The following is a 57,671-nucleotide window of genomic DNA, read 5'->3' as shown; positions in this document are numbered from 1 at the left end:
TTCCGTGCGCAGGCTTTAAGCTGCGGACAATTCGATAAAAAGGCATCCTCAGGATGCGGGACAGGAAGGGACCGGAACAATGACTGTGAAAGAGATGACCGGCGTATCGCGCCGTGGTTTTATCGCCTCATCACTTGCGCTCGGGGCGGCGGGGCTTGCCCTGCGCGGCCATCCGGCTTTGGCCCAGGTCAGCACGGAAGGCGGTCGTCTTCGCGCAAGGCTTTATGCCGATATCTCGAATCTCGATCCGGCCTTCTGGACTTCGGGCTCGGATGCGCTGGTGATGGAATGCATCTTCGCCTTCGCGATGCAGTTCGAGACCGGCACAAGTGAGTTCAACGCTCTGCCACTGGCGCTGAAAGCGTTGAATGTGATCGATGACACCCATATCGGCTTTGAGCTGAATGAGGGCATCCTCTATTCCGGCGAATATGGCGAAATGACCGCCGAGGATGCCAAATTCTCCTGGGAACGTATCGCGGATCCGGCAGTGCAATCGCCCTATGCGGCGGATTGGGCGCAGCTGGATCATGTCGAAGTGACCGGTCGCTATAGCGGCACCATCGTGCTGAAATCGCCCTTCGCCCCCTTGTTCACCACCACCCTGCCCGCAACCAGCGGCATCATCCTGCCCAAAGCTGCGATTGAGGCGGCGGGTGGTCAGTTCTCGACCGAGCCGCCGGTGACCTCTGGCCCCTACCGCATCCGCGAATGGCAGCCGCGCACCCGGCTGGTTCTGGAAAAGAACCCCGATTTCACGCTGTTCGATGTCGTATTCGATGAGCTGGTCCTGATCCCGATCGAAGACCCCAAGACCGCCGAGCTGGGCTTTGAAGCAGGCGATCTGGATCATGCGCAGACCTCGATCTCGTCGATCCCGCGCTTTGCCGCTGCCGCACCGAATGGCGGGCGCTTTGATGAGTTTACGGCACTGAATTATTACTGGCTTGGCATGAACGAGGCCAATGCCGATCTGACAGATCAGAAAGTGCGCCGCGCCATCCAGCACGGGATCGCCCGCGATGCGGTGGTCGAGGCCGCCTATCTGGGGGCCGCCTCGCCCGCCGCCGGGATCATCGCGCCGGGCCTTGCGGGGCACCGCGCGGAAAACACCTATAATTACGACCCAGATCTTGCCCGCAGCCTGCTGGCCGAGGCCGGTGTACCGAACCTCAATGTCACGCTTTCAATCCAGCAAACCGCCGAAGATCTGGCCGCCGCCCAGATTATCCAGGCACTGCTCGCCGATATCGGCGTCACCGTGCAGATTGACCAATATGAAAGCGGCAGCTTCTGGAGCCTCGGTATCGAGGCCGATGGCGATCAGTGGAAGAGCCTGCAGCTCTTCCTCTTCAGCTTCACCATGCAGCCCGATCCCAGCTGGGCCACCGCCTGGTTCACCTCGGAGCAGGTGGGCGTCTGGAACTGGCAGCGGTTCAGCAATGAGGAATTCGACCGGCTGAACCAGGAGGCCTCGACCGAGCTGGACACGGAAAAGCGGGGCGCGATGTATATCCGCATGCAGGAGCTGATGGAGGAATCGGGCGATTTCGTCTTCCTGACCTTCGAGCCGATCGGCACCCTGACCGCCGCAGGCGTCATGCCCGCGATGCGGCCCGATGGCTGGCCGATCCTGTCGCGTTTCACAAAGGCCTGATTTCCCGCGATGCTCAGCTATCTTGCCAGGCGCATCCTTCTGTCGGTCGCGGTGGTCCTCACCGTGATCGCAGCCCTGTTTGCGATGATGCATGCCATTCCCGGTGACGCGGTCAGAACCGCGCTTGGCCCGCGCGCAAGCGAGGCCATGGTCGAGGCTTATCGCGTGAAAATGGGGCTGGATCAGCCGGTTCTGGTGCAGATCTGGCGGTTTTTCAGCACCATTTTGCAGGGGGATCTGGGCAGTGACGCCATATCGGGTGTACCGGTTGCGCGGATCATCCTCGCGCAGCTTCCCGATACGCTTTACCTCGTCGCCGGTGCGATGGTGGTCGCAGTGGTGCCCGGCATCTGGCTGGGCGTGATGTCCGCCACGCATCGCGGCAGCCTTTTTGACCGGGTGACCTCGGTCCTGTCGGTCTCGGTCATGGCGGTGCCGTCTTTCGTGATCGCGATCTATCTCCTGCTGATCTTTGCCATCCACCTGTCCTGGTTCCCCGCCATCGGCGCGGGCGAGGGCTTTGCCGACCGGCTGCACCGGCTGGTCCTGCCCTCGGTCGCGCTCGGGCTGGCCTGGATCGGCTATATCGCACGGATCCTGCGCGCCTCGATGCTGGAGGTGATGGGCGAAAACCATATCCGCACCGCCCGCGCCTTTGGTCTGTCGGAGCGGCGGATCATGTTTGACTACGTGCTGCGCATCGCGCTTTTGCCGACGATCACCGTCCTTGGCATGGGGATCGGCCAGATGCTGTCCGGCGCGGTCTTTGCCGAAATCGTCTTTGGCCGCCCCGGCATCGGCAAGCTGGTCTACGATTCCATCGCAGCGCGGAATTATCCCATCGTGGTCGGCACTCTCTTGGTGACCACCGGCTTCTTCGTCCTTGTTAACCTGATTGCCGATCTGCTGATCGCCTTCCTTGACCCGAGGGTGCGCAATGTCGTCAGCCGTTGATCCCGCCGCCGCAGCTGTGGTGAAAAAGCCGCGCAAAGCCAGAGGCGCCATGCGTCGCCTTGTCAGTGACCCTCTGGGGGCGCTTGGGCTCGGGCTGATCGTGGTGACAGTGCTCGCCGCCCTTGCGGCGGGGCTTTTGCCGCATGACCCGGTCAAGCTGAACCCGATGGTACGTTTCGCCGCGCCCGGGGCCGAACACTGGCTGGGCACTGACAATCTGGGCCGCGATCTCTTTACCCGCATGCTGTATGGTGCGCGGATTGCGCTGGTAATTTCCATCGGGGCGACGGCGGCGTCACTGCTGGTCGGGCTGCTCTTCGGCGTATTGGCGGGGTTCGGGCCGCGCTGGCTGGACAGTATCCTGCTTTTGCTGATGGATGCGATGAAAAGCGTGCCCACCGTCATGCTGGCACTTGTCCTGATCACATGGACCGGGCCAAGCCTCTGGGCGGTTGTGCTGGTCGTGGTGCTGGTCAATGGTCCCACCTATGCGCGGATCGTGCGCACCCAGGTCCTCGCGCTGAGGAATGCCGAATTTATCGAGGCAGAGCGCGCCCTTGGTGCCGGTTTCCTGCGCGTCGCAAGCCTGCATGTTGTCCCGAATATCATCGGCCCGCTGCTGATCCTTGCGGCGATGGATATCCCGATCGTGGTCGGGATCGAGGCCGGGCTCAGCTTCCTGGGCCTTGGGGTCCGCCCGCCGACGCCGTCCTGGGGCACCATCCTGTTCGACGGGTTCTCCTATATCCGCGACAGCATCTGGATGGTTGTGGCCGGTGGTCTGCCCATCGTCATCACCGCGCTTGGCTTCACCTTCCTTGGCGAGGCGCTGCGCGACACGTTTGATCCGAAACTGGCAAAGAGGTGATCATGTCCCAAGATGCCAGCGATCCGGTTCTGACGGTCAGCGGTCTGACCCTTTCTTACGACATCCCCGCAGGCGAGCTGAAGGCGCTGCGCGATGTGAACCTGTCCATCGGCAAAGGCGAGATCGTCGGGCTGGTGGGCGAAAGCGGTTCAGGAAAATCGACACTGATGCAGGCCATTCTGGGCCTCTTGCCGGGGGCTGCGCAGATCAGGTCAGGTTCAATCCGGTTCGAGGGACAGGATCTGACCGGCCTTTCCGCCAGACAGATGCGGGGACTTTTGGGCGACCGGATTTCCGTCGTCTTCCAGGACCCGATGACCGCACTGAACCCGGTTCTGACCATCGGGCGGCAGATGATCGACATCCAGCACCGCAGCAAACTCAGCCGCCGTGAAAAACGCGCCCGCGCCATCGAGATGCTGGCCCGCGTGCGTATCCCGGACCCCGAAAGCCGGATTGACCGCTATCCGCATGAGTTTTCGGGCGGAATGCGTCAGCGTGTGGCGATTGCCATGGCGCTGATGGCAAAGCCTGCGCTTCTGGTCGCGGATGAGCCGACCACGGCATTGGACGCCACGCTGGAAATCGCCACGATTGACCTCTTGCGCGAGCTGCAGTCCGAAATCGGCTGCGCGGTGCTTTTCATTACCCACCATCTGGGGGTGGTGGCCGAACTCTGTGATCGTATCGACATCATGTATGCGGGCGAGATTGTCGAAAGCGGCGCGACCGGGGCCGTCTTCCAGGACCCGCGCCATCCCTATACGCAGCTGCTCTTTGCCTGCGACCCGGCGCAGATCGCCAAGCCGATGCGGCATCTGCCCTCTATCGGCGGCAATCTGCCGGATCTGACCGCGCCGCTGCCGGGCTGCATCTTTGCTTCGCGCTGCCCGCGCGCGGATGAGACCTGCACGACCGGCCATCCCGCCGATCATAAGGCCGGCCAGTCCGATCTGGTGCGCTGCCATTACCCGCTGGCCCCAAGGCTGGAGATTTCCGCATGACCCCGCTTCTTTCCGTGCGCAATCTCGATGTTTCTTACCCGGTCGGCGGGCTGATGACCAAATTGCGCGGCGCAGGCCAGTTGCAGATCGTCGCCGGGGTCAGCTTTGACCTCGCCCGGGGCGAAACCATGGCGCTTGTCGGCGAAAGCGGTTCTGGCAAGACCACACTGGCCCGCGCGATTGCCGGGCTGGGCGGCCTCGTCTCGGGCGAAATCCGTTTTGACGGCGCCCCCCTCAACACCTCCGGGCGGCAGATCCGCCGCGAGATCGCTTTCATCTTTCAGGACGCGGTCAGCTCGCTCAGCCCGCGCCTGACGGTGCGGGCGCTGTTGCGCGAACCCTTTGCCATCCATGGAATCCAATACCCCGAAGGCGAGGTGGAGCGGCTTTTGCGTCTTGTCGGCCTGCCCGCCACCATCGCCGAACGCCGCCCGCATGAGCTTTCCGGCGGCCAGGCGCGGCGCGTTGGCGTGGCACGTGCCCTGGCCCTGAAACCGCGCCTTGTGATCGCGGATGAGCCCACCGCAGGCCTTGACGTCTCGGTGCAAAGCGAAGTGCTGAATCTGCTCAATGATCTGCGCACAAGGCTGGGGCTCTCTTTGCTGATCATCACCCATAACCTCAACATCGTTCGCCATATCGCCGACCGGATGGCGATCATGTATCTCGGCCGCTTTGTCGAAACCGGGGACACCGCGCCGGTTTTCGCGCATCCGCACCACCCCTATACGGCGGCGCTGCTTTCGGCCAATCCGATCATCGACCCCGAGGCCCGCAAGACGCGGCTTTACCTGAAGGGCGAGGTGCCCGGCCTTGTACGGCGCCCGAAGGGTTGCGAATTCCACAGCCGTTGCCCCTTTGTGCAGGACCTGTGCCGCAGCACACCGCCGTCGCTGCAAGAGGATGGTCCTGTCAGCTATACCTGTCATTTCCCGATGGAAGCCTCCGTAAATGCCTGAATCTGCTGATCTGCGTCTGCCCCCCGAGGCCGAATCCCGCCTGCCCGCCGCCTTTCGCGCCGCCTGCCGCAACCTGACAGTGGCACCTTACTGGCTGGACGCGGATCGCTTCTGGTATCGGCGTGAGACGACGGGGCTGCCGGAATATGTGCTGGTGACAGTTACCGGCGCGCGCAGGCCCGCTTTCGACCATGCAGCTTTGCGCGATGCATTGCAGGACGACGCCGCTTTCGCGGCGCTGATGATCCTTGAGATCGCGGATGGTGCGGTCACCCTCGCCTCGGGACGGGATCGCTGGCGTTTCGCACAAGGTCAGCTGACCCCGCTCGCGCCCCGCCCCAATGCCGATGACGAAAGCCTGTCCCCGGATGGCCAATGGGTGCTTTACCGCGAGGCGGGCGATCTCTGGCTGCGCCCGGCAGCGGGTGGCAAGGCACGGCGGCTGACCGATACCGCAGCGCCGCATTTCGAATGGGCAAAATCGCCGGATCAGAGCCTTGAGACGGTACATCTGCAGCGCAGGGGGATCCGACTGCCGCCCGTCGCGCTCTGGTCACCGGATTCGCGCAGGATTTTCACCTATCAGCTGGATGAGCGTGCCGTGCGCCGGATCGCTCTGGTGCAGAACGTCACCGAAGATGGTGGCCCGGGCCCGATCCTGCATGAATTGCGCAATGCTTTTGCAGGTGATGAAGCCCTGCCCATCGCGCATCAGGCGGTGATTGAGGTCGACAGCGGGCGCATTGTCCCATGCGGCCCGGCAGATGTGACCGAGACCTCCGGCCTTGAGAAACGCGAAGCCTGGTGGAGCCGCGACTGCACCCGCATCTTCTGGCTGGAGCATGACCGCCATGAGCGCGAGATCACCCTGATCGAAACCGACGCAGAAACCGGTGCGGCCCGCCGGGTGATCTCGGAAACATCCGCGCGGTTTGCCGACATCCATATGGCCTATGGCGGCATGCCGAATATCTGCCTGTTGGACGCCACGGATGAACTGATCTGGTTTTCGCAACGCGACGGATATGCGCATCTCTACCTCTGCCGCCTCAGCACCGGGGCGGTGATCCGGCAGATCACGGCAGGTGACTGGCCGGTGGTCGAGGTCCTCGCGGTGAACCCGAACAGCCGCGAGGTGATTTTCCTCGCCGGCAGCGGTGAGAACAGCCCCGATCCCTATGCGCGGCGTATCTGTATCTCAGGCCTCGATCATGACACGATACGGGTGCTGTCGCCGGAAGCGGCAGACCATGCGCCCTTCCTGCGCGAACTGGGCTGGGCCGAGCTGATCGAGGCAGGTGCGGGTCCTGTTCCCCGCCCCCTCTCACCCGATCTGGCGCATATCGTCGTGACCAGCGCGACCGCCGGCGATCTGGGCGAGACCCGGCTTTTGCGCATCGCGGACCACACGGTTGTGACGGTCCTGGAAAGCGGCAGTTCCGATCTTGATCTGGTCACACCGGAACGGGTCGAATTGCTGGCCGCCGATGGCGAGACGCGGCTGTTCGGGATGCTCTGGCGCCCGGTGAACATGGCAGCGGATCAACGCTATCCGCTGCTCGACATCGTCTATCCCGGCCCGCAATGCATTCAGACCCCGCGCTCGGCACTGCCGCATGACGAGGTCGCAAAGCTCGCGATGGTTCATGCCGCTACTGCGCTCGGTATCGCGGTTCTGATGATGGACGGGCGCGGCACGCCGTGGCGATCAAAGGCGTTTCACGATCTCTGCCATGGCAATCTGAGTGATCCGGGGTTCCTCTCGGACCACGTCGCCGCCTATCCGCAGCTGGCCGGAAACCGCCCCTGGCTGGACCTGTCCCGCATCGGGATCATGGGTCATTCCGCCGGTGGCCATGCTGCAGCGCGTGCCATCCTCGCCCATCCCGGCACCTACCGCGCGGCCGTTTCCACCGCAGGCAGCCATGATCTGACCGGCTATAACCGCTGCTGGCCGGAAAAATGGCAGGGCCCGCTGATCCGCAACCCCGATGGCAGCACAAGCTATGACAGCGCCTGCAATGCCCGTCTGGCCCATGCGTTAGAGGGAAAGTTGCTGATCGGACTTGGCGATATGGATGAAAACGTGCTGCCCGCGCTCAGCCTGCAACTTGCAGCAGCACTGACCAAAGCGGGTAAGTGCTATGACATGCTGATTGCGCCAAACGACGATCACGCCACGTTCAAAAGCAACCCCTGGGTCCAGCGCCGCCTGTTGGACTGGATCGGGCGCGCGCTGACAGACCCTTCGGTAGACCGCAACTGACCTGATTGCCGGGCCCCCGGGGTGTCTGATCCCTGATCTCCTCGTCGTTGGAGACCAGCAAACCTCAGATCGCAGCTCTCGTCACTGTCCGCTATCCGCGGAAGAGCGCATATCCTCTCCCGCTTTGGTCAGGTGATCCACGAGTTTCCACAAGCCGACACCGTTTGATGCCTTGATCAGAAGTGCGCCCTGATGGGAGATGTACCCTGGCAAACGATCAAAGACGGCACTGACATCTGCGGCGGTTTCGGCTGCTATCCTGGCATTGTGCAGAGCCGGGCCGAGGGCGGTCATATATGCGCCGACCAGCATGACCCGGCGCGGTTTCAGCGACAGGATATCCGGCAGAAGTTCTGCGTGAAGCCGGGGGCTTTGTTCGCCGAGTTCAAGCATGTCGCCGAGAATAAGCGTTTTTTCAGCGGATGCATGAGCGGCGGCAAAGCTTTGGAGGGCTGCGCGCATGGACAGGGGATTGGCATTATAGGCCTCATCCTGCAGCTGGAATCTGATCGCACCGATCGACAGGCTGTGAGTCTCACCACGCCCCGCGAGCGGGCGGAATGTTTCAAACCCTTCGGCCACTTTCACGAGATCAAGCGACATCTCTGCCGCCACTGCCAGGGAGGCAAGGCTGTTGAGCGCCATATGAACGCCGCTGGCGCCGATCCGGTAAGTCAGTTGGCCATGCGGGGTCTGCGCCTCGACCAGCCGCCGTGCAGGATCGTAAGACAGGAGCCGGAAATCCGAGCCATCCGCTGCACCAAAAGTGACCAGTTTCAGCGCGGCCTCTCTGGCGCGTTCGGCCATCTCATCGAAATGGTCGCTGCCGCTCCAGATCACTGCACTCTTTCCAGGCTGCATCCCCAGAAAAATATTCGATTTCTTGCGAGCGATATCGCCGGTGGTCTCTCCCTCGCGCAGATGGGCGGTGGTGATGTTGGTAATCACGGCAATATCGGGCGCAACCCGGCGGATATGGGCCTGACCCGTGGAATTGATCGCGCTGAGCGCCGTTTCCAGGATCACCGCATCCGTTTCCGGCTGGACCGAGGCTAGATTGACCAGAATGCCGACCCTGGTGTTGTAATTATCATATGTTGCGCGGCAGTTGATCAGAGGAGAGAGCGCGGCCTGCAGCATCGAAACCGTGGTGGTTTTGCCAGAACTGCCGGTCACGCAAACGACCTTGCCGCGCATCCGGTCACGGGCTGCGCCACCGATCTGCATCAGCGCCGCCAGTGGATCCTCCACCTGCAAAAGCGGAAACTCCGGCCGCAGCCCCGGCGGCCGTTCCCGTACCAGCGCGCCGGCCAGGCGATCCTGCAATCTGTGCAAAGAGGCGTGGCTGTCCCAGCTGTCTTTCGACACTGCGGTCATGCTTTCATGACGGTTGCGGTCCTGACGGCTGTGGGCGGCAAAAAGCACAGGTTCGGGCACATGCGCCAGATGGGTCCGGCCTGCGACGGCCGAACGGCAGAACCAGCCCGGCGGCGGCGGGGTGATCCAGGTGCCACCGGTCAGCCCGGCGAGTTCTTCGGCACTCCATCCGGGCAGGTCTGCGGGCCTGGCGCTGCCCGGGTTCCTGGCCGCCTTGCCCGAGAAGGAGAGTGTGGTCGTAAGACCGGTGCGCAGCCGCCCCAGCCTTTTGAGACGGTCGAACACCGATATTTCCAGGTCGAGGACATTGTCTTCCAGCCGGGATCCCGGCGGCGGGCGCAGGCCGAAGCGTTCGTGATAGATTTCTCCCGGCTGCCAATGCGGCGTCGGCAATCGCCAGTCGCCCGGCTCATGCGCCATTCCGCGCCCCCATACCGGCATATTGCCGTTTTTGCGGGGAACAGCATGCAAAGCGATGGTCAGACGGCGGCTGACCGGTTCTTCGGCACTCCACCAGGTTTCGACCCAGAGCATGTTGCGACTTGTAAGCCTTTCAGGACCGAAGCTGACGCCGTGAAGGGTCAAAGGTCCGATGGCGACCGGCGCGATCCTTGCGCTTTCCGGCACGGGCGGCGCAGCCAGGCGGGACCGCAGCGCAGTCAGGCGGTAATCCTGTGGCATGCGCCCGGGCGGAGAAAGCGGGATCTGAAGCCGTCCGTCCGAACCCGGAATGGTGACGGTCCCAAAGGCCGCGCATTTTTCGGCGAAATCTGCGGCGATCGAGATGGCCGCATCTCCCTCGGCCTCTGAGGCCCGCCCCGGGGCGACGGTGACCGGTATCACTTCGATGCCGGTCACGCCTGACGGTCCAAGCTCCAGCCGGAAGACCGCGCTGTCACCTTTCCCTTCGGAAAAATCACACAGGAGATTGCCGGCATCATGCAAAATCGGCCGGCCTTCAAAAATCTCGATACCCTGCAACATATGCGCCGAGGCACCAAGAACGGCGTCGGCTCCGGCGCGGATCAGCGCATGGCCGGCGGCTATCTCGCCAGGGCCGGGAACCGGTTTCAGGTTCAGCCCCCAATGCACCGCAACAATCACCACATCCGCCTGGCGCCGCGCGGCCTGAATGCGTGGCTGCATTTCCCTTTGCCAGAGCGCAGGGTCCGAGAGCGGCAGAAACGCGTGCCCGGGCCGGTTACCGGTCGCGGCGAATTCCGCCTGGGTGGCATCAAGTGAGAACACCGCGACCGCAAGGCCATTGCGGCGGAAAAAGCGCGGCGCAAACGCGGCCTCGCGATCCCGTCCCGAACCTGCATGGGCTATATTTGCCAGTTCAAGCCAACAGGCCTGATCAAGCAACGCCTCGGGTCCGTAGTCGCCGGAATGATTATTCGCAGTGGCAACGAGATCGACCCCTAACCTTTGAAGGACGCGGGTCATCTCAGGACGCGCGCGGAAGTAATAGGGTCCGGATTCGCCCTTATCTGTGCCCTGTTCTCCAAGATCGGAGACCACGCATTCGAGATTGACCATCCTGAGATCTGCACCGCTGAATGACGGCAGATGGACAGCCGTTTCCCCCTCTTCCGTGCCACTCGCGAATGCGGACAGCAACAGATGTTGCCTGCGGGCGAGGCTGACATCACCACCCCAGGCAACAGTCATCCTCAGCTGATCCGGCATGGCCTGCTCCTGTGTTCTGTCTGCGCGTGCGGGTGTAATACCTGTATTGAGGTTATACCTCTTCACGCCTGGTTTGAAAGTAAGCGCAGGGATCACCCGCGCGCCTGCAACCCGAGATCGCCTCAGGCCGGCCAACGGCAAGTGAAATCTGTCGCACATCAGATCTTGCCATGTGACCCGCTGGCTGGGGAATGCAAAGATCCGGCATTCAGAAACGACGTTAATTTATAGAAATTTACTGATTAACCGCTGCACCTGTCATTTTCATATAATATCCAATAATTACCGCTACCTGACGGAGATCATCTGGACCCCGTTGCGCAATACGCCGTGGTTTACGACGGTGGCCACGCTGGCCTGAGCGCTGCTGGGCACGGTTGCGGCCTGTGTCATCCTCCGGGGGGCGCGGCGGCTGCGGAATGCGGTCGATATCCTCGTGATGTTTTCCTATGGCGTGCCGGGGATCGTGCTCGGGATCGGCCTTATCGCGACCTATCACCAGGGGCCGCTGGTGCTGACCGGCACCGCCTCTATCCTGATCCTCGCCTATATTATCCGTCGCCTGCCTTTCTCGGTGCGCTCGGGCGTCAGCACCTTGCAACAGCTTTCGCCCGAGACCGAAGAGGCCTCGTTTAATCTCGGCGCCGGGCCGCTTCGGACCTTCGCAATGATAACGGTTCCGCTTTTGCCAGGCGCGATCCTGTCGGGCGCATTCCTGACCTGGTCGAATACGGTACGCAAACCGGGCGCGAGCCTGATCCTGCAATCGGGGGGTAATATCACCATAGCGGTGGAGATTTTCAGCCAGATCATGAACGGGAATTTCGGAATCGCCTCGGCGCCTGGTGCGGTTCTGATCGGACTGACCTTCATCCCGCTGCTGATCTTCAAAGCCCTTTCCGGGCGGCGCGAGGCCCTGCAAGCCTGATGCCATCCTGACATGACCGGGCGCAGTCAGATCCCGCATTGCGGGACCTTTATGGGAAGCCGCTTACAGCAGGAAGCGATCCACAATGCGGCGCTACATAAAGCAGATGCAGGAAATCGCGCGCGCTTTCTTTCCTCGGCTCTTTGTCCCAGCCGATGGACTGAAGGCAGAGAGCTCGCCAGGCGCGCGCTGATCGAGAGAGCGTAGCGCTACAGGATGAAGCCTGCGCGACGAATGCCGGAACGAGGAGATCTTCGACATCGTGGCCGGTGCCCGTCATGCTGCAGGTTGCAGCACGCAAGAAGCAAAGTATCCTCAGGCCGTATGTAATCGCATCAGAACAAGTTGGCGATGCCTATCAGAGTCATAGCCTCTGTCGGCAACCAGAACAGCGGGCTGCGGCAGGCTCTCGGCCATCGCCAGATCATAGCTTGTATAGTCGGCATCCTGCCCCGGCGTGAGCTTGGTTCTCACAGGGCCTCGAGCTGTACGATCACAGCGCCCTTGTTCGAAAGATCAACAGTCATCAGGGGATCCGTCAGGGAGCAGGTCATGGGGCTGGGAAGGGCTGCAAGGGAAAGGCGGCGGGAGAGCCTCCCGCCGCCTTTCCGGATCTGATCGCTCCCTCAGTTGGCCGCGGCCTTTGCGTCTGCAATCCAGGTGTCAAAGGTTGCCTGATTGGCCGCGATCCAGTCCTCAGCGACCTTCTTCAACGCCCGATCCGAGCTGTCCGCCTTGACGGCGACTTCCCAGTCAGACCAGGTGGTTATCGGCCATTCAATCTCTTCGGAAAGCTTCGCAATGGCCGGATTGGTGGCAACGAAATCCTTATTGGCGGTGATGCGCCAGTTCCAGGCACCGGTTGCCATCTTGCAAGGATCCTGATCTGCCGCGCAGCCCAGAACGCCGGCCACGTCATGGCCGTCATTGCTGGCAACGCTCTCCGGGAGCGCATCGAAGGGAATCGGCACCCAGACAACATCGGTGCCCGGCACCAGGGTCTGGGTCACGAAAGAAGGGCTCCAGGTGTAATAAAGCACTGGCTCGCCCGAGCGGAAGCGGGTGAAGGTCTCAGCCAGCAGCGGCTCATATTTGGCGCGCACCGATTTCACGGTGTCCGACAATCCGAAGGCTTCGAGCTGAAAATCGACCACGTCGCCGCAGCTCCAACCCGGATCGCAATTCATCAGATTGGCAATGCCGTCGCCATCGGTGTCGAAAAGCTTTGCCAGATCCGGGTCTTTCAGCGCCGAGATATCCCGGACGCCATGGGCATCGGCGGTGGCCTTGTCCATGACATAGCCGTTATAGCCGCCGCCGATGATGGTGCCTTCTCCCAAGAGATCCAGCTTGTCCTCGACCTTCTCGAAGGCCGAAAGGCGCTGCGGCATGTTCACATCGGCCGCAATATCCATATCGCCCTGAGCGGCCGCCTGGAAGAAGGCCGAGATACCGACATTCACGACCTGGACGTCATAGCCCAGCTCTTTCATCGCTGCGATCAGGATCTGGTTCTGCACATAATTCGCGCCAAGGCTGTCCCCCTGGGCAAAACGTATCGTCCTGCCCGCGCCTGGCAGGTCTTCAGCCATAACGGGCGCGGCCAGAAGCATGCCAGTGCCCAGAAGCGCTGCACGGAGCGCATGAGCGGGCTTCAGTCTGCGGAGGGTGGTCATTCTGTCAGTCTCCCTGAAATGACTGTTGGATCTTGTCCTGGTATTTTTTTTCTGGCCGGCCCGGCATCACCCGGGGGCGGCCAGGACCTCAGTTCTCTGACGAGGCCGGTTTTTCTTTCGCGTCCGAGGTGAAGACGCGTCGCCACCAGGTGCCGAAGCCGGAACGGTAATTCTGCCCGGATTTGCGGTTGGCGAGTGCCTGGGTCAGGCGGTCCAGCATGATTGCCATCAGCACGATTCCGATGCCGCCCACCGCCGCGCGCCCGATATCCAGCCGCCCAAGGCCCTGCAGCACCACAAGCCCCAGCCCCTCGGCGCCGATCATCGCCACGATCACCGACATGACCATGGCCATCAGCACGGTCTGGTTCAGCCCGCCCAGGATCGTCGGCATCGCCTGGGGCAGTTGTACTTCCCACAGGATCTGTCGGTCGGTCGCGCCAAAGGCGACACCTGCCTCGATCAGCTCGCGGTCTACCATGCGGATGCCGAGATTGGTGAAGCGGATCAGCGGCGGCACCGCGACCACGATCACCGCAACTGCGCCTGGCACGGTGCCGACACCGAACAGCATCACGACCGGGATCAGATAGACGAAAGATGGCGTGGTCTGCATGATGTCGAGCAGCGCGCGCACCACATTCCAGACCCGGTCATTGCGCGCACACCAGATGCCGATCGGAATGCCGATCACCACACAGATCACGATCGCAGTGGCAATCAGCGCGAGCGTGGTCATCGTCTCGGGCCAAATTCCGATGAATAGAATCGCCAGCATCGAGACAAAGCAGAAGCTCCCCACGCCGCGCCCTGCCAGCCGCCAGGCGAAAGCCGTGACAAGCGCCACGAAGACCACCGGAGGAGTAGCCTGCAACCCGCGCTCGATCCAGAAGAGCAGTGTCTCGACCGGCCATTTGATCGTCAGGAACAGTGGACGCAGATTATAGGCGATCCATTCGATGGCCGCCTGTATCCATTTGTCGAGCGGGATGAAGCCCTGCGGGATCAGATCATACATGGCGGTCTTCCTTCCCGTCCTGGCCAATGGTCGTCACTTGCCCGGGCATCCGTGTTCCCGAAAGCCCGCCCAAAAGTGCATCGGTGGTCAGTTGCCCGAGGAAACGCCCATCAGCATCCGTCACTGCGACCGGGCGACCGGCGGTCACGCTGGCGGCAATGTCGATCAGTTTCATATCGGCGGGAACACTGTCCCACTCCGCCCCGCCCGAAGTGAGACCCAGGATCCGGCCGGAATCGTCCAGCCGGAAGGGGCCCGGGCTGCGCATCTCATCCGTCAGCAGCGCGGCTGCATCGAACAGCCGCGCGCGGTCGACATGGCGGGTAAAGGCCGCGACATATTCATGTCCCGGATCAAGCACGACCTCTTGCGGCGTGCCTTCCCGGATCACGCGGCCATCTGCCATGATCGCGATCCGGGTACCGATCCGCAGCGCCTCCTGGAAGTCATGGGTGATGAAGATGATCGTTTTGTGCAGCGTCTCCTGCAGCCGCAGCAATTCATCCTGCATATCGCCCCGGATCAGCGGGTCGAGCGCGCTGAAGGCCTCATCCATGATCAGCACATCGGCATCGGTCGCCAGTGCCCGCGCCAGACCGACGCGCTGCCGCATGCCGCCCGACAGGGCCGAGGGCAGATGGTTCGCCCAGGACGAAAGCCCGACCACCTCCAGCACCTCGCCCGCCTTTTTCAGACGCGCCGCCTCGGCCATGCCACGCAGCTTCAGCCCGAAGGCGACATTGCTGATCACGCTTTGCTTGGGCAGAAGGCCGAAATTCTGGAACACCATCGAGATGCGGGTACGGCGGATCTCGCGCAGCCGTTCCTGTCCGGCCTTCACGATATCCTCACCATCCAGCCAGATCTCACCGGCATCGGGGTCATGGATCCGGTTGATGCAACGGGCCAGCGTCGATTTTCCGGAACCTGACAGGCCCATGATCACCGAGACAGACCCGGCTGCGACCTTCAGCGAAACCCTGTCAACGCCGACGACATGATCGGTTTCCCTCAGGATCTGGTCCTTGCCCTTGCCCTCGCGGATCATCGCCAGCGCCTTCGGGACATCCGGGCCGAAGATCTTGTACAGATCCCAGATCTCTATTCTGCTATCCACGTTACCTTCCTTACCCGGACCCGCCCGGTCACCCAACCGGCTGGCCATCCCCGTTCTGGGTTCGTTGCGCGGGTTCGTTGCCCGCCCGCTGTTTCAAACATGAAAGCCCACCATAACATTTCGCGTCTTCCTAGATTTCGCAGGAGGCGGGGGTCAAATTTCCCACTCATCCCTAGAAGGATTGCCACTGTTTTGGTTGCTATTCCCGAAGTTGAACAAAAGAACCGGTTACATGGGCCCCACCAGCATGACCCCTATCTTCATGTCTCCTGCATTCGCGACCCCGGCACTTCTGGTCATCGACATGCAGAACGACTTTGTTTTGGACGGTGCACCGATGAAGGTGAAGACCGCAGCTGCAACCGTTCCTGTCCTTTCGCAGCTGCTGGCCGGGTTTCGGGCCGCGAAACACCCGGTCGCCTTTACCCGCTATATCGCTTCGCCCCGCTACCGGCACCTCGCCGCACAACGGCCCTGGCTGAACCTGCTGGAGCCACCGCTCAACGCCTGCCGCCCCGGGTTTCTGCGGCATTATCCGGGTCTGCCTGAGGCGATAGACTGCGCCGACATGATAGACGCGCTGAAGCCTCTGCCGGGCGAGATCGTCGTCGACAAAGCCTGGTTCAGCGGGTTTCACGAAACCGATCTGGAGGCGCAGCTGCGGGCCAGCGGGGCCGACAGCCTGGTCGTGGCCGGCACTATCACCGAGATGTGTGTCGAAGACACCGCCCGCCATGCCGTCCATTTTGGCTGGCCGGTGACGATCCTTTCTGACGCCGTCTCTTCCGATGATCGCCAGGGCGCGGCAGCCGCATTGAAGGCCTTTGCCCGCAACCATGGCGAGGTGATGACTAGCCAGGAGTATCTTTCCCGGCTTGCCATATCAGAATGATCGGGGCGGGCAGATCAGGCCGTCACTTTACCTCGGTCTCGCAGGCCAGTTCTTCCATATCGCTGAACCGGTCGCCGATTCGCGCATGGGGTCGCCCGCCATCCGCGACACCGATGGCGATTACAATCTCATCGGGGCCGGGCGCATCCAAGATCGAGAATTCCGCCGTCAGGAAATGCGAGCGCGCGCCGCCTTTGGTGATGTGTTTCAGCGGAAAAGTCACCGGATTGCCCGGCCCGCCGCGCTTATTGGTGAAAGAGATAAATTCGGTCGAATTCACCGCATCGCGCAGGAAGTTGCCAAAGCGCAGCGTGTGGATCAGCGCCGAGCCATGCTCGATCTCGCCATTGGTGCCGACAATCGCGCATTTGCCGAAAGCCTCGACATTCCCGCCACCGCCGACCAGCGGCATCAGGCGCCCGACCATCTCGCGGCCCAGAAGTGGCGCGAAGGCAAGGATTTCCGGGCGCAGATCCTCGACGAAACCACGGCCCGCCCAGGGATTTTTCAGAACCGCCGCCACTGCGGCGATGCGCAGGGGCTTCCCCGCCTCTTTGCCGCCCTCGATCAGCGTATCCTCGACATAAGCGACATATTTGCGAATTTCCGGTTTCATTTCCATCCCTCTGCGGTCTTCTCTATAGTCTTCGTCAACAAGGCGCCCAGATGGCGCGCAACAAGCCCAGGGGCCTCAAGCAGGATCGAATGCTTCAGCCCCGGCAGGATCGCCAGGTCAGATCCGCGGATCTGATCGTGCATCAGCCGCGACATGCGCGGAGTCGATCCGATATCGGCCTCGCCGGTCATCACCAGCGTTGGTGTGGTGATACGGTGCAGATCCCCGGCCAGATCCGAGTGCGCCAGCACTCGGTAGGCAGCCATATAACAGGCCGGATCATTCTCCAGCGCCTTGGCCCGCCGCGCGGAAATCGCATCGGGGTTCTTCGCCAGAAACTCCGGCGTGAACCAGCGCTCCACCGCATTGGTAAGATGGGTCAGCGGCCCGTCCCTCTCCAGCGTCGCAAGACGCTCTTCAACCCGTGCCCGCTCGCCTTCGTCACGGCCCGCGACAGTCGAGATCAGCGCCAGGGCGGAAAGCCGCTCCGGCTGGTGGATCGCGAGCTGCTGCGCGAGAAGCCCGCCCAGCGAGAAGCCGAACAGCGCCACCTGATCAAGCCCGAGATGGTTGATCAGCGCCAGCACGTCGCCCGCCATCAGCTCAAGGCTGTAAGGCCCCGGCGCCCGGCCCGATGCGCCATGCCCCCGCAGGTCGAGGCGGATGTGACGGCCCGGCGGCATATGCGGCAGAACCGGATCCCAGGCCTCAAGCGTTGACCCGACGCCATGCACGAAAACCATCGCGCGGCCCTCGCCCGTCTCCTCATAGCGCAGGCGACAGCCCTTGTGTTCGAAGTCGGGCATCAGACCGCCTCAGGCGCTGCGGTTTTCGCGCGAAAATGCGGGATCACGCGGTCGCAGAACAGCTCGACCGAGCGGCGGGCGACATTATGGGGCAGGCCAAAGCTGGTGCCGAACATGAAATGCCGGATGCCCGCCGCCTGGTAGCGTTCCAGTTTCGCAATCACCTCGTCAACCGTGCCGAACATCATGTTTTCACACAGGTTTTCTGGCTGAAATTCATCGCGGTTGGCGACGGTGTCGAAATCGACCAGGTCGGGGAAGCCGTTCCTCACCGTGGCGATGTTTTTGAACAGGTTCTCGAACCCGCGCCCGTAATTGATCATCGAATGCACCGCGATGTCACGGGTGGCCTTATCCTCCCAGACACAGCCTAGTCGCATATTGGCATGGTTCAGCCCGGTCGCCTTATGGGCCTGCATCGCGGCCTGGAAACGGGCTTCCAGCACCTCGACCTCGGCAAAAGACCGGCGCAGCGCGGTGGACATAACCGAACATCCATTCGCCACGGCGAAATCATGCGAGGCCGGATCGCGCGCGGCGATCCACATCGGGATTTCCTTTTGCAAAGGCTTGGGCGCCGCGGTCGTGGCGGGGAAATTCCAGATCTCGCCCTGATGTTCGTAATCGCCCTGCCACAGCGCTTTCACCGCCGGGATCAGCTCGCGCATATAGCGCCCGCCTTCTTCTTGCGGCATTCCGCCTGCCATACGGTCGAATTCATACTGATAAGAGCCGCGCCCGAAGCCGAGCTCCAGCCGCCCGCCGGTGATCACATCGCAAAGCCCGGCCTCACCCGCCAGCCGGATCGGATTCCAATAGGGCGCAGAGATCACGCCGGTCCCGAGCCGGATCCGCCGGGTATGTGCCCCCCAATGGGTCAGGATCTGGAACGGATTGGGCGAGGCGGTCACCTCAATCGTGTGATGCTCGGCGGTCCAGACCGTGTCGAAACCGCCCTGATCGGCGATCTTCACCAGATCCAGCGCGTCTTTCGCCACCACATCCATCGCCATGGACTCATCGAAACGCCCATAATTCAGCGCGAGAGAAAATCTCATCTTTTCCGCTCCTTATTTCGCGACGCGCATGACAAAGGCATCCTGAGTCTGGCCCGAATAGTCGATGACAACTGTCTTGATCCGGCTGAATTCCTCGATGGCGGCAAAACCGTTATGCTTGCCATAGCCCGAGTCCCGGAACCCGCCCGAAGGCGACATGATCGAAGGGCTGCGATAGGTGTTGATCCAGACCATACCCGCCTCGATCCGGCGCATGAATTTCAGCGCGCGATTCATGTCGTTGGTCCAGATCCCCGAGGCGAGGCCATAGGCGGTGTCGTTCGCCAGTTCGATCATTTCGGCATCATCGCGGAATTTCAGCACCCCCAGTACCGGGCCGAAGATCTCTTCGCGTGCAAGCTTCATGTCATTGGTGACATTGGCGAAAACGGTGGGCTCGACATACCAGCCGTTCCCGAGCCCCTCGGGCCGGCCGCCGCCCGCAACCAGCGAGGCGCCCTCGGCCTTGCCGCTTTCGATAAAGCTGCCGACCTTGCCGACCTGCGCCCAGAGCGCCAGCGGGCCAAGCTGGGTGGCCTCATCCGTAGGCGCGCCGACGCGGATTTCTTTGGTGCGCTGGACAAGGCGGTCGATCACCTCGTCATAGATGCTTTCATGGACAAACGCCCGCGATCCGGCGACGCAAGTCTGGCCACCAGCCGCGAAAATGCCCGAGATCACCCCGTTCACCGCGCGATCCAGATCTGCATCCTCGCAGACGATATGCGGGGATTTGCCGCCCAGTTCCAGCATCGCGGGTTTCAGGTTCTGCCCCGCCGCTCCCGCGATCAGACGCCCGGTCGCGGTGCCGCCGGTAAAGTCGATCTTATTGACGCCGGGATGGCGCACGATGGCGTCGCCTACGGTCGCGCCGTAGCCGGTCACCACGTTGAACACACCAGGCGGAAACCCCGCCTCGGCCACGAGTTCGGCCAGCGCCAGTACCGCGGCCGAGGCATGTTCCGAGGGCTTCACCACCAGCGCATTGCCCATTGCCAGCGCCGGCGCCATGCAGCGGTTGAGCAGCAACAAAGGCGAGTTCCACGGCACAATGGCCCCGATCACCCCCACCGGCTCGCGCAGCGTAAAGTTCAGCATATCAGGCTTGTTGACCGGGATCGTGGTGCCCTGAACCTTGTCCGCCATCCCTGCGAAATAGCGCAGCCCAACCGAGACGGCCTGGGTCAGCGCCCGCATCTCACGCAGGATCTTGCCATTGTCCTTTGTCTCAAGCTGCGAGAGCCGCTCGACATCGCGGGCCACCAGATCGGCCAGCCGCCCGATCATAATTCCCCGATCAGATTGCGAAATGTCGCGCCAGGCGGGATCGCGCATCGCAGTGCGGGCGGCCTCGACTGCGGCATCCACCTCGGTCTCAGTCGCATCGGAAATCGAACACCATTCCTCACCGGTCGCGGGGTCGAAGCAGGCAATCGGCTGCCCCTGCGAAGCCCGGAATTCTCCGGCCACGAAGATCGGCAGGCGGCTCCCCTCCAGCGCCTCTGGCGTGAATATGGTCATTTCGGCATCCCCTCTCTCAGATAGCTGTCGGGCTGGAAAATATCGGGCCAGCGCTCCGAGCCGCCGGTCATATGCGAGACACTGCCCGGGGCCTGACCCCGGGCGACATAGACACCGTAGCGGCCCTTCCGGTGCTCGCGCCCATGGCGCAGCAGCACATCTCGCATTCCAGGATCGCGGGTCAGGTCAGGCGGCAGATCATCCGGCGCGAAAAGGGCCATATCGGCGGGCAGAGCCGCGAAAGGCTCCAGTTCGGCCATAAAAAAGAAACGGCTCTCGCCCTTTTCACCATCGTCATAGATCGAATAGGGATGGGTTATCGTGACCGCAGCACCGGCTTTTGCCAGCTCGGTTTCGCAGCCATTGCGGGCATGACCGAACAGCGGCTGCACTGGACCGAGTGGGAGTTCCCAGGTGCCCTCGGCCGTGCGCCGCAGCAGCACCCGCCCCTCATGCAGCGCCACGACGCCGACGCGGATACCGCCTTCGGGCATCGTTGACGCCAGTTCGCGGTAACGCCCCCGCGAGAAGACCAGCGGCTCGGCGCCGGTCGTCATGCTGTCCAGCACCTCACCGATCAGGATCACATGATCCCCGGCATCGACCAGCTGGTGACGCACGCAGGCGAAGGTCGCCGCCGCGCCGTCGATCAGCGGCAGGCCTTCCGGACCCGCATGCCAGGCCAACCCTGCGAAACGGTTGGTGACGGGGGTTGCGAAACGGTGCGACACCTCTTGCTGCCCGGCGCTCAGGATATTGACCGCGAAATGGTCTGCCATGCTGAAGGTCGCGAAATTCGATGAGGTCTTGCCCGGACAGACCAGCAAAAGTGGTGGGTCGAGCGAGACCGAGGTGAAGGAATTGGCGGTGAACCCGACCGGTCGGCCCCCGGCATCGCGCGCGGTGACGACGGTTACACCGGTCGCAAAAGCGCTGAACGCCTGGCGCAGCGCCTTTTTTCGGGCGAGCGCCGCCTCATCCACCCCCCCCTGAGGAGTCTGTGGCGTGGCATGCGTTGAGAGAGCTGAAGACACCGCTGCATCCGAATATCATTTATCCCGGATGAAGCTTAGCAATCCCCCTTCCGCCCCAGCTTCCAATGAGACGGTTAAAGGCGGCAGAAAAAATTACTGCTTTTGATAGGAATGGCGCAGATGATAGAGGCGGATCGCGATTTCCAGATCGAAACAGGTCTCGCTGTCTTCAAAATCAATGCCATAGCGTTCGGTGAACCGCTCCAGCCGGTAGCGCAGGGTCGAGACATGGATGCCCAGCTGATCCGCCGTTTCCTGCAAGCGCCGCCCCGTCGAAAGCCAGGTGCCCAGCGTCAGAAGAGCGGTGCGGCCTTTCTCGGAGCCGCCATCCAGCAGCGGCTCGATGGTGCGGGCAAGGAAGGCCTCGGCGACGGTTTCGGGCAGGCTGGCCATCAGGCGGGGAAAGTAACCGATCTTGCCGCCGCTGATCCAGCCTTCGGCCTTCATCGCAAGGCCCACATCCAGCACGCGGCGGCAGCCGGCCCAGGCATCGGCATAATCGCCCAGCCGCGTCATCGGTTCTGACAGGGTCAGCGAAAGCGGCCGGTGCCAGGCGGGTTGTAACTGGCGGAGCAGTGCGGCCCGCGCCTTTTCATCGCTCAGCCCAGGATGTTCCGGCACCAGCAGGCCGAGACGGTTGCCCTCCATCAGCGAAAGCGAGGCGCCGCACATCGCTTCGACCTTACGCAGGATGAAGCTGTGCATATCACCGGGCAACCCGCCTTCCGAGGCCTGCATCATGAGCACCCGGCGCGGATCCTCCGGGGTAATGCCCAAAAGTCGGAACTCGGCCAACAATTCGGTCATATCGCCCGAGCCGGAGACAAGCTGCTGCAAGGCCCGCCGCTCGACCAGGCTGCGGCTGCGAAAGGCCATATGATTGCGCAGGATCAGCGTAGACAGGGCCAGATGCGCAGCCTCGACCGAAACCCATTCCTGCGCTCCCACCTGCTCAGGCGCAATAAGGAACAGGGCGCCGACATTCTCGCCATCAATGGCAAGCCCCTGAACCCGCAGCCGAACCTCATCGGACCCCAGCCGGAAGGACACATCCGCGCTGTCCTTACGGGACGTGGATTGCCGCGCCAGCCGCATCAGCGCCGGCAGATCCTGGCGCAACGCCTCGGACGGTTCTGCTCCAAGCGTCGTCTCATCGCAAAGCAGGCTGCCGGTGGTCAGGTCAATCGCGAACCAGCGTGTCGGGATCAGCTTGCCAAGAAGCGGGAAAATCCCCGAGGACATGCCGATATTCAGCGACCCGGCCAGCGCTGTCGTGAGATTGCGCAGGATCTGGCGCGATTTGCCGGTGGCCTCTTTTTCTTCGGCAAGCCGGAGCATCTGGCGCACGGCGATATCAGCCAGATCGGCAAGGCATTGCAGATAGGCCAGCTCTTCGTCATCGACATCAATGATCTGATGCGAGATCACCGTGAAGGCCAGTGCCCGGCCCTGGCGGTCGGGAAATTTCAGCGGGAAGAAGGCAACTGTGTGATAGCCCCGCTGCCTCGCATCATCACGAAACCCGCAATAGCGATCCTGCTCTGCCGCATCGCGGATGACGACAGGGCGGCCTGTCTCGACAACCGAGAGGATCGGGCTGTCGGCGGCGTCCCATGAATCGGGTGGGGCCCGCGTATCGGTCTTGAACGGATTATAGCGGATGATCGGGATGGTCTTACCGCTGTCCTGATCAAGCACCTGGATGCTGCTGAAATTCCAGATCGAGTTAAGGCAGACCCCTTCAACCAGCCGGACCAGCAGTTCATCGGGATCGTGACTGTCCTGGATCAGCCGCGCAATCCGCGAGAGGTTGCGGAACTTTGCGGCGCTGTTGGTCTCAACGGGCATGACCTCTCCTTACCTGCATCAGACCTGCTGCCCCCGGTGACGGGAGGCGAGGGCTTCGTGATTACCCCTCTGCCGCCGTCTGTGCCAGTTCCCTTCCGCAACCATCAGGCAAAGCGGACATCAATCAGGTACGGCCCCCTGCGCCCAAGCGCGCCCTGCATCGCAGCACGCAAGTCGCCCAGCGTCGTCACCGCCTCGCCCGCAACGCCAAGCGAAGCGGCAAGCCCGACCCAGTCAATCGCGGGCCGATCAAGCGAAAGCATATCCATCGCCGTCGGTCCGGGATCCGCGCCGACTTTGGCATATTCGCCGACAAGGATCGCATAGCTGCGGTTGTTGAGGATCAGCGTCAGGCAATCCAGCCCCTCGCGCGCCTGAGTCCAGAGCGCCTGCATCGTATAGGCTGCAGAGCCATCGGCCTGCAAAGTGATCACCCGGCGCCCTGGGGCGGCCACTGCCGCGCCGGTGGCAACCGGAAGGCCGCCACCGATGGCGCCACCGGTGATATGAAGCCAGTCACAGGGCTCGGTGCGCCCTGCCCGTGCCGGAAAACCGGTGCCAAGCGTCAGTGCCTCGTTCACCACAATCGCATTGGCGGGGATCAGCCCGCAAACCGTCTCGGCAAAGCCTTCGGCGGTGATCTCGCCCTCGGGTTCTGTGAACGCGCTGACAGGTCGGACAGGCAGCGGCAGAACCGGCACACCGAGTTCCGCCGCCAGCGCCTCCAGCGCTGCCTGGGCATCATCATCGCGCCCCGATAGCGCGATATGCTGCGCGCCGTCCCGTGTCACGAGGCTGGGCCTGCCGGGATAAAGAAAGAAGGCGGTTGGCAATGGGCATCCGACCGTGATGACCCGGGTGAAGGGCGCAAGTGCGGCCAGCGCGAGATCGACCGGATAGGGCACCGGCTGGATATCCAGCGCATCGCGCCCGCGCGGCTGCACCGCAACCATGCCGCTGGATTTGATTTCGGCCCCGGTTGCGGCTGCAATCGCCGCGATCAGCGGGTGGGCAGCACGGGTCAGGCCCGCAGTCCCAAGGACAATCACCGTCTTTTCCTGCCCGCGCAGCGCGGCGGCGGCCTCGCGGATCACCGCGGGCTCCGGTGCAACGAGAGGCGACCGTTCCGGCGCTGCCGCAGCTTCGCCGCCCTCGCTCCAGGAGACATCAGCGGGCAGAACCAGGGTCGCCACACGGCCATGACCGGCCCCGGTGCCTGCGGCGGCGATGGAATGGGCAGCGTCGGTTCCGATCGCCTCCGGCGCTGTGCCGATATGGAACCAGTCCGAGCTGGCCCCGGCCAGCGCCGCGATATCGGTGGTCAGCGGGCTGTCATAGGCCACATGCGCCAGGGCATGATCACCGGTAATATTGACGATGCCGCTTTCGGCGCGGCGGGCATTGTGGAGATTTGCGATCCCGTTGGCCAGGCCCGGCCCGCAATGCAAAAGCGTTGCCGCCGGGCGACCCAGAACCCGGTAATAGCCGTCGGCCATGCCGGTCACGGTATTTTCCTGCAAACCCAGCACGCAACGGATACCTGGTATCCGGTCCAGTGCCGCGACGAAATGCATCTCGCTGGTGCCCGGATTGGCGAAACAGGTGGTGATCCCGCCGGAAATCAGCGAGCGGACCAATGCTTCAGCCCCGGTTTGCGCTTTCGTCATGCCGGCGTCCTCTGTTCTTCCGATCTCCATACAAAACCATAACACAGCTGGACAGTATTCCTATGAAATCTAGGAAAGGGGCATGTGATCCTCGTTGTCTTCTGGCGGCGGGCGTCACCAACTTATGACGGCGACAAAACCGCAGACAGTTTCCTCGGCTTTGTCTACGTTACCTGCCTCAGGCAATGGCTCCGCAATTTGTCAAAATGACCTATGCGGTTGCTTCGGATGACATGCCCTTCTGAACCAAATTTCCTGCACAGTGGTGTGTCATCAGAAAATCAAATTGCCTGCCTCGATCAGCCCGCGCGTATAGGCTTGGCGCGGTGCATTCAGCACCTGGTTTTGCTGACCCTTTTCAACGATCTTGCGCTCTTTGAGAACGACCAGGTCATCGGCCATGCCGGGCAGGATGCTCAGATCATGGGTGATCAGCAGGAAGGCCACCTGTTCACGGTGCTGCAACTCTTGCAACAGGGAGAGCACTTCTTTTGGCACCGTCGCATCCAGCGCCGAGGTCGGCTCGTCCAATACGACAAGCTTTGGCGAGGAGGCGAAGGCGCGGGCAATTGCCACCCGCTGCTTTTGCCCGCCCGAAAGCCCCGCCGGATAGCGCGATGCCAGCTCAGGCGGCAGCCGGACCAGATCGAACAGCGCCCGCATCCGCGCCCCGGGGTCAGGTGCTCCGGCAAGGTACGACGCCCTTTTCAGGATGTCGCCGACCCGATGCGCGGGGTTCAGCGTCGCATCAGGGGACTGGAAGACCATGCGCACAAGGTTCCGCTGTTCGAGGCTGCGGGCTGCCCCCGCGGCGGGAAGACCGCTGCCCGCCATTTCGATCTGGCCGTCTTGCAGATCATGGATGCCGCAGATCAGCTTGCCGATCGTCGACTTCCCCGAGCCGGATTCGCCGATCAGCCCCAGACAGCGCCCTGGCGCGATGTCAAAGCTGATCTCTTGCAATACGGAATTGCTGGCGTTGCGGAAACGGTGCCCAAGGCCGCTCACGCGCAAAAGGGCGGGGGAGGAAACCGCAGCCGTCTCCCTGACTGAAACCGGAGCCAGCGCGCTGGCCAGAAGATGGCGGGTATAGTCATGCGCGGGGGTTTCGGTCAGGTGCCGGACGCTGCCGGTTTCAAGGATCTCGCCGCCGCGCATCACCGCGATCCGGTCAGCAAAGCCGCTGACGAGGTGAATATCGTGGCTGATCAGCAGATAGGCGGTACCGCGCCGCTGTTGCAGATCGGCCAGGAGCTCAAGGATCTGGTGCTGCACCGTGACATCCAGAGCGGTGGTCGGCTCGTCGAGCACGATCAGGTCAGGCTCTGGCGCCAGCGCGATGGCGATGGCCACCCGCTGTTGCATGCCCCCTGAAAGCTGATGCGGATAGAGCCCTGCCACCTGGCCGGGGTTCTGGATCTGCACCTCTCCCAGCAGTGCCAGAGTGCGTGCAGTCTGTCGACTGTCTCCGCGCTTTCGGGCTGGGTGCCGGAGAGCCAGATCCTTGATCTGCCCTTCCTGTTTCGCGACGCCGCACATCTTGAGCGCACCACATCCGGCGTGCCCGGGCAGCGGCTGCAGGATCTCTTCCGCGCGCAATCCTTTGAGGTGCCAGCTTTCATCAATTACGGTGCGCGCCATCTCCTTACGAAAACCCCTGTCACCACCCCCGATCAGCTGCAGGGCGTGAAGATCCGGGTCATCCAGAGCCCGCTGCACACGCAGCTCTGGTCAGCCTATGACGCTGTTCCGACCGGCATCCCGATCCCGGAAACCTATAACGCGCTGTCCACCGGCGTGGTCGATGCTATGGATCTGACGAAATCTGCCTATGCCGGTTTCAAGCTCTATGAGGTCGTGCCGCATCTTACCGAGACTGCCCATATCTGGGCGGCGGGGGTGATCTATTTCTCTGCCGCATTCTGGGGGGGGGCTGAGCGATGACCAGAAAACCGTCTTCACCGCCGCAGCCGTCGAGTCCGCGCGCTATTTCAACGAGCTGATCGTGGCAGATGAGGCAGCATCGGTGGAGGCAGCCCGTGCGGCCCGGGGCGAAGTTCACCAGCCCGAGGACCGTGCCGCCTGGGAGGCGGGGGCAAAAGGTGTCTGGGAAAGCCTTGCTCCCGTCGTCGGTGGCCTCGACGCCATCGAGGCCATCCGCGCCCTCTGAGCTCCGACCCACGCGTGGCTTTCCTTCTCGGCTGCTTGGGAAAGTCACATGTCAGGACCGGATCTGTGGCAGGCGGAAGCTTATCGTCGTGCCGGTTCCCACCTTACTCTCTGCCGTGACCGTGCCGGAGTGGGATGCAATGATCCGGTCGACCAGGAACAGTCCAAGGCCGGAGCCGTCGATATTTATCGCGCTGCGGCCACGATAGCCGTTTCCAAATATTCTGGAAATCTCGTCTTCGGGTATTCCGACGCCGTTGTCTTTGATACTGATGACGATTTCATCGCCCTCCAGTCCGGCCGTCAGCGCTATTTCAGAGCTGCGTTCATCAGAGGCGTATTTGGTGGAATTTTCAATCACGCTGACCAGGGCGATTTCAAACATTTCCAGATCGGCCATAATAAGGGCATCTTCTGCATCTGGCTCTATAATCAGTTCCAACTGCGCATTTGGCATCAGTTCCATTGCGCGACCAGTGCCTGCGGCGATCAGATTTCTGACGGTATGCGCTTCAAGATCTGCCCGGAAAGATGCGCCCTGGACGCGGCTTCGGACAAGGTTCACCTCAAGAATATCGACAAGCCGGGATATGGCGCGGCGCACGCGGGTTATACGTCCTTCGTTGACCTCATCCTCCGTGGGAAGCGACATACCGATTGCGTCCACCGTTGCACGGATGATTGCCAGAGGGGTGCGATACTGATGCGATACCGCCTCAAAAAAATTGATCTTCTGGCGCTGGCTTTCCAGTTCCGCCTGCAGGGCCTCCTCCGCCACCTGCTTTGCGGAGGCAAGCTCTTCTGTCCGTTCCTCAACCAGATCTGCCGCCTTCTTTTCAGCCGTTTTGGCGGTTTCCAGCTCGCGCTGTCGGATCATGCGGTTGCGGGATTCCATATCGCGCATCCGCACCGCCATTGCGCCGGTCAACAGCAGCATCTGGCCGAGAACTGCAATTCCATAGGCATGCATAACGAAATTCGGCAGCAAAGGCGCGCCTAATCTTTGCATCAGCGCCATTGAAACGCCTATCCCGGTCAGAGAATAGGCGGTGGCCCGCATCTTTCCGGCAAATCCATCTTCGTTACGATAGTAGATTGCCACGCACATATTCAGGATTGCGATTGCCAAGGCAGCGAGCGATCCGATCGGACCAAAGACGAGGTTCATACCGAGCGCAGAGAATAAACCTCCGACCAGACCAAGCATCGCCGGTATGATGTAGGAGATCCGCAGAAAGATATTCTTCCGCATAATCTCCATAATACTTATGCAGGACACCACGCTGATCGTCATCCCGATCCAGGCATTGAATCCGATGAAGAAATCATTGGCACGGCCGTTCCCCGGGAAGAGATAGACCCGGCTGATCCCGAGATTACCAAAATAGATCATCGAGACGCCGAATGTCGCCATCGCCAGCCAGAAATATTGCGGCTTGCGGTCATAATACAGGAACACGAACTGGATCATTACCATGATCGCCATGCCGCCAAACCACAGCCCGTAGATCAGGGCAGATGTGGTGACGAAAATGATATGGTTCTGCTCGGGGTAAAGTCGCAGATCGACCTGGGTCGAGGAATTGCGGTTTTCAATGCGGATCAGCACCACCGTCGCGCGATCCGGCTTCAGATCAAGGCGGACCGCATCCATCAGGCCGGAAATTCCGTCCTCCTGAAACGGCCGGTGATCGCCGCCTTTCCACAGCGCAAAATCGGTGGCGCGCAGGCCGCCGCGCTCTTCGGCAATGTAGAAATCCACCAGGTCGAGATAGTTCGGCTGCAGGCTCAGCACCGCGCGTTTGCGCTCTTTCGCAGTGATCTCCAGCCTGAGCCAGATCGCGTCGCTGGTATAGCCGAAGCTTGCGGTGGGCTTTGTCGGGACGAAGCTGTCCTGGCGCTCCAGCACGTCGGTCAGGCTCAGCTGACCGGTGCTGTCGCGCAGCATGGCGACGCGCCCCTCCAGCGAGAGCGGCGCGCCCGGAACCATGTCGGCACCGGCGGTGCCTGCAGATACAAAGATTAAAAAGATCACCAGAACGGCGCCTAACCACCTACCGGCACAGGCCCGGAATGTGTTAATAGTTCCAGACCATTCCATGTGCTTCAGTGCGGCTGCCATTCTGCGGCCAGGTGCTTTCCTTTTCCCCACGCCCCGAACCGCACGTTTCCCGCCCCGTCCCGCAGACGGGTCTGAGACATATGAATGAGGCCTGCTCCTGATGCCAAGAAACCCCGACTCTCCGCGGCAGAGGGTAGTTCTCGTAGAGGACAATGAGGATCTCCGGCGTGGCCTGGCAGAGTATCTGAGCCTCTGCAATTTCGTGGTGGATGAGGCGGCAACGGGGGCGGCCTTCTTCGCGGCCCTGCAGCAAAATCGTTATGACGTGGTCATTCTGGACGTCAACCTGCCTGATGTCAGCGGCTTTGATCTGGCGCGGTTCATGGCCGCAAAAGGTGATGCCGGCATTATCGTGCTGACTGCGCGGGGCAGCCGGCAGGACCGCGTCAGGGGCTATGAGACCGGGGCCGATCTTTATCTGACGAAGCCGGTCGACAGTGAGGAACTGGCGCTGGCGGCGTGGAATCTGGGGCTGCGGGTGCGCCGGATGCGCGGGGTGGCGAGCCAGACACAGGACAAGGCTGAGACGGTTCCCCCGCTGCCCTATACCGCCCCGGAGCCCGCCTTGCCTGCGGCGAAGACGGGCGGCTGGGTACTGGACCGGGCGCGTCAGGCGCTGCATTGCCCAAATGGCGCGACGCTGGCGGTCTCCGGCAAGGAGTCGCTCCTGCTGGAGCAGATGGCGGGCCAGGTCGGCAAGATTATCAGCCGCAACAGCCTGCAAAGCATCTATGAGGAAGATTTTGTGCCGGTCGAAAGCCGCAAACTTGATGTGGCGATCAGCCGGCTGCGGATCAAAATCAGATCGGCGGGCACGGAACTGCCGGTCCAGATCATTCGCGGCGGGGGTATTCGTCTGCTTGAACCTATCATCATCACCTGAGCCGGATTTCCGGTGTCATGCCCTCGCTTCTGGAAGGGCCTGACACCGGGATGCCTCAGACCACCAGAGACATCAGTAACCCCAGCAGGGCGGCCGTCACCAGAAGCCCGGTGCCGATCCAGACCCAGCCTCTGTTGCGCAACGGCGTCGGGGCCCAACAGAGGCCGCAATGCACGGACAAAAAGCGGACTTTATGCCCGCAATGACATGTGAAAAATCGCCTGGTCATTCTTGTATCCATGATAAGGCCGCCGCCTGAAGCGCTTCCCCTGCTTCAGGCGAGGCCCGATTTCGTCAGCGTGATACAGCCAAAGGCGAAAGGCCCGGTCGCCGACGCGAGGGCGGCGGCGGCTTTGCCATGTTGCTTACATATTGCAGATCGCTTTTCAGCGTCGCCAAAAGCAAAAACAAAGCGTCATCGCCGGGACCAGAAGCCGGGCCCGGAGTGCTGGCGTAATGCTCCAGCCAGTCCAGGATCCGCTCTGCCAACTCTGTCGATGATTCAGTTTTCATGATGGCTCTCCGCGTGCTCGGATCAGACCGTGCAGGCAGTGGCTGCATCTGTTCCTGTTTTCTGTCGGAACCCGACACCACTCACAAAAGCTGCAATGATTTATTTTATAGAGTTTCAGGGAAAACCGGGCAATTGTCATAAAGTAACGTAATGAAACACCGGGCAACAGCGCGTGTTTGAAAGTGATGCGGGCGGGTAACAGTCGGGCCGCCTCGGCGGTGCCGCCCGGAACCGGTGGCTCCGGGTGGCCGGATGCGCCGGTCAAAAGCTGGAGATCAGGTTCAGTGAGACCCGGTTCAGGCTGTCATGTTGCCGGTGCGACAGCGGTGCGGCGAAGCTGACATTCACGATGCCAAGCCCCGTCTTCCAGTAAAGCGACAGGCCGGCGGCGCTGCGCAGGTCATAGCTGTCATCCACCGGGCCACCGGCACCGACCGGCGCACCGTCAAGCTTCCAGACGCTGCCGGCATCGACAAAGGCGCCCATCATGAAGCGCTCGGAAATATCGCGGCGCAGCTCGACACTGGCGAGGACATAGCGGCTGCCGCCAAGTGCGGTGTCGGTCACATCCGCAAGGTAATCGCGCGGGCCGACGCCGCCGATACCAAAGCCGCGTGGTGCCTTGCCGCCGAGGAAGGCGCGGTCATAGATCGAGAGGCTCTGCCCGTCCCGCGCCTCGATGGCGCCCCCGCCCAGACGCAGACTCAGCGCCCAGTCGGGTGCCAGTCTGCGGGCGATCACCGCATTCATCTCCAACGAGTCAAAATGACGGTCGCCCGCGAAAGCATTGGTCCAGGTCAGGTCGAGCATCTGGCCATGACCGGGCAACTGGCGGTGGTCGATCTCACCGAAGCTCAGCGTCAGCTCGATCCCGGCAGTGTCGGAATGGCCCTGTTCGGAGAGGATCAGCGGCGAGGTGTCAATCTCGATATCGTCGATGGCATCTTCCTGCCAGAACACGCCGCCATGCACCCGGACCCGAGGCGCAACCCGCGCCGAAACCGCCAGCCCAAGGCGTGAGCGCGCGGTGGCATAGCCATCATCATCCCAGTTGCTGCGGCTGTGCAGCCCCGACAGGATCAGCCGCGTGTCAGTGCCCAGCCTTGTGTCGCCCATCTCATGCACATAGCGCAGCCGCAGCCGGCCATCCTGCCCCTTTTCGCCCTCGCGATATTCGAGGCCCAGATCGATGCCGCTCTGAAGGATATTCTCCCCCTCCAGCCCGATGCCGACAATCGCGCCCCTGGTCGAGGACCAGGCCGCACCGGCGGACACTTCTGCCCCGCCGCCGGTCTGTTGCGCCGCAACCGGCACGGCCAGCGCAAGAAGGGCCGCGAGAGATGAAAGGATGTGGCGGCTCATAGCTTCGCTCCTTCACCGCCGGGCGGCGGAGTGATGATCTGACAGTCCAGCCCCGGCAGCAGATCCGGGGCCGTCAGCGTGAAAAAGACCGAGATGGTGCCCGAGGAAATATCGGCCATCGGCGCGGCATAATCGAAATCGAGCGGGCGTTCGGTGCCGCCGATTCTGGCGCGGAAGCTGGTCATGGCAAGAAAAGCCGGCACCTCGGACGATGGCACCCAGGCTTCGACCCGGAGCGGATCGGTGACTGTGATCACCGCAATCGGCTGCTGGCTGTCGGGCGCCTCCCCGGCATCGATCAGCATCTCGCCCACAGTGCCGGCAACCGGGCTGCGGATCACGGCTTTCTCGACGCCAACCCGCACCCGCGCGGCCTCCAGCCCGGCAAAGCGCAGCTCCGCCTCGGCGCGCAGCAACTCGCCTTTCGCCAGATCGAGATCGAGGCGTGCGGTTTCCACTTCCGCCTCCGAGACCGCCCGGCTGCGCAGCGCCTTTTCCAGCCGCGCAAGGCGTGAGGTCAGCGCCGCGATCCGCGCCGTTGCACTGTCGCGCGCCGCAGTATCGCTGGCCCGCGCCTCGGCCAGTGCAAGTTCCGCCTCGGCCAGCTGGGAGTCGAAGCGCGCAAGCACCTCGCCCTCGGCCACTTTCTGGCCGGGCCGCACCGTCACGCTGGCGATCACGCCCGAGACCGGCGCTGCCACTCTGACCTCGCGCAAGGCGCGCACCGCACAGGAGACCGGCATCGGCGCAAAGCCGGGTGCCATGTCCTGCGCGGAACTCTGCGCCGGGGCCTGACCCGGCAGCAGCGCGCAGATGAGGGTGAGGGGCAGCAGAGGTTTAGCGCAGAACATTCTTATTCATCGCTCCGGTCAGGTGCTGCAGCTTGACCCAGGCGCGCAGATATTCGATGCGCTGCACTTCCAGCTCCATCTTCATCTCGCTGGACTGCCGTTCGCGCGCGGCGAGGATCAGCTCATTCGACTCGCCGGTCGCCACGCGGTCACGCTCGGTCTTCGCATTGGCATTGGCGTTGGAGGCCGCCTGCGACAGCCGCCCGATGGAGGCCGACAGCTGTTTCATCCGCTCCAGCACCATAACCGTCTCGGTATCGACCTGGCGGCGCGAGGCGTGGAAATCGACGATTGCGGCGCGCAGATCGACATTGGCATCCAGGGTGCGCAGCCCATCCCCGCGCGCGTTGAAGATCGGCAGCGTGACGCGGACGCCGGTGGTGGTTTCCTCGGTTTCCGAACCACCGCCAAAGCGGCTGCCCTCACGCGTCTCGGTCTCCATCGTCATGAACAGATCGACCACCGGGCCGAAATCGGCGGCAATCGCCTGTTTGCGCGCCAGATCCGCCTGGACCACGCCAATCGCGATGCTCAGAAGCTCCGGGTTGTTCTTGCGCGCAGCTTCTTTTGCGGCCTCGGCAGTGACATTGCGCTCGCTGCCCATGATCGAGCCGGGCACATCGACTTTCTGCACATCCGAAATCGCAGTGCCGGTCAGCCAGGACAGGCGGCTCAGCGCCTCGGCATAGCGGGTGGTCTCGATGGCGAGATCGCTTTCGGCGCGGGCCTGTTCGGTCAGGATCGCCCGGCGTGAGGTGTCATTCGCCAGACCCGCATCGGTCAGCACGCTTTCGGCGCTGGACTGCCGCCGCAGGCTTTCGGCGCGCGCCTTCAGCTCGGTGATCTTGGCCTTGCTCTGGCTCGCGACCAGATAGGCGTCGAAGGTCTCGAACAGCACCTTTTGCGCGGTGGCGATATAGCGGACCTCGGCGGCGGTGCGGGCGGTGGAGCCCAGTTTGATGCCATAGATCCGGCTCATATCGATCAGCGGCTGGCGCATTTCGACATACATCGTGGTCACCGGGTAATTCGCGGTGCCAAGCTCAAACACCTGGTTATCCGAAGACACCACCGTCGTATCGACGGTCGAGGAAGTGTAGTTCAGGCTCAGCTGCGGCAGATAGCCGAAGATCGCCCGCATCCGCTGCGCATCGGCACGGTTGATGTCCTGGGCGGCACGACCAAGGTCAGAGTTATGCTCCAGCGCCGCCTCAAGCAGCGTGTTCAGCGGCACGGCGCCCGCGTTCATGGTGGCATCGCCGCCAAGCGCCTCATTCAGCCCGGCGATGGAATTGGCGCGGGCCATAGCCTTGTCAAAGGCGCCCTCGGCCTTTTCGCGCTTTTTGCCATCGACGCCATTGGTGACCAACCCGTCCAGCCGCTCCGGCGTGGCCTTGTTCGACATGCCATCGCAGGCCGCAAGCCCGAAGCCTGCCAACAGTGCCAGCAGCGAAATCGCTCCCTTGTTCATGATCTTACCCTCTGATCCTTTCGGGGGTTTACGGCCCGCCATTGTTCTCAAGCCGTTGTTGCCGCTCGGCAATTTCGGCATTCCTGAATTGTGTGATCTTGTCCGCGACCCAAAGCGCGCCGTGGCGCCAGACCGGGATCGGCTCAAACGAGAGCCGCAGCTGCGCCGCACCCGCCTGAAGGCCAGACGCCATGAACGGCGCGGTCAGGCGAAGGGTGAAGCTGCGGCCATCCTGCTGGCCGGGCTGCCCCTCCTGGCGCGGTTCCTCGGCCAGATGCAGCATGGCGGGGTCCAGCGGCAGATAGCGGCCATCCAGCCGCAGCGTCGCGCGGCTCAGGCCCCGCTCAAAATGCTGGACCAGCCGCTCCGGCACCGCGCCGACCATCACGACCTCCGCCGTATCGGGCAAAAGCCGCCCGATCACGGTGCCTGCGGGCAGGAACTCCCCCGGACGCAAGCGGCGGGTCAGGGTGAAGCGACCGGCCTCGGTCGCGGTGAGGGTCAGCGCTGCGCGGTCGGCCTCAACCAGGCGATATTGCGCCTCGGCGGCAATCACCTGATCCTCGCCCCGCCGCAATCCCGCAGCTCCGCTGGCAGTGCCGATCTGGCGGGCAAGCCCGGCCTCAGCCACCCCAAGTGCGGCGAGCGAAACCCGCGCCTCACTCGCCGGGTTTGAAAGCGTCAGCAGCACAGCGCCTGCCGCGACATGGCCATCCTCGGCCACGGTTTCACTGACGAATCCGGGCTGTTTCACGGTGACCGCATAGCGGCCAAGCGCATCCGGCGCGACCTCGATCACCGCCACCGGGGCCACCGGGATGAACAGCGCGCCGGTCAGCAAAAGCCCCGCACCTGCCGCCAGCATCCGGCGCCTCCGCCCGCCCGCCTGCGGCGCGACATTGGCGGGCGGCGGCGTGTTCAGCCGGTTCAGCGTCGGCGCCGCCAGCATCAGCCAGCCGCCCCAGGCGCCGACCAGCAGGCCAAGCCCCAGATAACGCGGCAGCAAATTCCAGACGAGTGTCAGCAGGATCACCCAGCGATAGATCATCGAGGCAAGGCCATACCCCGCCAGCGCCAGCTCATGGCGCATGGGAAAGCGTTGCGGCGTCGCTGCCAGCCCCAGACCCGACCGCCAGAGTCGCCGCAGCGCCGTGGTGGCATCGGTGCCAAGGTTCCGGTGGTTCAGGAGGTCCGCCAGAATGAAATAACCATCCATCCGCATCAGCGGATTGGCGTTGAACAGAAGCGAGCTGAACACCGAGAAGACGAAGGCACGGCCCAGCACCTGGCGCAGCTCATCGCTCCAGACCAGGTGCCAGGCGATGAACAGCAAGAGGCCCACGCAAAGATCCGTGAGGATCCCCGCGCCCGAGATCAGGATGCGCTGGCGGCGGCTGGCGGTCAGGTCGGCTTCAGAGCAGTCGACATAGGGGATCGGGTAAAGCCCGATCACATTCACCCCGGCCTTGCGCAGCCGCACGCCGCAGGCAGTAGCGGCAAGGATATGGCCGAATTCATGGATCAGCTTCAGGAAGGGCGCGATAAGGCCGAAGGTCAGCAGCGCCTCGATCGAAAACACCTCGCGGAACTCGACCATGATCTTCCAGTCGTTCCGGCTGCCCAGCATCAGAACGATCAGCGCCAGCACCGCCAGCATCACGATGCCCGGCAGGCCAAAGGCCAGCCGCGACAGGCGGGCAAGGCGTGGTTGCAGCGGTGCGGCCTCGAATAAAGGCAGCTGCATCTGCATCGGGTTGAACGGCTTGCGCTGGAACCGCGCGCCCTCGCGCATCTGGCGCAGCCAGGACAAGGCGGTGAAGCCGTGCTTCGCCTCCTCCTGCCCCAGCCCTTCGCGCGCGGCGCTGTCGCCAAGTGCTGCGGTGGCAAAACGGCGATAGCCTGCGGCTGCCGCCCGGCTCAGGCGCAGGATCTGACCGCTGACACGGTCCACCAACAGATAGCTGAACCCCCGCCCCTCGGCCGAGAGATGCAGCTCCACCTGCTTCACAAGCGCAGGCCGAGGTAGGTCCATAGCGTGGTCCTTGCATATTCGGTCAGGTAATGGGTCAGGCCCAGGATGCGGGGGGTGGTCTCTCCTTCAAGGCGGGCATAGCCGGTCAGCCCGGCAAGCAGGCGGTCATCACCCGGGTCGATGCGGGCGATCAGTTCCAGATGATCGGTGCCGGTCTGGCTGTTCCTGACCAGCGCGGGGGGCGAGATCAACGTCACGCGGTATTCCGCATCGCTGAGGCCGCGGAACATGGCGCTGCCCTGCATGCCGGTTGTCAGTCGGCGCGCATCGCCGGTTGAGGGCGTCAGCACCATCACGAAATCGGACCCTGTCTGGATCTGCGCCACCTCACGCCCGGTGGTGAAACTGCCGCCGGTCGCATGGGGCGGCAAAGCCGAGATCACCCGCCCCGCCGCCGGCGCCAGGATCACCAGCTGATCAATCCGCCGCTGCACCTCGGCCAGCCGCGCCTCGGCGATCTGGCGGCGGCTTTCATGCAGCCGCACCGCGCCGTAATCATTCTTCGCCATCGCGGCCTGGGCGTTCAGCTCCTCGACCGAGATGTTCAGCCGCTCCTGCGCCGCCTGTTCCGAGAGGGTGGTGGAGCGGAAGCGGGCCATCGGCTGGCCTTCGCCCACCTGATCGCCGACGCGGACCAGCATCTCCTCCAGCACGGCATCACTCGACAGCGCGGCGATCACCGAATGCTCGGGCGTCGCGACCCCGGTCAGGGTGATCCTCTCCGGCACTGGCCAGGCAAGGAACAGCGCCAGCATCGCCGCCGCCGCCCAGCCGAGCGGCTTCATCCAGCGCCAGCGCGCGGATTTTGCCTGCAGCCGCAGCGGGTGGATCAGCTGCATCAGCGCCGGGATCGCGGGCGCCATGCCCTGATCGGCGCTTTCCGTATCAAACAGCACCGCGCCAAAGCCGCCCGGCTGCGTGGGCGGCAACAGGGTGAGGCTTTTGCGGCCCAGCCGTTCCAGGATCAGCCCGGCCTCAAGCGCCCCCTGCGCATCCGTCCCCAGATCGAAGCGCAGGGGGCTGTTGCCCGCGACGCCGATGGCGCGGGGCAAAAGGTTTCGGATCAGATCCGAGGCCGCCGCAATACCGCTGTCCGAGGCCCAGAGCTTCGCGACCCGCTCGCCTTTCAGGGTAAAGATCGCAAGACCAGAGCCTTCGCCCGCCTCGACCAGCCGCTCGCCAAGGAACTGCACCACACTCTCGGCGCGCCGCACCGGGGCCTTCAGCGCCAGCGCGAGCGCCGTCAGTTCCGGCCCCTTTTGCGCGACGGGGCGCGCCTGGCTGGCGCCATACCCCGCCAGCCCGCCCGAAATCGCCTGGGCGCGCGCCAGCATCGGCCCGATCCCAGCCAGCGCCGGCACGCTGTCCAGCACCCAAACGCACCAATGCGCCCCCGGCAGCGGCACCGAGATCACCATGCCGCGCCCGTGTTTGCGCGCCGCAGGGCGCTCCTGAAGCAGATCATCCATAAGCGCGCGCTCCTCCGGCGAGGGGGGCTCGCCGAAGATGCGCAGGACATGGCGTCCCGCACCGGTCACAAAGACTGATGTGGCCTGATCAAGCAAAACTGCGGTCTTTCAGGAAGTTATGGTCAGATGTCGATTTTGCCGAACTGATCTTCATAGGCCTTGATCGAGCCGGTCAGGATCGCGGCGAAGCGCTTGGCCGCATAGGGGTTCAGCACGACGCGGGTCGAGAGGTTCACGTCGATTTCCTTGTTGTCGCCGGCGTTGCCGCGCCAGTTCTGATGCGTGCCGAGCAGCAGATAGAACTCTTCGCGATTGGCAGTGGCGGTGCCGATATTGGCGTAGACGCTTTCCATTTTGTCGTCATGCCAATGGATGGTCATGCCATTCATCGAGGTGGTGTGTTTGCCTTTGGTGGCCGGGGTATCGGTCATTTTTCTTTCCTTTTTTGTCTTATTCAGCGGCCAGCGGGCGATCACCCGTCACGGCCTCGGCATTGGTGGCGCGCATTTGCAGCACCTGGGCAAGACGCCCGATCAGGATCTCCAGCATCACCGGATCGGTATCGCCCGACAGCAGCCCCGCCTCGATCAGCGTGGCGAGCATACTTTCGGCCAGGAGGTCGGACCCCGCCCCCATCGCAATCAGCTGCGCCAGCGCGCGCAACACGTCGGGATCGTCCAGCATGTCGATGCTGCGCCGCCAGAGATCGGGGTCCAGCGCATGGCGCGACAGACCCGGGAAGGGCACAACCTTGCCGAGCGGGCTTTCCAGCACCGCCTCCAGCGGGTTGCCGATCGCCGCATTCTGCTGCGCGTTCGACACCACATCCACCGCGCCACGCCCCGCGAAGTTCGAGGTGTAGAGGTAGCGCTGATCCTTCTCGGCCCGGTCGGCAAAGCCCGAAGGCAGCCAGGCGCGGAAGAGGCCCGCATAGCCATCCGAGAAGATCGCATCCTCGGCGGTGTTGCCGTAGAACATATCCGGGCCAAGGCCACCGATCATCACATCATGACCGCCCTCGCCGTAGATATGGTCGTAACCGCCGGTCTCGAAGGCGAAATTGGTGTCGATGGTCAGCCATTCCATCAGCCCGCCTGCGGCGGCATCCTCCCAGCGGCGGGTGATGATCGCAGTATCGCCGATCAGCAGATCCTGGCCATCGCCGCCGTAAAGCGTATCGGCCCCGAAGCCCGCGACGACAATGTCATTGCCGGTGCCGCCATAGATCAGATCATCGCCGCCCACGTCGATCCGGGTCGATTCCAGCCGGATCAACCGGTCCGCCGCCGACTGGCCCGGCAGGCGCAGATCGGGATGCGAGAACAGGAAGGTGGCGATATCGCCGAGGATCACATCATCGCCGCCGCCCGCCTCGATCGTGTCATTCCCGGCCTGGCCCAGCAGGATGTCATCGCCCTTGTCGGAGGCATCGGTATGGATGAAATCGTTGCCGCCCCGGGTGACATCGGTCATCTCAAGGGTGACGATATCGGTCGCATTGGTGAAGGTGACCTCGCCGCTGTCGCCGAAGATCACATCCTCGCCTGTACCGCCGTACAGGCTATCATCGCCCTGGCCGCCGATCAGGATGTCATTACCCGCGCCGCCATAGATCAGATCGCGGCCTTCCTCTTCACCGACCAGCGAGGTGATGCGGCCAGCGTTGCCGTTCAGCGGCGCCGCATAGCGCCCGTTATCGCCGAGGATCACATCATCGCCCGCCCCGCCGTAAAGCGTGTCGTTGCCGAAGCCGCCCATGATCACATCCGCGCCCGAGCCGGTGGTGATGACGTCATTGCCACCACGATTGGCATAGGTGGTCTCCATCACGTCGCCCCCGAAATCGGAAAGCCCGATCCAGGACAGGGTGCCGGCATCACCGATCACCCGGTTGCCGCCATTGCCCAGAGTGGCGCGGTCATCGCCGCCGCCCAGCACCGCCCGGTTGCGGCCATTGCCGCCGAACAGCGTGTCGGCACCATCGGTTGCGGTCCAGATCCCCTCGGCCGAGGTCGCGTCGATGCGGCCCAGATCGCCAATGATCACATTATGGCCGTGGCCCACGGTGATACGGTCATCGCCCAGACCCGCGATCACCCGGCTGTTGCCATTGCCGGTGACGATCACATCATTGCCGGTCGAGGTGCCGGTATCGACCAGCGTGGCCGTAACCGTGCCATCCTTGTCGCGCAGCAGATACATCACCCCGTCATCGGCCAGGATCGCATCATTGCCATCGCCCGAATAGATCGTGTCATCGCCGATCCCGGCGAGGATATAGTCATTGCCCGCGCCGGTCGTGATCAGATCGGCCCCGCCCATCGCATCGGTGCGGGTCTCGACCGAGGATACCGCCTCATTCAGACGGGTGCCGCGCACCACGCCGAAATCGCCGAGGATGATATTGTCGCCCAGCGTGTCGGTGATGATGTCACCACGCCCGCCGCCGATCAGGATGTCATTGCCCTCATTGCCGTTCAGATGGTCCACCCCGGCATTGACCGAGCTGTCGAACTGCGTCTCGATATCCTCGGCCACGAGGTTCGCCGACAGCCGGATCTTCGCGAAATCGCCGATCAGCACATCGGCGCCGCGCCCGCCCGAAAGCGTGTCGTCACCGCCCCCGCCCAGCAGGATGTCATCGCCATCGCCGCCATAGATCGCGTCATTGCCATCGGCCAGATCCTGGGTCGAGAGGTAGACGCTTTGGCCAAAGCCGGTGTTCTTGTTGTAGCTTTCGACAGAGATCGACGCGCCGGTTTTGGCCGAGGTGATCTCGAACCGCCCGCCGGTGATCAGATCGGTGCCGCGCCCGCCATAGAGCACATCATTGCCGCCGCCGCCTTCGATGACGTCATTGCCAAGCTGGCCATAGATCGTGTCGCTGCCGACGCCGCCAATGATGATATCGGCGCCGTCGCGGCTGGCGAGCTGGTTGATCTTGGCCGCCTGGGCGTTGTTGGTGGTGTCCAGCAGCCCGCTCTCGCCCGCCGCCTTGCCCCAGCCCCAGATCTCGGAGGCCGCCGCATCGGTGCGGATTATATCCGCGCCCGCACCGCCCTCGACATAGGCATATGCGCCAGCGACGGTCACGTCATCATCGCCCGCACCCGAATAGACCTTGACGACACCGCTGCTGCCCGCGCCTGCCCTGATCTTGTCGGCCCCCGCGCCGGTCATGATCAGCGCATTGCCGGCGCCGGTGGTGACGGTATCGGCAGCCGTGCTGGCCCTGGTCTGGGTGTAACGGGTGTAGTCATCGAGGAAGGCCGCAAGCGTCACCTTCTTCGCCACCCCGTCCACATCGGTGATCGCGTAATTCGCCTCGGCCCGGGCTGAAGTGTCGACCTGGCCATCCGCCGTGATGCCAAGGATCGCGGTCATCTCGGCCACCGACAGATCGGTGCTGGCAAAGCGCGCGAGGAAAATGTCGCGCATGCCGTAATCGCCATCACCGAAGAAGACGACATTGCCGCCGGGAATGTCGATCACATCATTGCCCGAGCCGCCAAAGATCACATAGGTGCCCGTCGCGCCCGGATTGGCGGTGACCTTGTTCTGACCATCGCCGAGGAAGACCACGATCAGCCCCTCATCAGGCAGCATCACCGTGTCATTGCCGCCATCGGCATAGATCACGATCGGAATATCGGTCTCCAGCTGCGACAGGTTGATGGTGTTGTTGCCCTCGCCCGCCGGGATGATGATGCCCCCGACATTCTGGTTCATCGACCCGCCGAGGCTGCCCTGCTCATTCGACAGGCCGATCTGGATCGGCGAATGCGGCCCGGTCAGGGTGATGACGTCATTGCCATCCTTGTCCATGGTCGACATCGAATTGCCGATGTTCGAGCCGACGGCCAGCACAGCGGTGCCGCCATCCGCCACGGTGGGCGTCAGGCGCGGCGGCAACTGGAAGCCCCCGAACGGAATGGTCACATCGAAATCAACCACATCGATATCGAAGGTCAGATTGATGAAGCCGAGTTTGATCCCGGCCCAGACCGAGAGGTAGAAATTGACGTTGAAGCCACCCTCAAACAGATAGCCAAGGAACTTCGACGGGTTCTCGATCCCGGCATCGATGATCGCCAGCAGTTCCGGGAAGCGCAGCTTGCCATCGTCATTCGGGTCGTTGAAGCCCAGCCAGACGCTGGCGCCGCCGCCAACCTTGATCCCCGCAATCCCAAGGTTCAGCGAAGCCGCGACCTGGAAGCCCACATCGATGAAGGGTTTGGTGTCGAGGAAGACGCCATCCAGCAGCCGGACCGGATCGAGCGTATTGACGAAATTGACGATGCCCGAGAGGTCATAGCCCGCCGAAAGACCGGCATAGGCATGCGCACCGATCTCGAATTTCAGCGCGCCCGAGATAATCGATTTCACCCAGCCCGGCGCGCCGATCTCACCCAGGATCAGCTGCACGAAATCGGTCTTCGGCAGATTCAGGTTGAAGAGCGTGAAGTGGACCTTCACCAGATCGACCTGATCGTATTTGCCCAGGAGGATGTTGATCGCGGAATAGGGGTCGCTCAGCAGCGGCAGTTCCAGCGCGAAACCGCTGGAAAGGCTGCCGAAAACGCCAAGCGCATTGCCGCTTGTGCTGCCCGCCAGAACCGCGGTCGAGGAGGACGAAGCATCCATCACCATCGACGAGCTGTCGATCTTGCCCGTCGCGTCATCACCCACGAAGCTGCCGGTGAAATCGAAGGTGCCGAAGACGAATTCACCACCGGAGGCATGCAGCGCCTCCACGAAATTCGCGATGTCCGAGATGGTCTTCAGAACCGAGTTCACCACGCCGAAGATCGGGAAATATTGCGACAGCGCGTCGACGACGAAACTGAACGGCACCTCCTGCATCCAGCTGAAGGCAGCGGCAAGCGGCTCGATAAAGGCCATCAGCGGGTCGAGGATCGGGCGGATCACCGCATCGTAAAGCACGCTCGCGTCGATGCGGACATTCTCGAAGGCCACCGTCTCGAAGGTGAAGCCAGCGCCACTGGTGGAATCATAGCCGCCCAGCACGATCAGCTCGGTCTTGACCGAGGGGATCACCTGATAGCCGCCGATCAGCAGCGGCTGGTTGCCGGATTTGGTAGGGTCGATGATGTTCGCGGTCAGGCCCAGCTGGATATCGACCGAGGCGTTAAAGACGAAATTCACCAGATTGGTGGTGGAAAGCCGGGTCAGATAGACCAGCTTTTCATAGCTGAGTTCCGCCCCGGTGCCGGTCAGCGGGGTAATGCCGCTCAGATCAATCGCAATCTCGCCCGCGCCTTCGGTGGCGTCACGGTCGATGATCGTCAGGCCCTGATCGCCGTAAAGATCGACGCCGAGCGTACCGGTGACAATCGCGGTGCCCTCGCCCGTGCCCTCACCGATATAGCTGCCATCCACCTTGGTGATCGCATCGACATCAAGGCCGAGGATGCCCATCAGCTTGGCCGAGCCCTGGAAGGTGCCGGCATCCGCCGTCACGCCGATGCGGATCTCCTGTTGATCGGTGTCGTTCAGCAGGAAGAAGCCGGTCTTGTTCAGACCGAAGCCAAGGTTCACGCTGTAATCCAGCGTGATGCGGATGCCCGAGCCTTCCTTCACCGCCAGATCAAAGCCCGGCAGGCCAAGATCAAAGGCGATGTCGAGGAATTCGTCGAAGATCACAGCCGAGAAGTTGATCGCGCCGTAAAGGTAGCTGTCGGTCATGCCGCCTTCGGTGTCGAGGGCGGCCTGGATGAACTGGATCTTCTCGCCATTCGGGTTGAAGACCGCGTTCAGCTGATCGTTGAACCAGCCGGTCAGCAGGTCGATGGTGGTCGGCAGGCTGCCATCTTCCATCGGCGTATGGGCGATCTCGCGCGCCTCGGCCAGGATGCCATAGCGGAAATCGCTGAAGAAGGTGACGGCCGAGCCGATGGCATTGCCGACCACCGGCAGATCAATTCCCTTCAGATAATCATCGAACAGTTGCTGCATGCGGTCGAGGATCATATCCAGCCCGTCCAGCACCGCCGCCGGGTCGTTCAGGAAGGCCAGGATGTTGAAATCCGACAGGAAGCTGGTGATGTCATCGATGGAGGGCAGGCGCAGATCGAATTCGCCCTCCAGATCATCGCCGTTCCACAGATTGATCAGATCGCCGGAGAAGGCATCCAGCACCTGCCCCGACAGCGAGACCGGGCCATTGGTCGTCACCAGATCGGCGCGGTAGGTCAGGCCATGCTCATTCTTGTTGAGGAAACCGAGGCTGTCCTCGAATGCCAGATCGACCACGATCCCGATGGCCACGTCGATGTTGAACAGATCAAGCAGCGAGCGCCCGCCATCCATCACCAGCGCGGCCAGATCGCCGAGGTTGTATTGCCCAACGTGATCGTCGCCATCGATATCGTTGAAGCCAAGCGACAGATGCGCCGGGTCGCTGCTGCCCGCGCCCGCCGTCAGCAGCGCGGTCCCGTTGACGACGCCGATGGAGATCGGGCCGAAGCCGAGTTTCAGGTTCAGCCCATCCTCGGCACCAGCGGTGAATTCCAGCTTCAGCCCCGAGGCCTCGGTATCGAGATAGACGCGCGGCGCGCCGATTTCCTGCGATTGCAGCAGGGTTTTCGAAGTGACATCGCCCGAGATCACCTTGCCGATGCTGTCAAAGCCCAAAAGGCGGGCGGCGTTGGACCCGCCCAGCTCGAAAATCTCGAAGGTGACGGCATGGCCGCCATCGGTGCCAGACACGCCGAAGGTGATCGGACCGGCGCCGATGCTGTCGGCGAAATTGGTGCCGGTCAGGCGGATTTCGCCATCGACCAGCTCGGCCCGGACCAGCTGGCTGACCGCAATGGCCCAGCCCGAAACCGCGCGGCCCGAGACCTCGCTGCGCGCCACATCGGCGGCGGCAAGGGCAGCGTTCAGGGCCGCGACGAATTCCTCCGCCGTGCGGCCTTCTTCGGCGGCGATGGTGATATCCACGCCCGCGCCAAGTTTGCCGGCATCGGCGCCAAAGGCGATGTGGAAGCTGTAGCCGGCGGCGTAATCCTCAAACCCTTCGGCCAACGCCAGAACGGTCGCGCCGTCGACCACTTCCGCGACAGCCGTCTCGGCCCCGAACAGCGCCTCGACATCATCGGCGAGGATGATGCCGGAATTGGCATCGGCCAGCGTGATCTGCCCGGTTTCAGCGTCAAAGGTGAAGCTGACATTGGCGCCTATCGCGCCCTGCAGCTGCGTGTTGATCTTCGCGACCAGCTCTTCCAGCGTGGCGGCACCGGAAATGTCGATATTGACGGTTTTTGCCGCGCCCGTGGTCACATCCTTCCAGCGGATGCGCAGATCATTCGCCCCTTCGGCGGATTCAACCAGCGCGCCGACCGTCGCCAGATCGGTCAGCAGCGTCTCGCCGGTCGCGGTGGGCGCATCATCCAGCAGCACCTTCAACAGGTCGATCCCGAAGGCGAAATTCATTGTCAGATCGGGGTCGAAAACCAGCCGCCCATCGCCCTTCACATCGGCCAGATTGGTCAGGATCTTCGCGGCATCAGCGCCGACGATCGAGGCCAGCTGATCGCCGATCAGCGATTGCAGATCGAAGTTGAACGGCAGCGACTGCGCATAATCCTGCAGGAACGAGAAGCTGAGCCCGAAGCGCAGCGTTTTCGCATCCGCATCCCAGACGAGGCTGACGGTGTCCTGGCCGAAGACGCCTTCCAGCATGGTCTCCAGCTTGGCCAGACCCGATTGCGGGTTGTCGCGCAACTTCTGCATCTCGGCAGCGAGGTCTTTGGCGAAATCCACCGCATCCAGCACCGAGAAATTCAGCAGCGGGATATTCTGGTTCAGGAAGGGCAGCTTCTCCTTCAGCGTCTCGCCCGCAAGACTGACGAGGTTCAGGATGGTGCTGAAACTGTCGAGAATGTCGCCATCGCCCAGCGTCGCCAGCGAATTGATCGCCTCGGTCCCGTCGCCGAGCAGGCGGTAGTTCAGGCTGTCAAGCGGGCTGGCGAGATCGTCGATGGTCAGCGCGATGCCGTCGATCAGGCCCTCATTCAGCCCCTCGATCCCGATCACATTCAGCTTCACATCGCCAAGCTGCAGGTAGAATTGCGACAGGATCTCGCCTTCCGACAGCGTGTAGCCATCGGCATCGACATGGCGCAGATCGGCGCGGTCGGTGGTGGCCGCGCCATCCGCGTCCAGCGCGGCGCCCTTGCCATCGGTGACGATACCGCCCTGCAGATCGGCGCGGCCAATCAGCGTGTTCAGCCCGCGCGTGACGTTCAGATTGCCGTCGGCATCCTCATAAAGGAAAGCGTCGAGGATGTTCTGCAGCGTCACCCGGCTGGAGAAACCGCCATCCCCCTGCCCCAGGATGCTGAAATCGAACTGGGTATCGATTTCCAGGAAGTTCAGCGCCGAGTTTTGCGACCCGAAGGTCAGCGACATCAGGCCAAGATCGGCACTGCCGGTGATATTGCTGGCGCTGCCGGTGATCTGCGCCTGCAAGGCCAGATCGGCAAAGAAGATATTGTCGAGGAGCGCCGAACCGATGGAGCTCTCGCCCCCCTCTGCCTTGTCCAGCGCATGGCGCGCTTCGATGGCATTCGACCCTTCGCCCGCAGCGGCCACCATCGCCGAGGCGAAGCCGATCAGGTCAATCCCCACCGCCGCGTCGAAACTGGCCGACAGCGCCGCCTGCACGCGTGCGGCAAGCGACAAGTTCGACAGCCCGTCGAGGCCGAGATTTGCCAGCGAGAAATTGCCCTCGATTTCGGCATTCACCGTCACCTCGGGGAAGGTGAACATCAGCGCGCCGTCAGCGGTCAGCCGCAGCTCGGCACCGGCCAGTGTCTCGGTCTGCGCCAGTTGCAGATTGACCCATTCCATCAGCGAGGCGAGGTCAAAGGCCCGCGTCATCTGTTCGGGATCAGCGCCGAAGGTGATCGAGGTGCCCGAAGGCCCCACGGCGGCGAAGCTGAAGCCGCCATCCTCCAGCGTGACCTCCAACGGCAGCGCGTTCAGCGCCAGTGCGGCCTCAAACGCCGCCAGCATGCCGGTCAGGTTCGGCGTACCAGCCGCATCATACCAGCCATCCGCCGGTTTCAGCACCTGGACCGGGATCGTTTTGCCATCGACCACGGCGGTGAAGATCAGCTTTTCCACCCCGATCATGGTTTCGGCAAAATCCGCGCCAGGAGTGAAGGTCAGGCCCTGGGCATCCACCAGGCGCAGACCGAGGATTTCCTTCTCGCCATCGGCATAGACCCCGGCTGCGCCGGCCAGCTGATCTTCGGCAAAACCGAGATCGGTGAAATCGAACTCCGTCGCCTGACCATTGCTGCGCCGCGCGCCCAGGAGCGCCAGCGCATTGGCGGCGGGCTGGCCATTCGCGGTGGCAATGCGCAGGTCCTGGCCGCTGGCGGTGACGGCAAAGCCATAGGCGGCCAGCGCGGTGTTCATCAGCGAGGCCAGAGCTGCGGTCTTCGCCGCAGCCGTCGCCGTGGGATCGGCGAGGACAGCATTGCCGGTCAGGCTGACCGTCACCGTCTCGCGCCCGGTCTCGGTCACGACAACAAAGGTGATCTGATCGAGACCGCTCAGCACCGTGGGGTCGAAACCGGCGGTCAGTTCGGTCACAGCCGTTGCAATCAACGCAACCGAGCTGGCCTGCGGATCAAAGCCCAGCCCCGCCGGGTCAATATGGAACAAATCGCTGATAGAGGTGAAGGCGTTGGCGATCTCGGCCAGCACCGAGGACAGCTCGATGCTGGTGAAGGGGATTTCGACATTCAGGAGCGAGTTCTGCAATAGGCCGGCAATCACATCGCCGATGTCCGACAGGAAGGAGGAAATCTGCTCCATCCCCATCGCGGCCAGACCCTCGATCGCGCCTTCCAGCGTCTCGCGCAGGCCCTCATCCGCGACCGATGCGGAAAGGTCGACGTCAAAGCCGATCCGCGCATCTGACAGGAAGCGCGACAGCCGGTCGGCGAGGCCGGCATCCGCCATCCCGCTGCCCAAGAGCGCGGAAGACAGCGTCATATTGATCGCGAAGGGCATCCCCTCGCCATCCGGGCCTTCAACGAGGCCAAAGAGATCAAGGCCACCTTTCAGCTGCAAAGCCGCCAGGGCATAGACCGCACCCTCGGTCACTTCGGCATAATCCGCAGCACCGATTTCGCGGATCTCAGTCGTGATGCCGAGGCCGGTATCGGTATCAAGCCGCTCAACCGTGATCCCGGCGGCGCCGATGGTCAGGCCCCAGCCCAGATCGGCATCAGCGTCATAGCTGACCGCAACGCGGAACTCCGCCAGGGCAATCGCGTCGATGCCAAGCGACAGCAGGCCAAGGCTGACCGTCTCATTCCAGCCAGTGACATCCAGCAGCCCGCCGAACTGCGCCAGTGGGTCAAAGTCGAGATTGTCGACATGCAGGCGGATCTGGGTGCCGCCCTCGACCGCCGCAATCTCGCCGCCCAGCTGGAAGCGGAACTGCGTTGCGTCGCTTTCAATCGCCAGATCGAAGGGCAGTGCGGCAGAACCGAACGCCCATTCGGCAAGCGCGTCAAAGTTGAAATCAAACTGCGGCAGGTTGATCGCCACATCGACGCGGGTCGGATCCAGCACATTCTGGGTGAAACTGACGAGGGTCTGGCCGCCGATCATGATATCGTTCAGCTCGATGCTGAAAAGCCCGTTCAGCGCGGCAGCGTAATAGTCATCGGTGACCGAGGTGATGGTGGCATGCAGCCCTTCAGCAGTGAACCCCGCACCCGGATTGCGCGACAGCAGGCTGTCGACAAGCGTGTCGATATTGGCTCCGACGGTATTGCCAGTGAATGCCGCCAGATCAAAGGTCGCGCGGATATCGTCCCCGGTGACAACCGATCCGCCCAGCTCAGCATTCAGCAGCCCGACCAGATCGGCAACCGCATCGCCACCTGCCGTATCCGCGCCAAGCAGCCGCAGCGCAAGGGCAGAGCTGTCGCGCAACTCCGCCATCGTCGCCCGCAGCCGGTCGGCAATGTCCTGGATCTGATCGGCGCCGCTGACGCCGGTCTGGCTGCCGGCGCCGCCCAGCACATCCAGCACGCCAAGCGCGGCGCTGGCGAGGGTGTCGAATTGCGACAGGATATCATCAATGCCGGTCAGCTGGTTTTCCAGCAGGTGATGCACGCCCGACAGCAACTCCGCCAGGTCATCGGCGCCCGAGATATCCCAGCCCAGCGTCGCATCCATCAGAACGCGCGGCTCAAGCGGCACAAAATCCGGGGTTACCAGCCCGGACGTTACCACCTCTGGCCCAACCGGCCCGGCCGTTGCGGAAAGCTCATGAAACGAGGAAATCAGCTCACGGGTCATCAGCGTCTCCGAACCGGAAATTGGGGGGAATTTGGCACTGGAACCCGCTGGCCGAAGCCGCGTTAACGTCTGCGCGAAGGCAGCAGGTATCTTTCGCAGGGAGCGGGCCGCGCGATCAAGCGGGCAGAGGCAACCGTCTGAAACAGAACGTAACGCCCCGGAACATAATGCGTGTCACTGGCGACGCATTTGTTGCAGAAACGTCTCCGGTTTGCTTCGGGGATTCCACCGGCACCCCCGTTAACGCGTTCTGACCTTTCGGCCTGGCCCGCGCGGAAGCACCTGACCAGGCCCGGTCTGCGGCGAGGGGCCACAGCCGGAAACCCGGTCAAAGCTTGGCAGATCAGAAGCTGCGATTGAGGTTGAGCCGCACCGCGACCGCCTCCCGGTCGTCAGCCCCGATCCCCTCATAGCGCAGCGCGACAAGGCTCTGCCAGGCGCTGGCCGCGTCCGAGCGCAGGCCCAGCTCCAGTGCGCCGATCAGATCGTCTCTCTCCTGATAACCGCTGCCCGCGAAGTCCCAGGCAAGCGAGGGCTCGACAAAGGCGCGCAGGTTCTGCCCCACATGCCCCTCGAAGCGCGACGACAGCTTCAGGCGCCAGACCTCAACCGCCAGCCCGTCAACTGCTACACTGCTGACGCCATCGGTAACGCTGTAATCCTGCTGGCTTTCGCGCATCCAGGCGAGGTCGAGCTTCGGCGAAACCGTGACGCCCGACGACAGATCGCGGATGCCGTAGACACTGGCGCGGGCAAGGCTGCGCTCGGTGGCGAAACCGCCCCGGAACCACTCCGCACCGCCGCCGAACACGTCGAGCGCGGCGTCATTGTCGGACCGGCCATAGGCGATGCGGGCGGTATAATAGAGATCGCTGCTGAAGCGGCCGGCGATATAAGGCCCGACCATCCAGCCATTGCCGGAAATGTCGCTGGCATCCTTTGCCGTCTCGGACATGTGGTCGACCTGGACCATCATCCCGAGCGTCAGATCAGGGTTCAGCAGATAGTCGAACCCTGCCGAGACCAGTCCGAAATCGCCCTTGCGCGTCGCTTCGCCGCTGTGGCTGTAGCGGTATTCGGCATATTCGCCCTCAATCCAGAGGAACCACAGCCCGTCCGCGCTGAGCCGGCCGGCGGCAAAGCTGAGATCGGCGCCGTTCTGGGTGGAGCGTGAGGTGATGCCATTGCCGGAGGTGTCGCCCCGGTTCTCCAGCCGGTATCCGCGCGGCTCGGAAGCGAGCATGCGGTCGATCCGCGCCGCCATGAAGCGGGTGGTGGCCTGCTCGAAAGCCTCAGCGACGCGCTCATCATCATTCTCGACGCTGATGGTCAGGATCGCGCTGAGAGCGGGGCCGGTCTGGTCGGTGGCGGTGACGGTATAGGCGGTGGCGGCCAGTATGGCGCCCGGCGTGCCGCTGATCGTGCCGGTGACGGGGTCAAGTTCAATCCCCGCGGGCAGCATCGGGCTGACCGAGAAGCTGACCGTGCCCGAGCCGCCGGTGATCGTCGCGGTGACCGCCGGGTCAATCGCCACACCACGGGTCAGGTGCAGATAGCTTTGCGACAGGCTGAGGCCCAGCGGCGGGTGTTCGACCCCGATGCTGATAGCGGCGGTCTCGGTATAGCCGTTGCCATCAGTCAGGGTGACCGTGTAGCCGGTGACCGGGCTGGCAACCGTCGGCGTGCCGCTGATCGTTCCGGTCCCTGCGTCAATCGACAGACCGGAGGGCAAGGCGGGCGAGATGGAGAAGCTGAAATTCTCATCTCCGCCGCTCGCGCTGGCGGTGACGGGAGTGATTGCGGTGCCCCGGATCGCCGAGATGCTGCTCTCCGACAAAGTCAGGACCAGCGACCGGTCCTCCACCGTCAGGGTCAGCGTCGCCTCATCGCCCAGATTGCGGCTGTCGACGGCGGTGATGGTATAGGTGGTCTCCGGGCTGCCGGCTTCCGGCGTGCCGGTCAGCGCGCCGGTGCTGGCGTTCAGCGTCAGACCTGCCGGCAGGGCCGGGCTGATGGAATAGGTATAAGCCCCGACGCCGCCGGTTGCACTGGCCTGGATCGGGTCAATGGCAGTGCCCATAACCAGAACGGCCGAGGAGGCCGAAAGGCTCAGCTCGGGATTGGGCAGGTCGTAGAGGACGATGCCGGAATTGTTGTCGGTGATGTAATCCGGGTTAGCGCGATCATCGTATGTATCACTCAGCTCGACAGTCCAGGTGCCGCCGGCATTCAGCACAGGCGGGTCGACCTGCAACCTGCTGGTGGCGCGATAATAGCCGGATTGCCCGGCGAAATTCATTTCGTCCCCGGTGAAAACGAACCGCTGACCACCCGGCGCAATGAGGGTCAGAACTGTCTCGCTGCCCCAGCTGCTGCCGCGATGGGAGACACCGATTGCCGTCTCGATCTCGGTCACACGGCTCCCGGCCGGGACCGTAAAGGTACGGCTGCTGGGCGCGTTGCCCCAGACCGAGATATTCGACAGATCGACGCTGGCGATCTGCTGGCGTTCCTGCGCAAGGGCGGGCGAGACCAGCGCAACGCACAGCGCCGCGATCAGGCCGGCAAGCCAGACCAGGGGTCGGAAGGCGCGGAAATCTGGAGATGGAGTTCTGCTGGCACTGCTCAGCCGCATCGGTCTTCCCTTCGGATTGGGCCGGCCCGCTGCTCCTGCCAGGTCCCGAAAGGCACCTGATATCAGGTGGCATTGCGACGACCTGGTTACACTTTAAAGGCGATACCGATCACGAAGAAATGCAGCAATTCTTCAGATGAAACCTCAGGAAATGCAGCGTAACGCCCTGAAACATCATGCGTGTCATGATTAACGCAATCTCCGGGAAACCCACGTTGCGCCTGCGGCAATCAGGGATCCGGTCGGTCACTGTCACGCCGGCAAGGCTTGTTCAGGTCGGGCCTGCGATTTCCTCGCAGGCGATTTCTGAAGGAGGGGACGCCGCGCTGACGTCAGCGGTCTCTCACGTCCTGAAAGCCCGGCGCACTGCGGATCGCAGCGTGGTTCTCATCGGCCGAGGCGACAAAACCTTTCATCAGCTCCAGAAGCGAGCGGCCAGGATCGGTCAACACATATTCGACGCGGGGGCACTACGGCATAGATGGACCGGTTCACGAAACCATCCCTTTAAAAGGGTGCTGATTTAGCCCGGCACTGAAGACATTTTCCTTTGATGTTCGAGGACGCCGGTTTGTTCATCTGGTTTGGCTGGCGTGTTTGGACGCCGAATGCCGGTCGCGCGATGTGCGCGCACGTCAGCTGGACCGCAAGGATCTGGTGATCCTGAACAACGTTTCAGCCGAATTCGCCGTCTCGCCTGACAGTCGCCCACTGGCGGATCGCGCGCGGTCGGCAGTGTTTTCCTCGATCCGGGATGCCGTGCTGGTCTCGGGCGCGATCACCGGGGAATCTGCCCAGATAGTGGATCCGGAAAACGTGAAGAAGACGCTGCCTGACACTCCGGTTCTCGCCAATAGCGGCGTGAAACATGGCACGGTCGAAGATGTACTGAAAATCGCGGATGGCTGTGTGGTTGGCTCCTCGCTCAAAGTGGATGGCCATACTTGGAATGCGGTCGATCCCAAACGCGCGCGTGAATTCATGGATATCGTGCGCAAGATGCGGGGCTGAGTGGCGGAGAGTTGCCCCGTCCCCTCCCGGTGGACAGCCTTTCTGCGCGATGACACCAGGCCCGGTGGGGTGACCCAGCAGGCCGGCATTCCGTTTCATCGGCGTGCCGGCCTTATCGCAAAAACCATGTCGTTAACCTTTCACCACGTCACAGCCCCAGCGAGACGCAATGCGACACGGGAGAATTGCCGCTGGCTGGTCTGTTCGCGACATCCACGCTTCGCTCCAGGGACAGACGAAGGGAAGGGCATGCGTCCCACTGGGGCGATCAGGGTGCCCTGCGACAGCGATGCCGGAGGGAGAATTGGGAAGCCGGTCAGAGTCCGGCGCTGCCCCCGCAACGGTAGCGGTCCAGAGTTCAGGCAGATGCCACCGGGCATAGACCCAGGAAGGCGCCTGAAACGTCCGAAAGGGCGAGGCCGAAGTCCGGAAACCAGCCCCGATGGAACTACCACCTATGGCTGCGGCGGGCGGCCTCGGGGCGTATGTGCCGAAGCTATTTGGCATCGTCTCCGACCCGTCTCGCCGCGCGGAAATGGAGATACCCCTGGCGGCCCAGCCTGAACGAGAAGCGCAAGCCGCCGATGGCCGCAGTGCCCCGGCAATAAAGCGGCGCAGTTCCGGACCATGGCAGGCGTCCTCATGGGATTGCAGGAGTTGAGTTGAGGTAACTGGTATTCCGACAAGGACCCCCGGCCCTGAGGCTGGTCCCGAAGTCGCTGCGTCCCCGCTAAACTGAAGACAGCTGAAAAGGACAATCAATGACACAAGGCCGTCAGATAACTGCCGCTGAAGCAGAGGGTCAGCCGATGGAAAAAACGCTGCCCAGCAACTGGTACAGCGATCCGGACCATCACGCGGAGGAATGCAGGGCGATCTTCATGCGCGAATGGTATTGCACCGGACGGGTCGAGGAACTCGACGCCGCCGGGGGCCATATGGTCGTCGATGTCATGGGGCAGAGCATCCTGATCCTGCGCAAACCGGACGGGGCGCTGCGTGCCTTTTACAATGTCTGCCGCCATCGAGGGGCAGAGCTTTGCACCGCGCGCCATCTGGAAGAGCGGGCAGGGCGCGCGCCGCTGAAAGGCGGCGTTGCCGGCAGTATGATCCGCTGCGCCTATCATTCCTGGGCCTATGATCTGGATGGCCGCCTCGTTGCCGCTCCGCATCTGGTGGAGGGCGAACATATCCGCAAGGCGGATTTCTCACTGCATAAGGTGGGCGTTGACAGCTGGGGCGGCTTTCTGTTCGTCCATCTCTCACCTGAGGGAGCCGGCACCCTGGCCGAACAGCTGGGCGGCGCGCCCGAACGCGTTGCGCGTTACCCGCTGGCCAATCTGCGGATCGGGGCAGAGATCACCTATGAGATCGAGGCGAACTGGAAGATCCTCGCCGAGAATTACAACGAATGCTATCATTGCGGCGGCGTGCATCCCGAGCTTTGTGCCATCGTTCCTGCGTTTCGCGCCAATGGCGGTTCCGGGCTGGACTGGGAAAATGGTGTGCCGCATCGCGAGGGTGCCGATACTTTCACCGCAACCGGCACCACGCCGCGCTCGTCTTTCCCGGGCCTTGATGCGGCAGAGCAGCAAAACCACAAGGGAGAGCTGATCTATCCCAATCTTTTCGTAAGCCTCGCGCGCGATCATGTCGCCTGTTTCCTGCTGACGCCAAAGGGCCCCACAGCCACGACAATTCGATGCCTCTTTCTCTTCGCACAAGACGAGATGGCACGGCCCGGTTTTGACCCGGCGGATGCGGTGGAATTCTGGGATCTGGTGAACCGTCAGGACTGGTCGGTCTGTGAGCGGGTGCAGCGCGGCATCCGCAACCGGGTACATGATCATGGCTATTATGCCCCGATGGAGGATTGGAATCTCGACATCCGCCAATATGTCATCAGCCGCCTCGAGGCCGCTCGGGGGTGAGATCGGCTTTGTTTAGCGCGGCTGCTCAGCGCCCTATCCCGATAATGCGCTGAGCAGCCGGAGCAGCTTTGCTTGCGCCTCTGAGGACCAGCGGAATGAGAAGTTGAGCGCGAGGCACAGGTTTTTGCCGGCATCCGGATCCTGACGGACCCGGCAAAAATCTCCGGGCAGGAAACTGATATCTTCCGCCAGATGCGACAGGACGGCGAGGTCATCTTGCCGCGCGGTTTGCAGCCAGCACATGAAACCGCCATCGGGATCGCTAAGCTGCATTCCCGACCTTGTGCCAATCGCCTGCTCTGTTGCGCAAATCGGCTGAGTGGATTCATCTCGGGAATCCAGCGAGATAGCTGCTCTGCATGAGCAGACCCACACCACCGTCGTACAAGACCGGGAACTGGCCAAGCGACAACAAGGCGCTCAAGCGCCGCGGTTCACTGGCGATCTGGTTCGACCCCGCCATAACGTGGGAGGCCGCGCCCACCGCCAAGCGCGGGCGACAGCGTGACTATAGCGATGCCGCGATCCAGACCTGCCTGACGATGAAAGTGTTGTTCGGAATGGCGCTCAGACAGACGACCGGCTCTGTCGAGAGCCTGCTGCGGCTGGTCGGCCTGGATTGGACTGTGCCGGACTTCAGCACGCTGTCGCGGCGCCAGAAGACGCTGAAGGTCCTGGCGCTTCAAGAACCGCGCCTGAAGATCAGGGCCTGACTCGCCCTTACAACATGATCAGTCCCGTCGGCTCAGGCCCTGATCTCCGACCGCCGGGTGGGGTCAATATTGCGCGCCGATAGGGGGCAGCTTTCCACGCCGATTGACACGCCTGCGATGCGCGCAATCTCGTAAGGACGCCCCGCCAGTTCGGCAGAAATGTCCTTGATCAACAGATCGAGCGCACAATCCCGGCCGACCTCCCGGGCCGGCACATCCCGACCCACCGCCTCGACCCGCGCCATCCATTCGCGCCAACGCGGGGCCTGCGGCAACTCGGTGAGTCCGGCGTCCAGCCGTTCGGCGGATTTCGGAGCCATTGTAACAACCCGTAAAGCCGAAAGGTCGGTCGTCCGGTCAGCTCACGCACCAGGCCGAGTGATGTCAGTCGGTCGAAGAGCCATCGCGCGGCGCGATCGCTGGCCTCGGCCCCCGCCTGTGCTGCCAGCGCGTCCTCCGTCAGCAGCATAGCGACGATGGTGGCAGCATCCTTTCCGGGCCGCCGCAGATTTACCGCGCGCAGAGCAGCGCGGCGGGTCAGATCGACGTGACGATCAAAGGCGGCAACCGCCGCCCGGCCCCAAACCGCAGCACAGGCCGTCAGCCATGCTTCGCCCTCCAGCCAGAAAGCCGCCCGCGGCGGATGGACTGCAAGCAGCGGCACCGGCCGATCCCAGCCGAATGCGCGGGCCAGAAGCGCGTCAGTCAGCCAAAGCGCGAAACCGCGATGGTTGGACCGAGAGCGAGAACCGTGCACCCCGCCTCTGCGGCCGAGCGCAGAGGCGGGGTGCGGCCGACAAAGCCCGTGCCGAGATCGCCTAAGATCTCAGCGCTCGGTTCAGGCACAAGATCGAAGAAGGCGGGCAGTCGCGCGGGCCAGTCGGAAGATCTCAGCGCCCGCGCCTCGCCAAGGGCGCGCCAACCGACGAGCATCCGTCCGGCGGGACCAGGATCATCGCCGGGTTTGCGCAGCGCGAGGGTATCTCGGAGTTGCGCTTCGACTTCCCGGCGCCCTTCCAAACGCGAAGTCGTCGCTGCGCTCGACAGCGCCGGCGCTTGCGCAACAGGATGCCGACCGGGTCCAGAACGGCGAGCGCTGCGCCGGCGGAAAACATCGCTGTCTCAATATCATCACCACCCACTGCTTGCCGGATCCAACTCGGCAGCGGCGGAGGGCTTCGGACGAGCTGAGGGGGTTTCGGGGCACAGGCCATGTCGAAACATTAGCATATTTTCGGCGTTTTATCCTATATATGTCAACTTTATCCGCCGCATCTGTCATCATAGTATAACATCCAATAATCTTGCATTATCGGATATTTCTTCGCCTTAACAGGAGAAACACGTGTAAAACAACCACTTAGCAAAGCGCTCGCGGCAATCGTGCCTCTGGTGCTTGGCTTCCTCGGCGGGACGGTCTCGACCCTCTTCCCGGCGTAGTTTCAGGCCTTCTGCGCGGGGGCTCTGTGATGCGACAGGTTCCCGCTATAGCGGGCGCTCTTCCCGCCCGCCTCCAAGTCCTCTCGGAGCTTCAAGAGCCTGTCTCGTCCTATCGGGACGCGCTCTGGCGTCTGTTCTAATACCAGCGTGAGACCGGTATCGACTATCAGAAAACGCCCATGCCTTGGGCCATTCAGCTTGTCGCTGATAACTTCTGGGTCGAACCCCGGAAGGTCCGCGCCGATCTGATCAAGATGGCGCAGGTTTCCTGATGTCCATTGGGGCTGCACTCGTACAAGGCGGCTTTGGCCTTCTTGGCGGCATGATGGGCATGAAAGCCAATCCGGGGCGCTACACGCGCCACGTGATCTTGGACCAAGTCGGCACTGCCCGCGAGGCTGGTGAACGCTTTGGGTTCAATCCCCTGACCGTCCTTGGCGCTACCTGTGGCACTGTTGCCCCCAGTGGCGCTGACCCTAACTACATGGGCAATGCTATCGCTGACGCAGGTATGATCCTTGCGGATGCGTGGGCCAAGCGTACCCTATGGGTCGACCTGACCTATTCCGAAGATACGCAGGAAGGCCGCGATGCGGCCCAGATGTTCTGTTACTATGACGTCAAGATGTTCGTTGACCGGCTGCGGTCTGCTGCTCGGCGCTATGCCAAGCGCCACAAGCTCAACATCGTTCCTTATGTCCACTTCCTTGTCGCTGGCGAACAAGGCGACCAAGAGGGGCGTTGCCATTGGCATTGCATCCTCT

Annotated in this window: 39 protein-coding genes, 5 pseudogenes and 1 riboswitch (2 of these 45 running past the window's edge); of the genes and pseudogenes, 17 read left to right on the top strand and 27 right to left on the bottom strand. The window is 62.8% G+C overall.

What is annotated here, in order from left to right; genetic code table 11:
* The 7 genes in view from BLW25_RS22065 to BLW25_RS22035 are tightly spaced (at most 60 nt apart) and all read left to right on the top strand, a layout consistent with a single transcriptional unit that may run on beyond the window.
* A protein-coding gene (locus BLW25_RS22065) for a CocE/NonD family hydrolase (protein ID WP_092904204.1) crosses the window boundary here: on the top strand, positions 1–19 show its final stretch. It extends 1,961 nt beyond the left edge of the window; only the last 19 of its 1,980 coding nucleotides appear in the window; its start codon lies beyond the left edge, outside the window; it ends in the stop codon at positions 17–19.
* Between the two features lie 60 nt (positions 20–79).
* The gene (locus BLW25_RS22060; protein WP_092904202.1) at positions 80–1,657 is read left to right on the top strand and encodes an ABC transporter substrate-binding protein; all 1,578 of its coding nucleotides are present in this window, start codon (positions 80–82) and stop codon (positions 1,655–1,657) included.
* A 9-nt stretch (positions 1,658–1,666) separates the two neighbouring features.
* Positions 1,667–2,611, top strand: a complete 945-nt coding sequence (locus tag BLW25_RS22055; RefSeq protein WP_092904200.1) for an ABC transporter permease — start codon at positions 1,667–1,669, stop codon at positions 2,609–2,611.
* A complete protein-coding gene (locus BLW25_RS22050; RefSeq protein ID WP_171909714.1) occupies positions 2,595–3,479 on the top strand; it encodes an ABC transporter permease in 885 nt (294 codons plus the stop codon). The genes BLW25_RS22055 and BLW25_RS22050 overlap by 17 nt, the downstream gene beginning before the upstream one ends.
* A 2-nt stretch (positions 3,480–3,481) precedes the next feature.
* Positions 3,482–4,483 (top strand): ABC transporter ATP-binding protein, encoded by a 1,002-nt coding sequence (locus BLW25_RS22045; RefSeq protein WP_092904198.1) that lies wholly within the window; start codon positions 3,482–3,484, stop codon positions 4,481–4,483.
* Positions 4,480–5,442, top strand: coding sequence for an oligopeptide/dipeptide ABC transporter ATP-binding protein (locus BLW25_RS22040; RefSeq protein ID WP_092904196.1), 963 nt, complete (start codon positions 4,480–4,482; stop codon positions 5,440–5,442). The genes BLW25_RS22045 and BLW25_RS22040 overlap by 4 nt, the downstream gene beginning before the upstream one ends.
* Complete coding sequence (locus BLW25_RS22035; RefSeq protein ID WP_092904194.1) at positions 5,435–7,708, top strand: S9 family peptidase; 2,274 nt, start codon at positions 5,435–5,437, stop codon at positions 7,706–7,708. The genes BLW25_RS22040 and BLW25_RS22035 overlap by 8 nt, the downstream gene beginning before the upstream one ends.
* Before the next feature lie 81 nt (positions 7,709–7,789).
* On the opposite strand, the gene BLW25_RS22030 is transcribed toward BLW25_RS22035, so the two are convergent.
* A complete protein-coding gene (locus BLW25_RS22030; RefSeq protein WP_171909713.1) occupies positions 7,790–10,774 on the bottom strand; it encodes a CapA family protein in 2,985 nt (994 codons plus the stop codon).
* Between the two features lie 364 nt (positions 10,775–11,138).
* Between BLW25_RS22030 and BLW25_RS22025 the strand changes: the two genes are divergently transcribed.
* Positions 11,139–11,702 carry an ABC transporter permease gene (locus tag BLW25_RS22025; protein ID WP_092904190.1) on the top strand — a complete coding sequence of 188 codons (564 nt, stop codon included), beginning with the start codon at positions 11,139–11,141 and terminating at the stop codon, positions 11,700–11,702.
* 345 nt (positions 11,703–12,047) lie between these two features.
* On the opposite strand, the pseudogene BLW25_RS24125 reads toward BLW25_RS22025, so the two are convergent.
* The 4 genes and pseudogenes from BLW25_RS24125 to BLW25_RS22010 form a co-directional block, all read right to left on the bottom strand.
* Positions 12,048–12,179 (bottom strand): annotated as a pseudogene (locus BLW25_RS24125) (IS5/IS1182 family transposase); the annotation flags it as partial.
* A 149-nt stretch (positions 12,180–12,328) separates the two neighbouring features.
* On the bottom strand, positions 12,329–13,378 hold the full coding sequence (gene proX / locus BLW25_RS22020; RefSeq protein ID WP_216279483.1) for a glycine betaine/L-proline ABC transporter substrate-binding protein ProX: 1,050 nt from the start codon (positions 13,376–13,378) through the stop codon (positions 12,329–12,331).
* An 88-nt stretch (positions 13,379–13,466) separates the two neighbouring features.
* Positions 13,467–14,396, bottom strand: a complete 930-nt coding sequence (locus BLW25_RS22015; RefSeq protein WP_092904188.1) for an ABC transporter permease — start codon at positions 14,394–14,396, stop codon at positions 13,467–13,469.
* Positions 14,389–15,513 (bottom strand): quaternary amine ABC transporter ATP-binding protein, encoded by a 1,125-nt coding sequence (locus tag BLW25_RS22010; protein WP_216279482.1) that lies wholly within the window; start codon positions 15,511–15,513, stop codon positions 14,389–14,391. Before BLW25_RS22010 ends, BLW25_RS22015 begins: the two co-directional genes overlap by 8 nt.
* A 262-nt stretch (positions 15,514–15,775) precedes the next feature.
* On the opposite strand from BLW25_RS22010, the gene BLW25_RS22005 reads away from it, so the two are divergent.
* The gene (locus BLW25_RS22005; protein WP_171909711.1) at positions 15,776–16,405 is read left to right on the top strand and encodes a cysteine hydrolase family protein; all 630 of its coding nucleotides are present in this window, start codon (positions 15,776–15,778) and stop codon (positions 16,403–16,405) included.
* Between the two features lie 22 nt (positions 16,406–16,427).
* Here BLW25_RS22005 and BLW25_RS22000 read toward each other — a convergent pair whose 3' ends face one another.
* The 7 genes from BLW25_RS22000 to BLW25_RS21970 form a co-directional block, all read right to left on the bottom strand.
* Positions 16,428–17,021 (bottom strand): amino acid synthesis family protein, encoded by a 594-nt coding sequence (locus BLW25_RS22000; protein ID WP_092904184.1) that lies wholly within the window; start codon positions 17,019–17,021, stop codon positions 16,428–16,430.
* The gene (locus tag BLW25_RS21995) at positions 17,018–17,827 is read right to left on the bottom strand and encodes an alpha/beta fold hydrolase (RefSeq protein ID WP_092904182.1); all 810 of its coding nucleotides are present in this window, start codon (positions 17,825–17,827) and stop codon (positions 17,018–17,020) included. The genes BLW25_RS22000 and BLW25_RS21995 overlap by 4 nt, the downstream gene beginning before the upstream one ends.
* A complete protein-coding gene (locus tag BLW25_RS21990; protein ID WP_092904180.1) occupies positions 17,827–18,885 on the bottom strand; it encodes an LLM class flavin-dependent oxidoreductase in 1,059 nt (352 codons plus the stop codon). The genes BLW25_RS21995 and BLW25_RS21990 overlap by 1 nt, the downstream gene beginning before the upstream one ends.
* 12 nt (positions 18,886–18,897) lie before the next feature.
* The gene (locus tag BLW25_RS21985) at positions 18,898–20,406 is read right to left on the bottom strand and encodes an aldehyde dehydrogenase (RefSeq protein ID WP_092904178.1); all 1,509 of its coding nucleotides are present in this window, start codon (positions 20,404–20,406) and stop codon (positions 18,898–18,900) included.
* Positions 20,403–21,440, bottom strand: coding sequence for a flavin reductase (locus BLW25_RS21980; protein WP_092904176.1), 1,038 nt, complete (start codon positions 21,438–21,440; stop codon positions 20,403–20,405). The genes BLW25_RS21985 and BLW25_RS21980 overlap by 4 nt, the downstream gene beginning before the upstream one ends.
* Before the next feature lie 93 nt (positions 21,441–21,533).
* Positions 21,534–23,288, bottom strand: a complete 1,755-nt coding sequence (locus tag BLW25_RS21975) for a helix-turn-helix domain-containing protein (protein WP_092904174.1) — start codon at positions 23,286–23,288, stop codon at positions 21,534–21,536.
* Positions 23,289–23,392: 104 nt separating this feature from the next.
* A complete protein-coding gene (locus BLW25_RS21970) occupies positions 23,393–24,955 on the bottom strand; it encodes an acetolactate synthase large subunit (RefSeq protein WP_092904172.1) in 1,563 nt (520 codons plus the stop codon).
* A gap of 105 nt (positions 24,956–25,060) precedes the next feature.
* Here BLW25_RS21970 and BLW25_RS25545 point away from each other — a divergent pair.
* Positions 25,061–25,165 (top strand): annotated as a pseudogene (locus tag BLW25_RS25545) (IS5/IS1182 family transposase); the annotation flags it as partial.
* 63 nt (positions 25,166–25,228) lie between these two features.
* Here BLW25_RS25545 and BLW25_RS21965 read toward each other — a convergent pair.
* Complete coding sequence (locus BLW25_RS21965; protein ID WP_216279481.1) at positions 25,229–26,380, bottom strand: ATP-binding cassette domain-containing protein; 1,152 nt, start codon at positions 26,378–26,380, stop codon at positions 25,229–25,231.
* Positions 26,381–26,440: 60 nt separating this feature from the next.
* On the opposite strand from BLW25_RS21965, the gene BLW25_RS24800 reads away from it, so the two are divergent.
* Both BLW25_RS24800 and BLW25_RS24795 read left to right on the top strand, forming a co-directional pair.
* Complete coding sequence (locus BLW25_RS24800; protein ID WP_216279480.1) at positions 26,441–26,899, top strand: TRAP transporter substrate-binding protein; 459 nt, start codon at positions 26,441–26,443, stop codon at positions 26,897–26,899.
* Positions 26,900–26,960: 61 nt separating this feature from the next.
* The gene (locus tag BLW25_RS24795) at positions 26,961–27,125 is read left to right on the top strand and encodes a hypothetical protein (RefSeq protein WP_216279479.1); all 165 of its coding nucleotides are present in this window, start codon (positions 26,961–26,963) and stop codon (positions 27,123–27,125) included.
* A gap of 51 nt (positions 27,126–27,176) precedes the next feature.
* Here the strand turns inward: BLW25_RS24795 and BLW25_RS21955 are convergent, their stop codons facing one another.
* Positions 27,177–29,159, bottom strand: a complete 1,983-nt coding sequence (locus BLW25_RS21955) for a sensor histidine kinase (protein ID WP_216279478.1) — start codon at positions 29,157–29,159, stop codon at positions 27,177–27,179.
* Positions 29,160–29,346: 187 nt separating this feature from the next.
* Here BLW25_RS21955 and BLW25_RS21950 point away from each other — a divergent pair, with 187 nt between their 5' ends.
* The gene (locus BLW25_RS21950; RefSeq protein ID WP_092904164.1) at positions 29,347–30,129 is read left to right on the top strand and encodes a response regulator transcription factor; all 783 of its coding nucleotides are present in this window, start codon (positions 29,347–29,349) and stop codon (positions 30,127–30,129) included.
* 294 nt (positions 30,130–30,423) lie between these two features.
* On the opposite strand, the gene BLW25_RS21945 is transcribed toward BLW25_RS21950, so the two are convergent.
* The 9 genes from BLW25_RS21945 to BLW25_RS21905 form a co-directional block, all read right to left on the bottom strand.
* Entirely contained in the window at positions 30,424–30,642 is a 219-nt protein-coding gene (locus BLW25_RS21945) for a hypothetical protein (RefSeq protein ID WP_092904162.1), read from the bottom strand.
* Positions 30,643–30,904: 262 nt separating this feature from the next.
* Positions 30,905–32,005 carry a BamA/TamA family outer membrane protein gene (locus tag BLW25_RS21940; protein WP_092904160.1) on the bottom strand — a complete coding sequence of 367 codons (1,101 nt, stop codon included), beginning with the start codon at positions 32,003–32,005 and terminating at the stop codon, positions 30,905–30,907.
* Positions 32,002–32,856, bottom strand: a complete 855-nt coding sequence (locus BLW25_RS21935; protein WP_092904158.1) for an efflux RND transporter periplasmic adaptor subunit — start codon at positions 32,854–32,856, stop codon at positions 32,002–32,004. Before BLW25_RS21935 ends, BLW25_RS21940 begins: the two co-directional genes overlap by 4 nt.
* Positions 32,843–34,327 carry a TolC family protein gene (locus tag BLW25_RS21930; RefSeq protein ID WP_171909708.1) on the bottom strand — a complete coding sequence of 495 codons (1,485 nt, stop codon included), beginning with the start codon at positions 34,325–34,327 and terminating at the stop codon, positions 32,843–32,845. The genes BLW25_RS21935 and BLW25_RS21930 overlap by 14 nt, the downstream gene beginning before the upstream one ends.
* A 28-nt stretch (positions 34,328–34,355) precedes the next feature.
* Complete coding sequence (locus tag BLW25_RS21925; protein WP_143040592.1) at positions 34,356–36,359, bottom strand: site-2 protease family protein; 2,004 nt, start codon at positions 36,357–36,359, stop codon at positions 34,356–34,358.
* Positions 36,332–37,828: an efflux RND transporter periplasmic adaptor subunit gene (locus tag BLW25_RS21920; RefSeq protein ID WP_143040591.1), complete on the bottom strand. Its 1,497-nt coding sequence runs from the start codon at positions 37,826–37,828 to the stop codon at positions 36,332–36,334. Before BLW25_RS21920 ends, BLW25_RS21925 begins: the two co-directional genes overlap by 28 nt.
* 122 nt (positions 37,829–37,950) lie before the next feature.
* Complete coding sequence (locus BLW25_RS21915) at positions 37,951–38,259, bottom strand: DUF3467 domain-containing protein (RefSeq protein WP_143040590.1); 309 nt, start codon at positions 38,257–38,259, stop codon at positions 37,951–37,953.
* 19 nt (positions 38,260–38,278) lie between these two features.
* Positions 38,279–49,177, bottom strand: a complete 10,899-nt coding sequence (locus BLW25_RS21910) for a calcium-binding protein (protein WP_092904148.1) — start codon at positions 49,175–49,177, stop codon at positions 38,279–38,281.
* 343 nt (positions 49,178–49,520) lie between these two features.
* Positions 49,521–51,812, bottom strand: coding sequence for a putative Ig domain-containing protein (locus BLW25_RS21905; RefSeq protein ID WP_092904146.1), 2,292 nt, complete (start codon positions 51,810–51,812; stop codon positions 49,521–49,523).
* A gap of 624 nt (positions 51,813–52,436) precedes the next feature.
* Here BLW25_RS21905 and BLW25_RS21895 point away from each other — a divergent pair.
* A complete protein-coding gene (locus BLW25_RS21895) occupies positions 52,437–52,823 on the top strand; it encodes a BtpA/SgcQ family protein (protein ID WP_253188620.1) in 387 nt (128 codons plus the stop codon).
* A gap of 254 nt (positions 52,824–53,077) precedes the next feature.
* Positions 53,078–53,280: riboswitch (cobalamin riboswitch) on the top strand.
* Between the two features lie 352 nt (positions 53,281–53,632).
* Complete coding sequence (locus tag BLW25_RS21890) at positions 53,633–54,754, top strand: aromatic ring-hydroxylating oxygenase subunit alpha (protein ID WP_092904142.1); 1,122 nt, start codon at positions 53,633–53,635, stop codon at positions 54,752–54,754.
* A 33-nt stretch (positions 54,755–54,787) separates the two neighbouring features.
* On the opposite strand, the gene BLW25_RS21885 is transcribed toward BLW25_RS21890, so the two are convergent.
* On the bottom strand, positions 54,788–55,027 hold the full coding sequence (locus BLW25_RS21885; protein WP_092904141.1) for a hypothetical protein: 240 nt from the start codon (positions 55,025–55,027) through the stop codon (positions 54,788–54,790).
* An 86-nt stretch (positions 55,028–55,113) separates the two neighbouring features.
* On the opposite strand from BLW25_RS21885, the pseudogene BLW25_RS21880 reads away from it, so the two are divergent.
* A pseudogene (locus tag BLW25_RS21880) lies at positions 55,114–55,428 on the top strand (transposase); the annotation flags it as partial.
* 71 nt (positions 55,429–55,499) lie between these two features.
* Here BLW25_RS21880 and BLW25_RS25125 read toward each other — a convergent pair.
* The 3 genes and pseudogenes from BLW25_RS25125 to BLW25_RS21865 all read right to left on the bottom strand — a co-directional run.
* Positions 55,500–55,787, bottom strand: a complete 288-nt coding sequence (locus tag BLW25_RS25125; protein WP_253188619.1) for a hypothetical protein — start codon at positions 55,785–55,787, stop codon at positions 55,500–55,502.
* Positions 55,788–55,852: 65 nt separating this feature from the next.
* Positions 55,853–56,224: pseudogene (locus BLW25_RS25430) on the bottom strand (DUF1403 family protein); the annotation flags it as partial.
* Positions 56,173–56,517 (bottom strand): annotated as a pseudogene (locus BLW25_RS21865) (DUF1403 family protein); the annotation flags it as partial. The pseudogenes BLW25_RS25430 and BLW25_RS21865, both read right to left, overlap by 52 nt.
* Positions 56,518–57,178: 661 nt before the next feature.
* Between BLW25_RS21865 and BLW25_RS21860 the strand changes: the two are divergent.
* Positions 57,179–57,671, top strand: the 5' portion of a protein-coding gene (locus BLW25_RS21860) for a rolling circle replication-associated protein (protein ID WP_092904135.1). It continues 857 nt past the right edge of the window; only the first 493 of its 1,350 coding nucleotides appear in the window; the start codon lies at positions 57,179–57,181; its stop codon lies beyond the right edge, outside the window.

Origin of the sequence: Rhodobacter sp. 24-YEA-8, assembly GCF_900105075.1 — a bacterium.
Classification (GTDB): domain Bacteria; phylum Pseudomonadota; class Alphaproteobacteria; order Rhodobacterales; family Rhodobacteraceae; genus Pseudogemmobacter.
Note: the sequence above shows the minus strand (reverse complement) of the source record. Positions and strands in the feature narration are given on the sequence as shown.

Bases quoted from the DNA above. Each gene is read 5' to 3' on its own strand.
- BLW25_RS21990 (WP_092904180.1), bottom strand. From the start codon at position 18,885: ATGAGATTTTCTCTCGCGCTGAATTATGGGCGTTTCGATGAGTCCATG.
- BLW25_RS21920 (WP_143040591.1), bottom strand. From the start codon at position 37,828: ATGGATGATCTGCTTCAGGAGCGCCCTGCGGCGCGCAAACACGGGCGC.
- BLW25_RS21945 (WP_092904162.1), bottom strand. From the start codon at position 30,642: ATGAAAACTGAATCATCGACAGAGTTGGCAGAGCGGATCCTGGACTGG.
- BLW25_RS21970 (WP_092904172.1), bottom strand. From the start codon at position 24,955: ATGACGAAAGCGCAAACCGGGGCTGAAGCATTGGTCCGCTCGCTGATT.
- BLW25_RS21925 (WP_143040592.1), bottom strand. From the start codon at position 36,359: ATGGACCTACCTCGGCCTGCGCTTGTGAAGCAGGTGGAGCTGCATCTC.
- BLW25_RS21885 (WP_092904141.1), bottom strand. From the start codon at position 55,027: ATGCAGCTTAGCGATCCCGATGGCGGTTTCATGTGCTGGCTGCAAACC.
- BLW25_RS22045 (WP_092904198.1), top strand. From the start codon at position 3,482: ATGTCCCAAGATGCCAGCGATCCGGTTCTGACGGTCAGCGGTCTGACC.
- BLW25_RS22035 (WP_092904194.1), top strand. From the start codon at position 5,435: ATGCCTGAATCTGCTGATCTGCGTCTGCCCCCCGAGGCCGAATCCCGC.
- BLW25_RS21930 (WP_171909708.1), bottom strand. From the start codon at position 34,327: ATGAACAAGGGAGCGATTTCGCTGCTGGCACTGTTGGCAGGCTTCGGG.
- BLW25_RS21950 (WP_092904164.1), top strand. From the start codon at position 29,347: ATGCCAAGAAACCCCGACTCTCCGCGGCAGAGGGTAGTTCTCGTAGAG.
- BLW25_RS25125 (WP_253188619.1), bottom strand. From the start codon at position 55,787: ATGGCTCCGAAATCCGCCGAACGGCTGGACGCCGGACTCACCGAGTTG.
- BLW25_RS22060 (WP_092904202.1), top strand. From the start codon at position 80: ATGACTGTGAAAGAGATGACCGGCGTATCGCGCCGTGGTTTTATCGCC.
- BLW25_RS21995 (WP_092904182.1), bottom strand. From the start codon at position 17,827: ATGCCCGACTTCGAACACAAGGGCTGTCGCCTGCGCTATGAGGAGACG.
- BLW25_RS21915 (WP_143040590.1), bottom strand. From the start codon at position 38,259: ATGACCGATACCCCGGCCACCAAAGGCAAACACACCACCTCGATGAAT.
- BLW25_RS21935 (WP_092904158.1), bottom strand. From the start codon at position 32,856: ATGTTCTGCGCTAAACCTCTGCTGCCCCTCACCCTCATCTGCGCGCTG.
- BLW25_RS21940 (WP_092904160.1), bottom strand. From the start codon at position 32,005: ATGAGCCGCCACATCCTTTCATCTCTCGCGGCCCTTCTTGCGCTGGCC.
- BLW25_RS21910 (WP_092904148.1), bottom strand. From the start codon at position 49,177: ATGACCCGTGAGCTGATTTCCTCGTTTCATGAGCTTTCCGCAACGGCC.
- BLW25_RS22015 (WP_092904188.1), bottom strand. From the start codon at position 14,396: ATGTATGATCTGATCCCGCAGGGCTTCATCCCGCTCGACAAATGGATA.
- proX (WP_216279483.1), bottom strand. From the start codon at position 13,378: ATGACCACCCTCCGCAGACTGAAGCCCGCTCATGCGCTCCGTGCAGCG.
- BLW25_RS22030 (WP_171909713.1), bottom strand. From the start codon at position 10,774: ATGCCGGATCAGCTGAGGATGACTGTTGCCTGGGGTGGTGATGTCAGC.
- BLW25_RS21890 (WP_092904142.1), top strand. From the start codon at position 53,633: ATGGAAAAAACGCTGCCCAGCAACTGGTACAGCGATCCGGACCATCAC.
- BLW25_RS22005 (WP_171909711.1), top strand. From the start codon at position 15,776: ATGTCTCCTGCATTCGCGACCCCGGCACTTCTGGTCATCGACATGCAG.
- BLW25_RS22055 (WP_092904200.1), top strand. From the start codon at position 1,667: ATGCTCAGCTATCTTGCCAGGCGCATCCTTCTGTCGGTCGCGGTGGTC.
- BLW25_RS21985 (WP_092904178.1), bottom strand. From the start codon at position 20,406: ATGACCATATTCACGCCAGAGGCGCTGGAGGGGAGCCGCCTGCCGATC.
- BLW25_RS22000 (WP_092904184.1), bottom strand. From the start codon at position 17,021: ATGAAACCGGAAATTCGCAAATATGTCGCTTATGTCGAGGATACGCTG.
- BLW25_RS22040 (WP_092904196.1), top strand. From the start codon at position 4,480: ATGACCCCGCTTCTTTCCGTGCGCAATCTCGATGTTTCTTACCCGGTC.
- BLW25_RS22050 (WP_171909714.1), top strand. From the start codon at position 2,595: ATGTCGTCAGCCGTTGATCCCGCCGCCGCAGCTGTGGTGAAAAAGCCG.
- BLW25_RS21905 (WP_092904146.1), bottom strand. From the start codon at position 51,812: ATGCGGCTGAGCAGTGCCAGCAGAACTCCATCTCCAGATTTCCGCGCC.
- BLW25_RS21975 (WP_092904174.1), bottom strand. From the start codon at position 23,288: ATGCCCGTTGAGACCAACAGCGCCGCAAAGTTCCGCAACCTCTCGCGG.